Source organism: Pseudomonas sp. TSO6 (genome assembly GCF_056098905.1).
Genome location: NZ_JBLZWV010000073.1, coordinates 1 through 57477, shown reverse-complemented (window position 1 = coordinate 57477; position 57477 = coordinate 1). Strand labels below are relative to the sequence as shown.

The window sequence follows — 57477 nt, the reverse complement described above, 5'->3', positions numbered from 1 at the left end:
TGACCCGGCTTCGTCGTTTTTGCTGTTCACGAATTCTGCCTGGGAGGCTGCAATGCGTTGGGGTACCTACTTCGCCGTACTGGCATCGGTGCTCAGTGTCGGGCTGGCGCTTGGCGTGAGCATGCCGCTGGTGTCCCTGCGCCTGGAGGCCTGGGGCTACGGCAGCTTTGCCATCGGTGTGATGGCGGCGATGCCGGCGCTGGGCGTACTGGCCGGTGCCAGCCTGGCCAGTCGCCTGGCAGGCTGGGTTGGCGTGCCCTCGGCGATGCGCCTGTGCCTGTGGGGTGGGGCGCTGTCGATCGGCCTGCTGGCCCTGTTGCCAAGCTACCCGCTGTGGCTGCTGCTGCGGCTGATGATCGGCATGTCCCTGACCGTGGTGTTCATCCTCGGCGAAAGCTGGATCAACCAGCTGGTGGTCGAGCAATGGCGGGGCCGCCTGGTGGCGCTGTACGGCAGCAGCTACGCCTTGAGCCAGCTGGCCGGGCCGTTGGTGCTGGGCTTTCTCGGCTCCGATGACGACTTCGGTTTCTGGGCCGCGACGGGCCTGCTGCTGGTCGCGCCGCTGATCCTGCTGGGGCGTGGCGGTGCACCGAGCACGGAAGCCTGCAACGTTACCTTCGGCGACCTGTTCCGTTTCTGCCGGCGTTTGCCGGTGATCGCCTGGGCCATTGCCCTGTTCGCTTCGTTCGAGGCGATGATCCTTACCTTGCTGCCGGTGTATTGCCTGCAGCAGGGCTTCACCACCGAGATCGCCCTGTTCATGGTCAGTACCGTGGTGGTGGGGGATGCGGTGCTGCAGTTGCCCATCGGCGCGTTGGCCGATCATATGTCGCGCCGCACCCTGTTCACCGGCTGCGCGGTGACGTTGCTGGTGTCCAGCCTGGCGATTCCGCTCTTGCTGCATACCCCGGCGATCTGGCCGTTGTGGGTGTTGTTCGGGGCCAGTGCAGGGGGGTTGTTCACCTTGTCGCTGGTGCTGATTGGCGAGCGCTACCGTGATGATGCGCTGGTGCGGGCCAACGCCCATGTTGCGCAGCTGTGGGGTATTGGTTGCCTGCTCGGGCCGTTGCTGGCGGGGGCGGGGAGCCAGTGGGTCAGCGGGCATGCGCTGCTGTGGCTGATGGCGGCGGGGGCTGCGGGGCTGGTGGTGTTGACTCAGCGGCGTGGGGCGTTTGAACCGGTATCTGCCTGATGGATTTTGGGGCTGCAAGCAGCCCCAAAGATGGCAACTACAACATCTTCTCCAAGCCAACCGCCTTGCTGATCCAGGCATTGAACCGCCGCCACATCCCACCCGGTTCAGACGTCAGCACGTGCCGCTGGCCATTGTCCTCGGTGGCCCACACCAGCTTGTCACCCATCAGTTTCACCTGATAGCTCAGCGCAGGCGCCATGCCCTGCTGGGCCAGTTCGCGGGTGTATTCGGCCAGCTCCGGGCTGTCTACCAGCACCCCGACCTCGGTGTTCCACAGCACTGAACGTGGGTCAAAGTTGAACGAGCCTATGAAGGTCTTGCGCCGGTCGAAAACGATCGCCTTGGTGTGCAGGCTCGAATCCGAGCTACCACGGAAGCTCAACCGCCCTGCGCTGGGATCGCCTGGCTGGCGGCGAAGCTCGTAAAGCTCCACCCCGTGCTCAAGCAAGGCCCGGCGATAGGGTGCATAGCCGCCATGCACCGCCGGCACGTCGGTGGCTTCCAGCGAGTTGGTCAGCAGTTTCACCGAAACGCCGGCGTCGGCGCGGCCGGTCAGGTACAGCAGGCCCGGTTCACCCGGCACAAAGTAGGCCGAAGCCAGGATCAGCTCGCGGTGCACGTTGGCCAGGTCTGGTGCCAGTTGCTGGCTCAGCAGCAGTTGCGGGTCTGGCTCGTCGTCGGCCAACACCTTGCTTGGGGCATCCCATAGCGCTTGGGCGTGTGCCCAGATCAGCTCGTTGCGCCACACATCGAGGCGCGGTTGCGACTGGTAGGCCATCAAGCGGTCATACAGGGCTTTGCGCTGGGTGCGCGCCTCGGCCAGGGACACTTCCAGGCGATGGCGGCTGGCACGCAGGTCGTTGGCATCCGGCTCACGCCAGAGGAAGTCGGTGATCGGCCGGCTGAGGGCGCTGTTCCAGTATTGGTCGAAACTGTGCCCCAACTGCTCGGCCACCGGGCCTATACCCAGAAGGTCGATGTCGGTGAAGTTGAGGTTGGGCTCGGCATCGAAATACTCGTCGCCCAGGTTACGCCCGCCGACAATCGCCATGCTGTTGTCCACCAGGAACAGCTTGTTGTGCATGCGCCGGTGCTGGCGCGACAGGTTGAACAGCCGGCCCATGGCGCGCGTCACGCCTGTGCTGCGGCCCAGGTGCAGCGGGTTGAACACGCGGATCTGGATGTTGGGGTGGGCATCGAGGGTGCCCATGATGGTGTCCAGGCCGTCACTGGTGGTGTCGTCCAGCAGGATGCGCACACGCACGCCACGGTCGGCGGCACGCAGCAGTTCATGCACCAGGGCGCGGGTGCTGAGGCCGTCGTGGACGATGTAGTACTGCAGGTCGATGCTGGCTTGGGCGTTGCGGATCAGTTCGGCACGGGCGCGGAACGCTTCATTGCTGTTTGGCAGCAGGCGAAAGCCCGAACGGCCGCCGTAGGGTGCTGCCTGGCGCAGTACCGAGCGGCCGAAGGCGGAGTCATTGGCGGGCAGCGCCTGGCTGGTTTCGCGGGGCGCGCTGACGCTGGCGCAGCCGGCAAGGCCGAGCAGCAGCACCAGCAGCAGAGGCAAGGCGTGCTGGAGTCTCAAGGGTGGATCGTCCTGTGCAGCAAGGGCTTTGGGGTTGGACCGTGGCGGGCGGCGCAAAGTTACGCGTCGGCGCTTTCTTCATCCAGTAGACGAAGGGCGGTTTCCCCGACCTTGCGCACGGCGGCCTCGATCTGCGGCGTCGGCCGCGCGGCGAAGTTCATGCGCAGGCAGTGGCGAAACTTGCCCGAGGCCGAGAAGATGCTGCCCACGGCAACTTGCACACCTTGCTCCAGTAAAGCCCGGTTCAGGCGCAGCGTATCGAAATGTTCGGGTAGTTCCACCCACAGCATGAAGCCACCTTGGGGGCGGCTGACCCGGGTGCCCGGCGGGAAGTAGCGGGTTACCCATTCGCTCATCAGGTCTCGGCCACGCTGGTATTGGCTGCGCATGCGCCGCACGTGGGGCTGGTAGTGGCCGCCGGCGATGAAGTCGGCGATGGCCAGCTGCGGCTGGCTGGCGCTGCTGCCGGTGCTGATGTACTTCATGTGCAGCACCCGCTCCAGGTAGCGCCCGGGCGCCACCCAGCCCACCCGCAGGCCGGGGGCGAGGGTCTTGGAAAACGAGCTGCAGAACAGCACGCGGCCATCGTCGTCGAACGACTTGAGCGTACGCGGGCGCGGGTAGGTGTACGCCAGGTCGCCGTACACATCGTCCTCCAGAATCGCCACGTCGTAGCGCTGGGCCAGGCTCAGCAGGGCCTTCTTGCGGGCCTCGGGCATGATGTAGCCGAGCGGGTTGTTGCAGCTGGGGGTGATCTGGATGAGCTTGATCGGCCACTGCTCCAGCGCCAGTTCCAACGCCTCCAGGCTGATGCCGGTCACCGGGTCTGTGGGGATTTCCAGCGCCTTCATGCCCAGGCCCTTCAGGGTTTGCATGGCACCGTGGAAGCTGGGCGAGTCGACCGCGACGATGTCGCCTGGCTCGCAGACCGCACGAATGCTGCACGACAGCGCCTCGTGGCAACCGGTGGTCACGACCAGGTCAGCCGGGCTCAGGCGGCAGCCGGAGTCGAGCATCAGCCGCGCCACCTGCTCACGCAGGGCCAGGTTGCCGTGGATGTTGTCGTAATACAGGCCAGGCATGTCCTGGCGCCGGCTCAACTGAGCCAGGCTACGCAACAGCGGCTTGAGGGTAGGGCTGTTGATGTCGGGCATCCCACGGCCGAGCTGGACCACATCCTGGCGCGGCGTGCTGCGTATCAGCTCCAGCACTTGTTCCCACTGCGAGATATCCACCGGGCGCTGGGCCGGGCGGCTGACGGCGGGCAGGGCTGGCAAGTGGCGGTGGTCGCTGACGAAGTAGCCGGATTTGGGCCTGGGCGAGACCATGCCGCCGTCTTCCAACATGCGATAGGCCTGCTGCACGGTGCTCAGGCTTACTCCGTGTTCCACACTCAGGGCGCGCACCGATGGCAGGCGCTGGCCGGGGCGATACAGGCCTTGCTCGATACGGGCACCGAGCAGTTCGGCGAGGTTCAGGTACAAGGTCACGGCATACTCCTGCGCTGCGATGGCGCAGCGACCGGTACAGTTTCGCTGAAAATACAGCATTCAGTCGCTCTTCGGCCAATTTTGTATGGGAATAATAAGGCTGTATTGGATCTGTATTGTCGATGGTGCCGGCGCGCATCCTTTCTCCACGGTATCAACTGAACGGGAGGGTGCGGTGATGGGTGGCATGAGCGATGTGCGCTTGCAACTGATGGCCAGGGAACTGGAAGCCGGGCAGCAGGCCAAGGTATTCAACGCGCCGGAAGGGCTTGGGCGTTGGGGGCTGATGCTGCATCGCTGGCACACCCGCAGGGCGCTGTTGCAGCTGACGGATGACGAGTTGCGCGATGTCGGGCTGAGCTGGGAGCAGGCCCGTACCGAAGGGCGTAAACCCTTCTGGAAAGACTGATCACGTCTCCTTGTGGGAGCGGCCTTGTGTCGCGATTGGGCTGCGGAGCAGCCCCAGCTATTGTGCCGTGATGCAAACATCCTGGGGCCGCTCTGCGGCCCAATCGCGACACAAGGCCGCTCCCACAAAGAGGGAGGTGTGAGCTTTTAGGCCAGCTCTTTGAGGCGATGCCACAGCATGCCCAGCGCCAGCAATGGCGAGCGCAGGTGCTTGCCGCCAGGGAAGGTGATATGCGGCACTTTGGCGAACAGGTCGAACCGCCCGCTTGCCTGGCCACTGATGGCCTCGCCGAGCAGGCGCGCGGCCAGGTGGGTGGTGTTGAGCCCATGGCCTGAGTAGGCCTGGGCGTAATACACGTTCGGCTGGCTGGCCAGGCGGCCAACCTGCGGCAGGCGGTTGGCGCCAATGCCGATCATGCCGCCCCACTGGTAGTCGATACGCACGTCGGCCAGCTGCGGGAACACCTTGAGCATCTTCGGGCGCATGTAGGCGGCGATGTCTTTCGGGTCGCGGCCTGAATAGTGGCAGGCACCGCCGAACAGCAGGCGGTGGTCGGCGGACAGGCGGTAGTAATCCAGCGCCACGCGCTGGTCACATACTGCCATGTTCTGTGGCAGCAACGTGCGGGCGCGCTCTTCGCCCAGCGGTTCGGTGGCGATGATGTAGCTGCCGGCCGGCAGCACCTTGCCGCCCAGCTCGCGGTTGAGGCCGTTGAGGTAGGCGTTGCAGCACAGCACCAAGGTCTTGGCGCGTACCCGGCCCTGGGCGGTATGCACCTGCACTTCGGGGCCATAGTCGATGCGGGTAACCTCGGACTGTTCGAACAGCTTCACACCCAGGCGGTTGGCCACGGCCGCTTCCCCCAAGGCCAGGTTGAGCGGGTGCAGGTGGGCAGAGCCCATGTCGATCAGCCCGCCCACATAGCAGTCGGCGCCGACCACGCTGTGGATATCGTCCTTGCCGACCAGCCGCAGCTCGTGCGCATAGCCCAGGCTGCGCAGTTCTTCGGCGTCTTCGGCAAAGCCCAGCAGCTCGGCCGGCTTGTTGGCCAGGTCGCAGTAGCCCCAGGTCAGGTCGCAGGCGATGGCATGCTTCTCGACCCGCTCGCGGACGATCTGCACGGCCTCCAGGCCCATCAGCTTCATGCTGCGCACGCCTTCCTCGCCTATTACCGGCAGGAACTGTTCCAGGCCGTGGCCGACGCCGCGGATCAACTGCCCGCCATTGCGCCCGCTGGCGCCCCAGCCCAGTTTGCGCGCTTCCAGCAGGATGACCGAGAGGCCGCGTTCGGCCAGCTCGATGGCAGTGTTCAGGCCCGAGTAGCCGCCGCCGACGATACATACATCGGCGCTGTGCTCGCCTTGCAGGAAGGAGTAGTCAGGGTGTGGCGCGCTGCTGGCGGCGTAGTAGGAGGCGGCGTGCTGCGCGCTGTGGACCATTGGTTCGTTCCTGGGTGCTGGTGGGCTAGTGGGGGAGGATAAGCCGGGGCTCTAGGGTGGGCAACCGGCCTCATCGCCGGCAAGCCAGCTCCCACAGGAGCTGTGTGAGACCAGTGGTGCACTTGTGGGCGCTGGTTGCCGGCGATTGGCCCTATAATCCAACTTCAGTCTTCAATTTTGTACCTAGCCATGTCCTGCAACCGCCACAAGATCCACTTCCTGCGCGAACTCATCCCCTCGTTCGAGTGCGAGCCCGGCTGCCACGACTGCTGCGGCCCGGTCACCACGTCGACGGAAGAAATGGCCCGCCTGCCGCGCAAGTCCCAGGCCGAGCAGGAAGCCGCCCTGGAGCGCCTGGACTGCGTGCACCTGGGCCCCAACGGTTGCACGGTGTATGAAGAGCGCCCGATGATCTGCCGCCTGTTTGGCACCACACCACGCATGGCCTGCCCGCGTGGCCGTGGCCCTGAGCCGATGATCGAGCCCGCAGCCGAGCAGCTCGTGCACCAGTTCATCGCCACCACCCGGCAGGTGCTGGTCTAGCCTCAGTCCGGGATCGGCAGGCAGAGGCTTTCTTTTACCTCTTCCATCACGATGTAGCTCTTCGATTCGCGCACGTGCGGCAGCTTCAGCAGGATGTCGCCAAGCAGCTTGCGGTACGACGCCATCTCCGAAATACGCGCCTTCACCAGGTAGTCGAAGTCACCTGACACCAGGTGGCATTCCAGCACGTGGGGCAGCTTCAACACCGCGCGGCGGAACTCCTCGAAGGTGTCGCCCGACTTGTAGTCCAGGCTGATTTCCACGAACACCAGCAGACTGCCCTTGAGGTGCTGCGGGTTCAGGCGGGCGTTGTAGCCCATGATGATGCCCTCGCGCTCCAGGCGGCGAACCCGCTCGGTGCAAGGGGTGGTGGACAGCCCAACTTTCTCGCCCAGTTCGGTGAAGGAAATACGCCCGTCATTCTGCAGGATCCGCAGGATGTTACGGTCGATCTTGTCCAGTTCACGCTTGCTCTGGTGCTGGGTTCTCATAGGGGATGCCCCTCCGTGAAAGGCGATTTTGCCGAGAATTCTCGCCAATAATAGGCTTTTATATAGTGAATTGCACTGGTCTCAAATTCCTATACTGCGCCCATTCATGCCATATCAATAAAAGTCTGCGGCGTGCCGCGTGTGAGGGATATAACGATGCGAGTTCTGGTACTTGGTAGCGGTGTAATCGGAACCGCCAGTGCCTACTACCTGGCCCGGCAAGGTTTTGAAGTGACGGTGGTCGACCGCCAGCCGGCGGTGGCCATGGAAACCAGTTTTGCCAACGCCGGCCAGATCTCGCCCGGCTATGCCTCGCCCTGGGCCGCCCCAGGCGTGCCGCTGAAGGCCATCAAGTGGCTGCTGGAGCGCCACGCTCCCCTGGCCATCAAGCTCACCGGCGACGTCGACCAGTACCTGTGGATGGCGCAGATGCTGCGCAACTGCACCGCCAGCCGTTACGCGGTGAACAAGGAGCGCATGGTGCGCCTGTCCGAGTACAGCCGCGACTGCCTGGACGAACTGCGCGCCGAAACCGGCATTGCCTACGAAAGCCGCTCTTTGGGTACCACCCAGCTGTTCCGCACCCAGGCCCAGGTGGATGCCGCGGCCAAGGACATTGCCGTGCTCGAGCAGTCGGGCGTGCCTTACGAACTGCTGGACCGCGAGGGTATTGCCCGCGTCGAACCCGCCCTGGCTGGCGTGAAGGACATTCTGGCCGGCGCCCTGCGCCTGCCTAACGACCAGACCGGCGACTGCCAGATGTTCACCACCAAGCTCGCCGACATGGCCATCAAGCTGGGTGTGGAGTTCCGTTTTGGCCAGGACATCCAACGCCTGGACTTCGCGGGCGACCGCATCAATGGCGTGTGGATCGACGGCAAGCTGGAAACCGCCGACCGCTACGTGCTGGCGCTGGGCAGCTACTCGCCGCAGATGCTCAAGCCGCTGGGTATCAAGGCCCCGGTTTACCCGCTGAAGGGCTACTCGCTGACTGTGCCGATCACCAACGGCGACATGGCCCCGACCTCGACCATTCTCGACGAGACCTACAAGGTCGCCATCACCCGTTTCGACAACCGTATCCGGGTGGGCGGCATGGCTGAAATCGCCGGTTTTGACCTGTCGCTGAACCCGCGTCGGCGCGAAACGCTGGAGATGATCGTCAACGACCTTTATCCTCGCGGCGGTGACCTGAGCCAGGCCAGTTTCTGGACCGGCCTGCGCCCGGCGACCCCGGACGGCACGCCGATCGTTGGTGCCACGGCGTTCCGCAACCTGTTCCTGAACACCGGTCACGGTACCCTGGGCTGGACCATGGCGTGCGGCTCCGGTCGCCTGCTGGCCGACCTGATTGCGCGCAAGAAACCGCAGATCAGTGCCGAAGGCCTGGACATTTCCCGTTATGGCAACAGCCGGGAAGCCACCAAGCACGGGCAGGGCGCGCCGGTTCACCAGCAGTAATAGCCTGTACCGGCCATTCGCGGCTAAAGCCGCTCCCACAGGGATCGCATGGCCTTGGCCATTGTGCGGTCCCTTGTGGGAGCGGCTTTAGCCGCGAAGAACCCAACACCGTTTTCAACCTGTGAACCACCATAAGGCAGCCGCCATGCGTCCCGCCCGCGCCCTGATCGACCTCCAGGCCCTGCGCCACAACTACCGTCTGGCCCGTGAACTGACCGGTGCCAAAGCCCTCGCCGTGATCAAGGCCGATGCCTATGGCCACGGTGCCGTCCGCTGCGCCCTGGCCCTGGAGGCCGAAGCCAACGGCTTTGCCGTGGCTTGCATCGAAGAGGCGCTGGAGTTGCGCGCCGCCGGTATCAAGGCCCCGGTGCTGTTGCTGGAAGGCTTCTTCGAAGCCAGCGAGCTGGCGCTGATTGCCGAGCACGACCTGTGGTGCGTGGTGCACTCGCTGTGGCAGCTGGAAGCCATCGAGAAAACCCAGCTGCACAAGCCGCTCACCATTTGGCTGAAGCTGGACAGCGGCATGCACCGCGTCGGCCTGCACCCCAAGGACTACCACGACGCCTACCAGCGCCTGCTGGCCAGCGGCAAGGTTTCGCGCATCGTGCTGATGAGCCACTTTGCCCGCGCTGACGAACTGGATGCCGACGCCACCGCCCAGCAGATCGCCGTGTTCGAAGCCGCCCGCCAGGGCCTGGCTGCCGAGTGCAGCCTGCGTAACTCGCCCGGCGTGCTGGGCTGGCCGCAAGCGCCCGGCGATTGGGTACGCCCAGGCCTGATGCTGTACGGCGCCACGCCGTTCGAAGTGCCCCAGGCCCAGGCCGCACGCCTGCAACCGGTGATGACCCTGCAATCGCGGGTCATCAGCGTGCGCGAGCTGCCTGCCGGCGAGCCGGTGGGCTACGGCGCCAAGTTCGTCAGCCCACGGCCAACCCGTGTTGGCGTGGTCGCCATGGGCTATGCCGATGGCTACCCACGCCAGGCGCCCAACGGCACCCCGGTGCTTGTCGCCGGCCAGCGCACCCAGCTGATCGGCCGGGTCTCGATGGACATGCTCAACATCGACCTGACCGACGTGCCGCAAGCCACCGTCGGCAGCCCGGTCGAATTGTGGGGCAAGCAGGTGCTGGCCAGCGAAGTGGCCGCCCACGCGGGCACCATTCCCTACCAGATCTTCTGCAACCTGAAGCGGGTACCGCGGGACTACATCGGCGAATGACACGCTGAAGCGGACAGGTTGAGGGGCGGTGTGTTGTAAATACTGAACGGCATTGCCATGATATCGTTCACATCCATCCCCCTTTCCACCGTTTCAGGAGGCTCCAGCTTTGGACGTCGGCGAACGACTGCAAGCCATCCGCAAGCTCAAGGGCCTGTCCCAGCGCGAACTCGCCAAGCGTGCCGGTGTGACCAACAGCACCATCTCGATGATCGAGAAGAACAGCGTGAGCCCCTCCATCAGCTCGCTGCGCAAGGTGCTGAGCGGCATTCCCATGTCGATGGTCGAGTTCTTTTCGGTAGAGCTGGAACCTGAAAGCCCCACTCAGATCGTTTACAAGGCCCACGAGCTGATCGATATCTCGGACGGCGCGGTGACCATGAAGCTGGTCGGCAAGTCGCACCCCAACCGTGCCATCGCGTTTCTTACCGAGGTGTACCCGCCTGGTGCCGACACCGGTGCCGAGATGCTCACCCATGACGGCGAGGAAACCGGCATCTTGCTCGAAGGGCGGCTGGAGCTGGTGGTCGGCAACGAGATCTTCATCCTTGAAGAAGGCGACAGCTACTACTTCGAAAGCACCCGCCCGCACCGCTTTCGCAACCCTTTCAACCAGCCTGCGCGCCTGATCAGTGCGGCGACCCCTTCAAACTTTTGATCCAGCGCAGTGCATTGATTCGGCAATACCCCTTTCCCGTGTAGGGTCGTTTCACGGCCTCTGGGTTCCCGCTATACTTTTCAACGCTCGCCGTTCCGTGGCCGCGAGCGTGATTAGCCACCATGAGGGTGTTCGCGTGAACCAAATCAAGAAGATGCTGGCCGTACCAGCAGCCGTATTCGCCCTCTGGGCAATGAGCGCAACCGCTGCGACCAATGACGACATTGCCAAACGCCTGGAGCCGGTTGGCCAGGTGTGCGTCCAGGGCCAGGAATGCAAAGGCATGGAAGTGGCTGTTGCAGCGGGGGGCGGGGGAGCCAAGACGCCCGATGAGATCATCGCCAAGCACTGCAATGCCTGCCATGGCACCGGGCTGCTTGGTGCGCCTAAAGTGGGCGACACCGCGGCGTGGAAAGAACGCGCCGACCACCAGGGCGGCCTGGATGGCATCCTGGCCAAGGCCATCACCGGCATCAACGCCATGCCGCCCAAAGGCACCTGCGCGGACTGCTCGGATGACGACCTGAAAGGGGCGATCAAGAAGATGTCCGGGCTGTAAGACACAGCTGAATTGCATCAGGCCCGCCGTTGATGGCGGGCTTTGTTTTTGTGGTGCCTGTGCTGGCCCTTTCGCGGGCACGCCCGCTCCCACAAGTCCCCCACAGAACCTGAGGATTGTGGTTATCCTGTGGGAGCGGGCGTGCCCGCGAAAGGGCCAGCACAGGCAACCAACCCGCCAGTGCCATGTCCAACCCCTGAACCCATGGATGTCTCAGGAGGCCCCGATGCACCTCTGCTCCATCGACCATGCTGTCGAGCAGGTCTTGTCCCGGCTGCCGGCCCATATCCACATGGGCCTGCCATTGGGCCTGGGCAAGCCCAATGCCTTCGTCAACGCCCTCTACGCACGGGTGCGCGAGCTGCCCGAACGGCAGCTGACTATCTACACCGCGCTGTCCCTCGGCCGCCCGCCATTGGGCGATGGCCTGCAGCGGCGCTTTCTCGAACCCTTCGTCGAGCGCGTCTTCGCCGACTACGAAGAGCTCGACTACCTCGCCGACCTGCGCAACGACAGCCTGCCGCCGAACATCCGCGTCGAGCAGTTCTTCATGCAGCCCGGCAGCCTGCTGCACAGCGAGGCCGCCCAGCAGGACTACATCAGCAGCAACTACAGCCACGCCGCACGCGACATCAACGCCAAGGGCCTGAACCTGGTCGCGCAACTGGTGGCCGCCACACCTGAAAGGCCTGTTCACCTGAGCCTTGCCTGCAACCCCGACATCACCCTCGACCTGCTGCCGATGATCGCCAAGCGCCGCGCTGCCGGCCAGACCATACTCATGCTCGGCCAGGTGCACGCCGAACTGCCCTACATGCCGGGTGATGCGGAACTGCCCATCGATGCGTTCGACCTGCTGATCGACGAGGCCGAGCAACGTCGCCTGTTCTCCACACCGAACATGCCGGTCGGCACCCAGGACCACTGCATCGGCTTGCACGCCAGCACGCTGGTACGCGATGGCGGCACCCTGCAGATCGGCATCGGTGCCATGGGCGATGCAGTCGCCGCCGCGTTGCTGGCCCGCCAGGGTGACAACGCAGGCTACCGCGCCTTGCTAGACGAGCTGGATACGGGCCCGTGGCATGCGCTGATCGAGCGCGAAGGGGGGCTGGGGACGTTTGCCCAAGGCCTGTACGGCTGCAGCGAGATGTTCGTCAATGGCCTGCTGGTACTGGCCGAAGCAGGCCTGCTGCGGCGCCCGGCCGATGACGAAGGGCCAGTGGTGCATGGCGGCTTTTTCCTTGGCCCGCAGGCGTTTTACCAGCGGTTAAGGGAGATGCCGCTCGAACAGCGCGCACGTTTTGCCATGACCCGTATCAGCTTTATCAACGAGCTGTACGGGCAGGAAGAACTCAAGCGACGCCAGCGCCGCGATGCGCGCTTCCTCAACACTGCGTTTGCCATGACCTTGCTCGGCGCCGGCGTGGCCGATCAGCTGGAAGACGGCCGCGTGCTCAGTGGCGTGGGCGGGCAGTACAACTTCGTCGCCCAGGGCCATGCGCTGGACGGCGGGCGTTCGATCCTGCTTTTGCGCAGCTGGCGCGAGGCAGGCGGGGAGGTGACCTCGAACCTGTTCTGGACCTATGGCCACTGCACCATCCCCCGGCACCTGCGCGATATCGTGGTGACCGAATACGGCATTGCCGACTTGCGTGGGCAGACAGACCGCGAGGTGATTGCGCGGTTGCTGGCGGTGAGCGATTCGCGGTTCCAGCAGGGGCTCATTGAGCAGGCAAAAGAGGCTGGCAAGCTGCCCAAGGGTTTTGAGCTGGACGCTCGCTTTACTGACAATACGCCGCAGCGGTTGGAGGCGATCAGGGCGCGGCATGCGCGGCTGTTCCCGGAGTATCCGATGGGGACGGACTTTACAGCTGAGGAGCGGGACCTGTTGCGGGCGCTGAACTGGTTGAAGAGCAAGTTCAAGCTGAGCGAGGTGCTGGAGCTGGGCAAGGCAGCGTTGGATGCGCCGGGGCCTGAGGGGTATCAAGGGCACTTGGAGCGGATGGGGCTGGACGCTCCTCAGGGATTGAAGGAAGAGCTGTATCAGCGGCTTTTGCTGGCAGGGTTGGCGGCGACCTGAAAATTGCCGGGGCTGCTTTGCAGCCCATCGCCGGCAAGCCAGCTCCCACAGGAGTTTCACAGAGGCCGAGCCTTGTGCAGTACCTGGGGGAGCCGGCTTGCCGGCGATGGGGCCGGTACAGGCTTACTCCCACAGGAGTTTCACAGAGGCCGAGCCTTGTGCAGTACCTGTGGGAGCCGGCTTGCCGGCGATGGGGCCGGTACAGGCTTACTCCCACAGGGATTTCACAAAGGCCGAGCCTTGTGCAGTACCTGTGGGAGCCGGCTTGCCGGCGATGGGGCCGGTACAGGCTTACTCCCACAGGGGTTTCACAAAGGCCGAGCCTTGTGCAGTACCTGTGGGAGCCGGCTTGCCGGCGATGGGGCCGGTACAGGCTTACTCCCACAGGAGTTTCACAGAGGCCGAGCCTTGTGCAGTACCTGTGGGAGCTGGCTTGCCGGCGATGGGGCCGGTACAGGCTTACTACCACAGGGATTTCACAAAGGCCGAGCCTTGTGCAGTACCTGTGGGAGCCGGCTTGCCGGCGATGGGGCCGGTACAGGCTTACTCCCACAGGAGTTTCACAAAGGCCGAGCCTTGTGCAGTACCTGTGGGAGCTGGCTTGCCGGCGATGGGGCCGGTACAGGCTTACTCCCACAGGGATTTCACAAAGGCCGAGCCTTGTGCAGTACCTGTGGGAGCCGGCTTGCCGGCGATGGGTCCGGTACAGGCTTACTCCCACAGGGATTTCACAAAGGCCAAGCCTTGTGCAGTACCTGTGGGAGCTGGCTTGCCGGCGATGGGGCCGGTACAGGCTTACTCGATGAAGCTGACCACACCGCCTTCCAGCGACTTCACCCGGGCCAGCGATTCAACGCGGTAGCCCTGGCTGTCCAGCTCGGCACGGCCGCCCTGGAACGACTTCTCGATCACGATACCCAGGCCGGCCACGGTGGCACCGGCTTGCTTGATGATCGAGATCAGCGCCTGCGACGCCTTGCCGTTGGCCAGGAAGTCGTCGATCACCAGCACGCGGTCGCTGCTGTTGAGGTGGCGTGGCGAAATGGCCACGGTGTTCTCTGTCTGCTTGGTGAAGGAGTACACCGAGGCAGTCAGCAGGTTCTCGGTCAGGGTCAGCGACTGGTGCTTGCGCGCAAAGATCACCGGTACGCCCAGCTTCAGGCCGGTCATCACCGCCGGGGCAATGCCCGAGGCTTCGATGGTGACGATCTTGGTCACGCCGGCGTCGGCGAACAGGCGGGCGAACTCGTCACCGATCAGCTGCATCAGCGCCGGGTCGATCTGGTGGTTGAGAAACGCGTCGACTTTAAGAACCTGGTCGGAAAGCACGATGCCTTCTTCGCGAATCTTCTGATGCAGTGCTTCCACTTTGTTTTCCTCGATGTAGCAAAGGTGGCCGCAAATAGCGGCAAAGTTTAAGAGTAATGGTTGATCAGCGTTTGAGCATTGCCCGGATATCGGCCAAGGCGTTGTTGCCGCGTGCGGCCTTTACCTCGACCGGCGCATCGTCCAGGCCCTCCCAGGCCAGGTCGTCCGGAGGCAGTTCGTCAAGGAACCGGCTGGGCGTGCAGTCGATGATTTCACCGTACTGCTTGCGCTTGGCAGCGAAGGTGAAGGCCAGGGTCTGGCGCGCGCGGGTAATGCCCACGTAGGCCAGGCGGCGTTCCTCTTCGATGGTGTCGGCCTCGATGCTGGAGCGGTGCGGGAGGATTTCCTCTTCCATGCCCATGATGAACACGTAGGGAAATTCCAGGCCCTTGGAGGCGTGCAGGGTCATCATCTGCACACCTTCGGCGTTCTCTTCTTCTTCCTGCTGACGCTCGAGCATGTCACGCAACACCAGCTTGCCGATGGCGTCCTCGATGGTCATGTCACCCTCTTCGTCCTTCTCGAGGGTGTTTTTCAGCGCTTCGACAAGGAACCAGACGTTGCTGATCCGGAACTCCGCCGCCTTGTCGCTGGCGGTCTGCTGGCGGATCCAGTTCTCGTAGTCGATGTCGCGGATCATTTCGTGCAGCGCGGCGATCGGGTCTTCCAGGGCGACCTTGTGGCGTACCCCGTCCAGCCAGTGCTTGAAGCGCTGCAAACGCTCGGTGTAGCGGGCGTCCAGGTGCTCACCCAGGCCCAGCTCCTCGCTGGCGGCGTACATCGAAATGCCGCGCTCGGTGGAATAGTTACCGAGCTTTTCCAGGGTGGTGGAGCCGATTTCGCGGCGCGGTACGTTGATTACCCGCAGGTAGGCGTTGTCATCGTCCGGGTTCACCAACAGGCGCAGGTAGGCCATCAGGTCCTTGACTTCCTGGCGGCCGAAGAAGCTGTTGCCGCCCGACAGGCGATACGGCACCTGGTGGTGCTGCAGCTTCAGTTCAATCAGCTTGGCCTGGTAGTTGCCACGGTAGAGGATGGCAAAATCGCTGTACGGGCGGTTGGTGCGCAGGTGCAAGGTGAGGATTTCCATGGCCACGCGTTCGGCCTCGGCTTCCTCGTTCTTGCAGCGGATGACGCGGATCTCGTCGCCCACGCCCATCTCGCTCCACAGTTGTTTCTCGAACGCGTGCGGGTTGTTGGCGATCAGCACGTTGGCACAGCGCAGGATGCGGCTGGTGGAGCGGTAGTTCTGCTCGAGCATGACGATCTTCAGGGAGGGGTAGTCCTCCTTGAGCAGCATCAGGTTTTCGGGGCGGGCACCGCGCCAGGCGTAGATCGACTGGTCGTCGTCCCCCACCACGGTGAACTGGTTGCGCATGCCGATCAGCATTTTCACCAGCAGGTACTGGCTGGCGTTGGTGTCCTGGTATTCGTCCACCAGCAGGTAGCGCACGCGGTTCTGCCAGCGCTCCAGTACCTCGGGGTGCTCCTGGAACAGTTTGACCGGCTGCAGGATCAGGTCGTCGAAGTCCACCGCGTTGAACGCCTTGAGCGTGCGCTGGTAGTGGGTGTAGACAATGGCGGCGGTCTGCTCGCGCGGGTTGCGCGCCTTTTCCAGGGCCTCGGGTGGCAGGACCAGGTCGTTCTTCCAGGCACCGATCATGTTCTTGATCTCGTCGATGCCGTCGTCGCCGGAGTATTCCTTCTGCATGATGTCCGACAGCAACGCCTTGATGTCGGACTCGTCGAAGATCGAGAAGCCTGGCTTGTAGCCCAGCTTGTCGTGCTCCTTGCGGATGATGTTCAGGCCCAGGTTGTGGAAGGTACACACCGTCAGGCCACGGCCTTCCCCCGGGCGCAGCAGGGTGGCGACCCGCTCCTTCATCTCGCGTGCGGCCTTGTTGGTGAAGGTCATCGCCACGATGTACTGGGCACGGATGCCGCAGTTCTGGATGAGGTGGGCAATCTTGCGCGTAATCACGCTGGTCTTGCCCGAACCTGCACCGGCGAGCACCAAAAGAGGGCCGCCGACGTAGTCACGGGCTTCTTGCTGCCTGGGATTGAGTCGGGACATGCTAGAAACCGGGGGTCGCCAGAAAATAGCCGCGCATTCTAACAGGCATGGGGCGGTTGTGGCGCGACCGTCTGACGTCTGAGTCAGACTTTTGTCCGCCTCATTATTAGCGCCACTAATGCTAGCAACTGAAAAAATCATATTTGCCGGCTCGTCTGGTTTCGAGCACGATGCACGACAAAATACGTCGGGATGCTACGCCCGCAAATGCATGTATAAAAGTGAAAATCATTTTCATTAATGCAGTAGCATACTGGCAGATATCGTTGCACCGTGAAGTCCTAAGGAGCCCGCTTGTCCACGCCTGTCGAACCTTTGCGTTTGCTGCTGTTGGCTGATGAGCCGCAATGGGCCGCCTTGTTGCACGCCTGCATGCCTGCCCTTAACGGCAGTGCCGTGCTGCTGACCGCGCCTGACTGGGACTCGGTCGATAGCCTGTTCAGCCATGATCGCCAGGCCGTGGTGCTGGCAACTCCGGCCTTGCAGCCGGTGCCTGGGCGTTGCGAGCTGCCAACTATTCTGCTGCTGGACCACGAGCCCGAGGTGGCGCCTAGCGCCGTCAGCGACTGGCTGGTACGCGACCAGCTCAATGCCGACACTCTGCGCCGCTCGCTGCGCCATGTGCGCGAACGCGGGGTGCTGGTGGCCACCTTGCAGCGCCTGGCCGAACAGGACCCACTGACCGGCATCGCCAACCGCCAGGGCTTCCAGGCCTTGCTGACCGCGCGCCTGGCCGAGAACGAGGGCCGTGGCATTGCCTTGGGCCACCTGGACCTGGACAACTTCCGCCACGTCAACGATGCGCTCGGCCACCAGAGCGGCGACCGCTTGATCCTGCAGGTGGTGGCGCGGCTGCAAAACCAGCTCGAAGCAGGCGACCAGCTGGCTCGCCTGGGCAGCGACGAGTTCGCCTTGCTGATCGACACCCGCCGCGACGCCAACCGTGCCGAGTGGATTGCCGAGCGCATCGTCGAGGCCCTGGCCGAACCCTACTGGATCGACGGCGAAAGCCTGCTGCTGGGTTGCAGCCTGGGCCTGGCCCATGCCCGCGCGCAGAGCGGTGCCGACCCGCTGATGTGGCATGCGCACATCGCCATGCGCCAGGCCAAGGGCAGCCAGGGCTGCACTTTCCATGTGTTCAATGAACGCATCAATCGCAACGCCCGCAGCCTTGCCGACCTGGAAAGCGAGCTGCGCCGTGCGCTGCGCCGTGACGAACTGGAGCTGCATTACCAGCCGCGGCTCGACCTGGCCGACGGGCGCATTGTCGGCCTGGAGGCGCTGGTGCGCTGGCGCCATGCCGAACGCGGGCTGTTACCGCCCAGCGAATTCGTGCCTCTGGCCGAGCAGAGCGGCCTGATCGTGCCCTTGGGCTACTGGGTCATCTCCCGTGCCTTGCGCGACATGCAGGCGCTGTGCGAGCGCGGCCTGGAGCCGCTGCACATGGCGGTCAACCTGAGTTTCCGCCAGTTCCAGGATAGCCAGCTGCTAGCCACCCTGAGTCGCCTGATCCTTGAGCATGGCGTGGACGCCCGCTGGCTGGAATTCGAACTGACCGAAACGGCGGTGATGCGCCGCAACGAGCTGGTACGCCAGACCATGGACGCCCTCGGCCGCCTGGGCGTGCGCTTCTCGCTCGACGATTTCGGCACCGGGTTTTCTTCGTTCGTACACCTCAACAGCTTGCCGATCACTTTGCTGAAGGTGGACCGCAGTTTTGTCGCGGGAATGGAAATGCGCGAGGAAAACCGCAAGCTGGTGCACGCCATGATCAACCTGGCGCACAACCTCAACCTCGAGGTGGTGGCCGAAGGGGTGGAGAGTGAAGAGCAGCTGGCCTTGTTGCGCGGGTTTGGCTGTGACCAGGTGCAGGGCTTTTTGGTCAGCAAGCCGCTGCCGGTCGGGGAGTTGATCGATTTTTTGCTGAAGGTGCCTGGCTGTCCGTTGGACGCTGTCCTTTAGGGCCCTTTCGCGGGCACGCCCGCTCCCACAGGGACCGCGCAATCCTGTGGGAGCGGGCGTGCCCGCGAAGAGGCCCCGAAGTCAGGCCGAAGCAGCAGCCTCTGCACGCGCTTGCGCCTTCCCCAATAACCGTTTCATTCGCCACTCAAAGCCAAATGTCAGCGCCACTGCCGCACATGCCAGGCCCAGCGCCAGCCCCCACCAGATCCCCACCGCCCCACCGCCCAGGGTAAAGGTGAACAACCAGGCGCTCGGCGCCCCCACCAGCCAGTAGCACACCAGCCCGATCAGGAAGGTGGTCTTGGCATCCTTCAGCCCACGGATCGAGCCCATGGCAATCGTCTGCATGCCATCGAACAGCTCGAACCACGCCGCCACCATCAACAACTGCACGGCCACCTGGAAGATCGCGGCAAAGGCCGGGTCATTGCGGTCGATGAACAGCCCCACCAGCGCTTCGGGCAGCAGCAGGAACAGGGCGGCGAAGGCAAACATGATCATTGCCCCGAACCCGATACCCACGCGCCCGGCACTGCGCGCCGCCAGCAGGTTGCCAGCGCCGTAGTACAAGCCCACGCGCATGGTCACCGCATAGGACAAGCCCGTCGGCACCATGAACGCCGTGGACACGATCTGCAGGGCGATCTGGTGTGCCGCCAGTTCGGTACTGCCCAGCACGCCCATGCACAGCGCGGCGAAGGCGAACAGGCCCACTTCCACCATGTAGGTACCACCAATTGGCAGGCCCAGCCGCCACAGCTCGCGCAGGGCTGGCAGCGACGGGCGTGACAGGCCTTTGCGCAGCGGGTAGGCGGCGTAGGCCGAATGCCAGCGGATGTACAGGGCAAGGGCGATGGCCATGCCCAGCGATACCACTGCGGTGACCAGGCCGATGCCCATCAGGCCCAGCTTTGGCAGGCCGAACATGCCTTCGATCAACGCCACGTTGAACAGGTAGTTGAGCACCGTTCCGACCACACTGATCACCATCACCGGGGTCGAGCGACCCAGCGCGCTGGTAAAGCCACGCAAGGCCATGAAGGTCAGGTAACTGGGCAGCGCCAGCGGCAGCAGGGTGAGGAATTCGGCGGCCGAGGCAACGTTTTCGGGCTGTTGCCCGAACATCAGTAGAACAGGCTCCAGGTTCCACAGCGCCAGCGCGGCAACCAGTGACAGCCCCCAGGCCAGCCACAGGCCGTTCTGGGCCAGGCGAGTGGCGCCTTCGATGTCGTTGGCGCCCTTGCGGATCGCCACCAGGGTGCCGACCGCAGCGATCACGCCCAGGCAAAAGATTGACACGAATGAGTAGCTTGCTGCGCCCAGGCCGCCACCGGCCAGCGCTTGCGGGCTGATACGGGCCATCATCAGGGTGTCGGTCAGCACCATCAGCATGTGCGCCAACTGCGAGGCGATCAGCGGCCCGGCCAGGCGCAGCAAAGCCTTGAGTTCTGTGGTGGGCGCGACATGCATGGGGTGGTCCTTTTTCCTGGGGAAAACAACGAAGGGCGATTCTGAGGCTTCGGTCAACTTTGCACAAAAGGATAAAAGCGATCCTTGGCATGAGTCTGACTCATGTATATATGCTCATTGGTGATTCGCTCCACAGTCCCGTATGGCAGGTGCCTCATGTCCCGACAGCTCCCTCCGTTGTATGCCCTGCGCGCATTCGAAGCTGCTGCACGGCTTTGCTCGTTCACCCGTGCGGGCGAAGAGCTGTCGATTACCCAAAGTGCTGTCAGCCGGCATATTCGTACATTGGAAGAGCACTTTGCCTGCCGCCTGTTCGTGCGCAGTGGCCGCAGCCTGCAGTTGACCGAAGCGGCGCGGGTGCTGTTGCCCGGGGTGCGCGAAGGCTTTGCGGCGCTGGAGCGGGCCTGCGATAACTTGCGCGGCGAAGATGACATCTTGCGCATGAAAGCCCCATCGACCCTGACCATGCGCTGGTTGCTGGCGTGCCTTAGCCGGTTCCGCCACCTGCAACCGGGCAACGAAGTGCAGCTGACCAGCGCATGGATGGACGTCGACCATGTGGACTTCAACCAGGAACCGTTCGATTGCGCAGTGTTGCTCAGCGACGGCGTGTTCCCGGCGGAGTGGGAGGTGCGCAAGCTGTTTCCGGAGTTGCTGATCCCGGTCGGTGCGCCCGACCTGCTCGACGAAGAGCCTTGGGACGTGGGCCGGCTGGCCTCTATCGAACTGCTGCACCCCACGGTAGACAAGCGTGACTGGCGGGAATGGCTGGAGCGCATGGGGCTTGGCGACAAGGTTTCGCTCAAGGGCGGGCAGGTGTTCGACACCCTGGAGCTGGGCATGATTGCCGCTGCACGGGGCTACGGGATTTCCATGGGCGATTTGCTGATGGTGGCCGAAGATGTGGCGCAGGGGCGGTTGAGCCTGCCTTGGCCGACAGCAGTGCCCAGTGGGATGGACTACTACCTGGTATGGCCGCGCACCCGGCCGGGTGGCGAACGGTTGCGGCGCTTGAGTGATTTTCTGGCAGACGAGGTGGCGGCGATGGATTTGCCGGATGTGGAAATCCTGCCGCCTCTCTGATCGCCTGTACCGGCCTCTTCGCGGGCTCGCCCGCTCCCACACGGATCGCACAGCCTTTAATACTGTGCATTACCTGTGGGAGCGGGCAAGCCCGCGAAGAGGCCCGTACGGTTTTACATCGAACCCAGGTTCAACGCCTGCGCACAGGCCTGCAGCGAGCGGCGCTCGCTTTGCGCATACAGTGCCAGTTCATCCTGCACCTGCAGCCCCAACGCCGCTTCGAACGCATCGCGGTTGGCATTGCTGCCGTATTCGGCCTGTGCATCGTCGCCCAGGTTGGACTGGAAGATCCCCGCCGCACTCACCGGCAGGAAGTCCTCGTACACCAGCGCCTCGAAATGCACATGGCCAGCGTCGATCAGCCCTTGCAGGGTGGTCGGGCGGCCCTCCTGGTCACGCGCAGCCAGGCCTTTCTCAGTGGCAAAGTAGCGGAAGTACGCCAGGCCCTGTTCACGCATCTGCGCCAGGTCATCCGGGAATTCGGCAAAGGTATCTTTGAGCAAGGTCATGTAGCGCTCGGCATTGGCTTCGGCCGGTGCGCCACCCAGGGCGGCGCGGGTGGCGTCAAGCAGCTTGTCGTACAGCTGGCGGCCTTTCGGCGTCAGGGCCGCGCCACGTTGCTCGATCTCGCCAAAGCGCGCGGTGTGGCTGCCTTCGCTACCCTGCTGGTCGCTGAACGCGACCTTTTCCTGCAAGGCCTTGAAGCTGGTCTGGCGCAGCAGGATCGGGTGGCGGCGGGTGGGCGGGCCTTCGACCACGGCCTTCGGCGGGATGCCCTTGGCCGGCATGCCGAGCTGGATCGCATCGATGTCCAGGGTGCGTGGGGTGAGGTGGTTGATGTGTGGGCCCTTGAAGGCCACCACATCGGCAATCAGGCGGTGCTGGTCGTGCAGTTGCTGGTACTGCTCGGCGGTGACGGTGGCGTCATGGTGCCAGCGGAAGGTGTGCAGCGCTTCCTGCACGAACGCTTCGGCATCGGCTGCGTTCAGGCCGCCATCGCGTTCGCACTGGGCGATCAGTTCCAAGGCGCGGGTGGTGAAGATCTGGCGCTTGGCCAGGATGCTCTGTGCCAGCTCACGCAGCTGCGGGTTGTCGATCAGCTCCAGGCGCAGCAGCGAGGTGAACACACGGAACGGGCTGACGTGCAGCGACTGCTCATGTACCGCGCGAAAAGCGGTGGAGTGCACCGGCACGCCGGCGGAGCTCAGGTCGTAGTAGCCGACCGGCTGCATGCCCATGACTGCAAAAAGGCGGGCGATGGTGGCCAGTTCTTCGGCGGTGCCCACGCGGATGGCGCCGTGGCGCTCGTGGTCCAGGCGCTCGATTTCGCCGGTCCAGCGCAGGGCTTCGGCAACCTTGGGCTGCTGGGCCATGACCTGCTGGTTGATTTCGCTCACCAGCTCCAGCAGCGTGCCGTACAGCGGCACTTCCTGTTTGTACATGAGCGACATGGCGGCAGAGAACTGCGCGCGAATGCTGTCTGGGCTGACGAAATCGTGGGCGGGCATCGCTAGCTTCCTGGTTGGGTTCGGACACTTACATGAAAGCTGGGAATGCACTTGGCTCACAAGCGAAAAAAAGTGAGTGTGTCATTCCTTTTTTGATCGACCTTCAGGGCCCTATCGCCGGCAAGCCAGTTGCTCCCACAGGCACAGCACAAGTTTCAGCAACTGTGCTGTTCCTGTGGGAGCTGGCTTGCCGGCGATAGGGCCGCAAAGCGGCCTCGGCAATCTCAAGGCTGAAGCTGCTCGTGAATCCACTCCACCAACGCCCGCACCTTGGGCACCTCCGCCGCATGCTCGGCATACGCCAGGTAATGCGCCCCGGCACTGCGCATGGCATGGTTCCAAGGCACCACCAGGCTCCCTTCCGCCAGTTCCTTCGCCGCCAGGTAACGCGGCACCAGCGCCACCCCGCACCCAGCCTGCGCCGCGCTCAAGGCCATATAGAACGTATCAAAGCGTGGCCCGTGGTAGGCGCTGACGCTCTGCAGCCCCAGCTCCAGGAACCACTCATGCCAGGCCTCGGGCCGTGACGTGCTTTGCAGCAGCACCAGGTCGGCCAGGTCTGCAGCATCGCCCAGCGTGCGCCCGGCCAGCAGCTCCGGCGCACACACCGGCACCACCTCTTCGCGGAACAGCTCCACGCAGGTGGCACCCGGCCAGGTGCCCTGGCCATAGAAGAACACCACGTCCGCCGAACCCTGCAGCAGGGCGAACGGCTCCATCTCGTTGCGGATGTCCAGGTGGATGTTGGTGTGGCGCTTGCCAAAACCCTTGAGGTGCGGGATCAACCAGCGCACGCCAAAGCTCGGTTGAGTGGCTACCTTCAATATCTCGGTCTGCTCGCCATAGGTGAGCACGTAGCGGCTGGACATATCCACCTGGGTGAGGATCTTGTTGACCTCGGCCAGGTACAGGCTGCCGGCCGGGGTCAGTTGCAAGCGCCGCCGGATGCGCAGGAAAAGGTGGTGGCGCAGCATGTCTTCAAGCTGCGCCACCTGCTTGCTGACGGCGCTCTGGGTCAGGTGCAGTTCCTCGGCGGCACGGGTAAAGCTCAAATGGCGGGCTGCAGCTTCAAAGCACTGCAGGGCGGTCATGGATGGCACCAGGCGTTTGGACATAGCGGTCTCTGCGGCTCAAATCATTACCTGACGGAATGATATGCGGAATAAAGGTCGTTTGTTGTACCTATGTGATCGGATTAATACTGATCCACATCATTTTTCCACCCCATCACCGATGTAGGAGATGCACAAATGGTTGCTGGATTGCTCGAGCGCCTTGGCGTTGCCGCCGAGGCTTATACCCAGGGCGACTACCCTGTTCACACGCCGATCGACGGCAGCCAGATCGCCTCGGTGAAACTGCTCGGCAAGGCCGAGACCATCGCGCGCATCGATCAGGCCCAGAGCGCTTTCGACGCCTGGCGCACTGTGCCGGCCCCGCGCCGTGGCGAACTGGTGCGCCTGTTCGGTGAAGTGCTGCGTGAGCACAAGGCCGACCTGGGCGAGCTGGTCTCGATCGAAGCCGGCAAGATCACCCAGGAAGGCCTGGGCGAAGTGCAGGAAATGATCGACATCTGCGACTTCGCCGTGGGCCTGTCGCGCCAGCTGTACGGCCTGACCATCGCTTCCGAGCGCCCGGGGCACCACATGCGTGAAACCTGGCACCCGCTGGGCGTGGTTGGCGTGATCAGCGCCTTCAACTTCCCGGTCGCCGTCTGGGCCTGGAACACCGCCCTGGCCCTGGTGGCCGGTAACTCGGTGGTGTGGAAACCGTCTGAAAAGACCCCGCTGACCGCCCTGGCCTGCCAGGCGCTGTTCGAAAAAGCCCTGAAAGCCTTCGGCGACGCCCCGGCTGGCCTGGCACAACTGGTAATCGGTGGCCGTGAAGCCGGCGAAGCCATGGTCGATGACCCGCGCGTACCGCTGGTCAGCGCCACCGGCAGCACCCGCATGGGTCGCGAAGTCGGCCCACGTGTGGCTGCCCGCTTCGGCCGCAGCATCCTCGAACTGGGCGGCAACAACGCCATGATCCTGGCGCCGAGCGCCGACCTGGACCTGGCCGTGCGCGGCATCCTGTTCTCGGCTGTCGGCACCGCCGGCCAGCGTTGCACCACCCTGCGCCGCCTGATCGTGCACCGCTCGATCAAGGACGAAGTGGTTGCCCGCGTCAAAGCCGCCTACGGCAAAGTGCGTATCGGCGACCCGCGCAAGGACAACCTGGTGGGCCCGCTGATCGACAAGCTGTCGTTCGACGCCATGCAGGGCGCGCTGGCCAAGGCCCGCGACGAAGGTGGCCAGGTGTTTGGTGGCGAGCGTCAGCTGGCCGACCAGTACCCGAACGCCTACTACGTGTCGCCTGCCATTGCCGAAATGCCGGCGCAGAGCGACGTGGTGCGCCACGAAACCTTCGCCCCGATCCTGTATGTGCTGGCCTACGACGACTTCGAAGAGGCCCTGCGCCTGAACAACGAAGTGCCACAAGGCCTGTCGTCGTGCATCTTCACCACCGACATCCGTGAAGCCGAGCGCTTCCAGAGTGCTTCGGGCAGCGACTGCGGTATCGCCAACGTCAACATCGGTACCAGCGGCGCCGAGATCGGCGGTGCGTTTGGCGGCGAGAAGGAAACCGGCGGTGGTCGTGAGTCGGGTTCGGATGCCTGGAAAGGCTACATGCGTCGCCAGACCAACACCGTGAACTACTCACGCGAGCTGCCGCTGGCGCAGGGTATCGTGTTCGACTGATGTATTGATGCTGCATGGCCGGGGGCATAGCCCCCGGTTCGCGGCACAAGGCCGCTCCTACACAGGCATCGCGATCTCCTGTAGGAGCGGCCTTGTGCCGCGAATGGGCTGCGAAGCAGCCCCAACAAGAACAAATTGCTGGAGCCGGCCATGTCCGAACTGCGTCAAGAATGCTTGTGGGAATTCGTCAGCAAACCGACCGTTGCCGCCCAGGCCCTGGCCGGTGAGCACAAGGCTGATGTCTGCGTGATCGGCGGTGGCATCACTGGCCTGTCGGCGGCCATCCACCTGCTCGAACAGGGCAAGTCGGTGATCCTGCTTGAGGCCTGGAAGATCGGCCACGGTGGCTCCGGGCGCAACGTCGGCCTGGTCAACGCCGGCACCTGGATCCGCCCCGACGACGTCGAGGCCACCCTCGGCCAGAAGCAGGGCAGCCGCCTGAACAAGGTGCTCGGCGAAGCCCCAGGTGAAGTGTTCGCCATAATCGAGCGCCTGGGCATCGACTGCCAGGCCCAGCACAAAGGCACGTTGCACATGGCGCACAACGCCACCGGCATCGCCGACCTCGAGGCCCGCCACGAACAATGGCGCCGCCGTGGTGCCGACGTGGAGCTGCTGACCGGCGCCCAGTGCCAGGAATACTGCGGTACCAACAAGATTTCCGCCGCGTTGCTCGACCGCCGCGCCGGCACCATCAACCCCATGGGCTACACCCAGGGCCTGGCGGCTGCCGTGGCGCGCCTGGGTGGCAAGCTGTTCCAGCAGTCTTCGGTCGAAGGCCTGGAACGTGATGGCGATGGCTGGCGGGTGAAGACTGCGCGTGGCTCGGTGCGCGCCGACAAGGTGGTTATTTCTACTGGCGCCTACACCGAAGGCGACTGGAGCAACCTGCAGAAGCAGTTCTTCCGTGGTTACTACTACCAGGTTGCGTCCAAGCCGCTGCAGGGAGCCGCGGCCGACAAGGTGCTGCCACATGGCCAAGGCTCGTGGGACACCCGTACCGTGCTCAGCAGCATCCGCCGCGACGACCAGGGCCGCCTGCTGCTCGGCAGCCTGGGCCGGGTCGACAACAAGCCGGCGTGGTTTGTGCGCAGCTGGGCAGACCGTATCCAGAGCCACTACTACCCAGAGCTGGGCAAGGTCGAGTGGGAAATGCACTGGACCGGCTGTATCGACTTTACCCCTGACCACCTGATGCGCCTGTTCGAGCCGGCGCCAGGGTTGGTCGCGGTTACGGGTTACAACGGGCGGGGCAACACCACGGGTACCGTAATCGGCCGTGCGTTTGCGGAGTTTCTGCTCAAGGGTGACGCGGACAGCCTGCCGATTCCGTTCTCGCCAATGAGCGGCGTGAGTGCGCCTTCGCTGCGGACCGCGTTCTACGAATCCGGCTTCTCGCTGTACCACGCGGGGCAGTGCCTGCGGGTTGTGTTGTAAGTACTGGCCTCTTCGCGGGCACGCCCGCGAAGAGGCCGGCGCAGGCTTACTTGTGCAACCAGCTGAGGAACCCGCCTTTCTTGATCAGGGCCGGCTTTTGCAGCAACAACGACTCCCGGCTTTGCCGCCGGAACCGCTGCAGTTTGCTCAACGCGGTCTGCACCTCGCCTCGCTGCTGCAAACAGCTCTTCACCTGTTCCTTTTCGATGCGGTACAGCACGCAACCGGTCAGTGTGCGGAACTCGGCGAACGAGTCGTCCTCATCGATGATCCCCTCGATCCCCAGCACCTCACCCGGCCCCATGCGCCCAGCCTCGATCCGCTTGTCGCCATCACGCACCGACGCCGACACCACCCCGCTGCCAATCACCAGCAGGTGCTCGGAATGCTCGCCCACGCCCAGGATCACCTGGTCCGCCAGGTACTCCACCGCCGTCATGCGCTGGCTCAGCGCGTCACGCTCCTCATCGCTTAGCGAGCGGAACACCCGCACTTCGTCCAGCACCTCGCGCTGGCGGCTGCGCGGCGGCATGGCCAGGTCCACGTTCCACATCACCCCGCTGGCCTCCAGGTGCCGGTGGGCAAGGTCGAACAGCTGATTGCGTGCGTCGCCCTTGGTGCCCGCATCGGCCACGAAGCCGCTGGCCTCGTACTCCACGGACTCCAGCGTCGAGGCCTTCACCGTCACCTTCGGCTTTGGGGTCGCAAGAATGGCACTCACGCCCTGCAAGGCCTTTTCCAGCGCATCGAACACCCGCTTGGGTCGCACCTTGGCCGGTACCACCACGCTGATCGACACCCCATGCACATCGGCCGGGCGGCTGTGGTTGAGCAGCCGCGCCTTGGCCGCGACCGAGTTGGGGATCACCGCCAGGCTGCCGGTGCCGGTCAACAGCCGTGTGGCGCGCCAGTCGATGTCCAGCACCTTGCCTTCGGTGCCGTCGATGGAGATTGAATCGCCAATCTGATAGGGCCGCGTGGTGTTCAGCACGATGCCGCTGAACACGTCCGCCAAGGTGCTCTGCAACGCCAGGCCGATGACGATGGCCATCACCCCGGACGTAGCCAGCAAGCCCTTCACCGGCAGTTGCATCACATAGCCCGCGGCAGCCACTACAGCGACCAGAAAGATCAACGCCCCCAGCACATCCTGCAGCAACCGCCCGCCATGGCTGCCCCGGGCCACCAGCAGCAGGCCGAACACCACCGTGACCGTGCGCGCGCCAAACAGCCACCAGCCGATGGCCAGTACCGTGGCCATGAGGTTGCGCGAAACATCGTCGGGCCAGGGTGGTGGTTGCAGCGGGCTCATGCCGGCGGCCACCAGCACCGAGCTGAACAGCAGGAATATCACCAGCCGCGTGCCGATGCGCCAGGCACGGCGCTGTATGGGGATGACTTGCCAGAGCACGAGGTCGAGCAGGATTAGGGTAGTGCCGAGCAACAACGGGGACGACTGGATGAACGCCAGCATGGTGGTCTCGGGGGTGAGGGGAGGGCTGTGGGTAGTAATAGAGCAGGTTGCTGCTGCAGGCAATGGGGCCTGCACCGGCCTCTTCGCGGGTAAACCCGCTCCCACAGGGACTGTGCATGACTTACAGGATGCGCGATCCCTGTGAGAGCGGGTTTACCCGCGAAGAGGCCAGCAAAACCAACGCCAATGTATCGTTCCTAAAACAGAACGCTAAAGCCAAAAACCGCTATCTACCGCTCCAAAGGTGATGGTTTTAATCTTCTCCCATCAACGCGAAACACCCAACTTACTGTAGACAGAAACCCTTAGGAGCAACGACCATGACCAACTTCAAATACAACCGCCTGAACAAAGACGATGCCGCCGTACTGCTGGTCGATCACCAGGCTGGTCTGCTGTCCCTGGTCCGCGACATCGAGCCGGACGCGTTCAAGAACAACGTGCTGGCCCTGGCTGACCTGGCCAAGTTCTTCAACCTGCCGACCATCCTCACCACCAGCTTCGAGCAAGGCCCCAATGGCCCACTGGTGCCGGAACTGAAAGCCCTGTTCCCGGACGCCCCGTACATCGCCCGCCCCGGCCAGATCAACGCCTGGGACAACGAAGACTTCGTCAAGGCAGTGAAGGCCACCGGCAAGAAGCAGCTGATCATCGCTGGCGTCGTGACTGAAGTGTGTGTGGCTTTCCCGGCTCTGGCGGCCCTGGAAGAGGAGTTTGATGTGTTCGTGGTGACCGACGCCTCCGGTACCTTCAACGCCATGACCCGCGATGCCGCCCATGACCGCATGAGCCAGGCCGGTGCGCAACTGATGACCTGGTTCGGCGTAGCGTGCGAGCTGCACCGCGACTGGCGCAACGACGTTGAAGGCCTGGCCGCGCTGTGCTCCAACCACATCCCGGACTACCGCAACCTGATGACCAGCTACAACGCCTTCAACGCCAACAAATAAGCGCAAACGCCGCGGGCACCGCCAATCGGTGCCTGCCTAGGGCAGCACACCTATCCAATCCAGCGCCCGTCCGCCGTTGCACAGTGGATGCGGGCAAGCTCATCCCAAGGAACGCCGATGAACACCGCACTCCAGCACAACCGTGAAGTGGTGACCGTATGCCTGCAACACCAGGTTCTCGCTAGCCCGACGGGCGCCACGCCGGCCCAGCCGCCGCGCTGGAAGCAGGCGCTGCTGACCTACCTGGTGATCTGCCCGATGACCATGGTCGTTCCGCAACTGCTGGCGCCGTTGTTTGCACGCTTCCCGCAGCTGGGCGGCCCGATTACCGGCAACCTGATCGTCAACCTGTTCGTCATCCTGCCCGTGGTGTTCTACATCATGCCTTGGGTAACCCACCGCTGCGCCAACTGGCTGCGCGGCTGAGCGGCGCCTTTACCTCAATACTTTCAAGGAGATACCGACATGAGCACGTTCGTTACCCGCGATGGCACTTCGATCTATTTCAAGGACTGGGGCAGCGGCAAGCCCGTGCTGTTCAGCCACGGCTGGCCGCTGGATGCCGACATGTGGGATTCGCAGATGGAGTTCCTGGCCAGCCGCGGCTACCGCGCCATCGCCTTCGACCGGCGTGGGTTCGGCCGTTCGAGCCAGCCGTGGAACGGTTACGACTACGACACCTTCGCCGATGACATCGCCCAGCTGATCGAACACCTCGACCTGCGCGACGTGACCCTGGTGGGCTTTTCGATGGGTGGCGGCGATGTCAGCCGCTACATCGCCCGCCACGGCAGCGAGCGGGTAGCCGGGTTGGTGCTGCTGGGTGCGGTGACGCCGGTGTTCGGCAAGCGCGACGACAACCCTGAAGGGGTCGACCTGTCGGTGTTCGAGGGTATTCGTGCCGGCCTGCGTGCCGACCGTGCGCAGTTCATCGCCGATTTCGCGACGCCGTTCTATGGCCTGAACCATGGGCAGCAGGTGTCCCAGGGCGTGCAGACGCAGACGCTGAACATCGCGCTGATGGCGTCGATCAAGGGCACGCTGGATTGCGTGACGGCGTTCTCCGAGACCGACTTCCGGCCGGACATGGCCAAGGTCGATGTGCCGACTTTGGTGATTCATGGTGACGACGACCAGATAGTGCCATTCGAGACCACCGGCAAGCAGGCGGCGGAGCTGATTCGTGGAGCTGAGCTGAAGGTGTATGCCGGGGCGCCGCACGGGTTTGCGGTGACCCATGCGCAGCAGCTGAACGAGGATTTGCTGGCGTTTCTCTAGCAGTAATTGTGGGAGGCATTCGCGGGCTCGCCCGCTCCCACAGGTACTGCACAGCATCTGAAACCTGTGATTTCCCTGTGGAAGCGGGCAAGCCCGCGAAGAGGCCAGCCCTGGCAGCACAAATGTTGATCAGGGCTAACCTTCTACAGCCCACCGCACATCCATCCAAGCCCTGACCCAGCAGCAACCGGCATGCTCCGCAGTTGCGCCTGACGCTGCCGCACCCAGAGACGGAGAACACCATGTCCCAGGACCGCAACGACAAGACCCGTCGCCAGTTCCTCGCCACCAGCACCGTGCTCGGTGCTGCCGGCGCGCTCTGGTCCGCATTGCCTTTCACCGGCCAAGCCGGTTCCGCTCACGCATCCATCCAAGGAGGTTCCATGACCGCCGACCTGATTCTGTTCAACGGCAAACTGCACACCGTTGACCGCGAAAAGCCCACCGCGACTGCTGTCGCCATCAAGGATGGGCGCTTCATCGCCGTGGGCAACGACGCCGAGGCCATGGCCCACAAGGGCACTAGCACGCAGATCATCGACCTCAAGCAGCGCACGGTCATCCCCGGCCTGAACGACTCGCACCTGCACCTGATCCGCGGTGGCCTGAACTACAACCTGGAGCTGCGCTGGGAAGGCGTGCCGTCGGTGGCCGATGCCCTGCGCATGCTCAAGGACCAGGCTGCGCGCACGCCAACCCCGCAGTGGGTGCGGGTAGTCGGTGGCTGGAACGAATTCCAGTTCGCCGAAAAACGCATGCCGACCCTTGAAGAGATCAACCAGGCTGCGCCCGACACACCAGTGTTCCTGTTGCACTTGTATGACCGCGCGTTGCTCAACCGCGCGGCGCTCAAGGCTGTCGGCTACGACAAGGCCACCCCGAACCCGCCGGGTGGCGAGATTCAGCGCGACAAGTTCGGCAACCCGACCGGCATGCTGATCGCCCGCCCGAACGCGATGATCCTCTACGCCACCCTGGCCAAAGGGCCGAAGCTGCCGCTGGAGTACCAGGTCAACTCGACCCGGCAGTTCATGCGTGAGCTGAACCGCCTCGGCCTGACCAGTGCCATCGACGCCGGCGGCGGTTACCAGAACTTCCCCGACGACTATTCGGTGATCCAGGAGCTGGCCGACAACAACCAGCTGACCGTGCGCATCGCCTACAACCTGTTCACCCAGAAGCCCAAGGAAGAGCTGGACGACTTCAAGAAGTGGACCTCCAGCGTCAAGCTGCACAGCGGCACCGACTTCCTGCGCCACAACGGCGCTGGCGAAATGCTGGTGTTCTCCGCCGCCGACTTCGAGGACTTCCTCGAGCCGCGCCCGGACCTGCCACAGACCATGGAAGAAGAGCTGGAGCCGGTGGTGCGCCACCTGGTCGAGCAACGCTGGCCGTTCCGCCTGCACGCCACCTACAACGAATCGATCACGCGCATGCTCGACGTGTTCGAGAAGGTCAACCGCGACATCCCGTTCAACGGCCTGCCGTGGTTCTTCGACCACGCCGAAACCATCACCCCCCAGAACATCGAGCGCGTGCGCGCCTTGGGTGGTGGCATCGCCGTCCAGGATCGCATGGCCTTCCAGGGTGAGTACTTCGTCGACCGCTACGGCGCCAAGGCTGCCGAGCAGACCCCGCCCATCAAGCGCATGCTCGACATGGGCGTGCCGGTGGGGGCCGGGACCGATGCCACCCGCGTGTCCAGCTACAACCCGTGGACCTCGCTGTACTGGCTGGTCAGCGGCAAGACCGTCGGCGGCATGGAGCTGTACCCGGAAGGCCTGGATCGCGACACCGCACTGCAACTGTTCACCCAGGGCAGCGCCTGGTTCTCCAGCGAGCAGGGCAAGAAGGGCCAGATCAAGGTGGGCCAGTTGGCCGACCTGGCGGCGCTGTCGCTGGACTTCTTTAGTGTCGATGAAGAGGCGATCAAGGGCATCGAGTCGGTGCTGACCATCGTCGATGGCAAGGTGGTGTACGCGGCGGGAGAATTCGATCGCCTTGGCCCACCGCAGGTGCCAGTGCTGCCAGAGTGGTCGCCAGTAACCAGGGTGCCAGGGCACTGGCGCGTGGGTACGCCATCGTTGGCGGCAGCCGTGCATCAGTGCTCGGGGCCGTGCGGGGTACATGCGCACAGTCATGACAAAGCGCGCAAATCGAGTGTGCCGGTGAATGACTTCCAAGGCTTCTGGGGGGCGCTGGGTTGTTCTTGCTTTGCTTTCTAAGCTGAGCTGATGTGAACAAGGGGCCAGTTTTTGGCCCCTTTTTTGTGTTGACTGTTCTGGCCCTATCGCCGGCAAGCCAGCTCCCACAGGATTACACCACCCTCAAGGCCTGTGGAGGTCCTGTGGGAGCTGGCTTGCCGGCGATGGGGCGAGAAAGGCCGACATCAATGATGAGCCTTGTGCTCCCCACCCGCCAACAGATGCCGAATTCTCACCTCAACCCCTTCAGTCTGCAGCATCCGCACCCGCGCCTCGATCTTCAGCTCACCCCGGGTCACCCGATGGTGATGCCTCAAATGCTCCAGCCACGATTCCTCGAAGAAAAATTCCAGCCAAAGCGCCGGGTCAGCACTGTCGCGCATCAACCCCCAGGACAACGCCCCATTGCGCTTGCGCATCGCCTCCAGCTCCCGCGCGGCCTGCTGGAACGCCTCGGCCTTGGCCGGGGCGATGTGGTACTCCACGGTAACCATCACCGGCCCGCTTTCCTTGTCCGTGTCATCGCTCAGCAACGGCACCGGCCAGTGCAGCGACGGTGTCAGCTGTTCGGCTTCGGTTTCTGGCAGGGTCACCTTGCAGGTCAGCAATGTACCCAGCGCCAGGCCACCTGCAGCCAGGAGCAGGCTCAGGGTGATCGATGCATGGCTGGCCAGCGTGCCCCACAGCAACCCGCCACAAGCCATGGCGCCGAAGAAGATCAGGATGTACACCGACAAGGCCCGCGCCCGCACCCAGGCCGGGACCGAGGTCTGCGCCGCCACCTGCAGGTTGGACAGCACCGCAATCCACGCCGCGCCGCTGAGCAGCATCGCCGGCAGCAGCGCATAGAAGTTGCGCACCAGCGCCAGGGCCAGTAGGAAAAGCGCATACAGCAGGCTGGCAAGCAGCACCAGGCGGTCGCGGCTGATGCGTTCGCGCAGGCGTGGCAGCAGGGTGGCACCGGCCACGGCACCGATGCCGATGGCCGCCAGCAGCAGGCCGAAATCGGCGGCGGTGCCGTGCATTTCGCCGCGCACGATCAAGGGCAGCAACGAGGTGCCAGCGCTGGCGCAGAAGAAAAACGCCACGGCCCGCAACAGCACGGCCTGCAAGGGTTTGGCACTGCGTGCGAAACGCAGCCCGGTACGCATGGCGCCGACAAACCGCTCAGCCGGCAGCAGCGGTTCCTTTACTTCACGCTTCCAAAGCAACAGCACCAGGATCACCCCGGCGAACGAGACGGCGTTCAGGGCAAAGGTCAGCCACGGGCCGACCAGGCTCACCACCACACCCGCCAAGGCCGGGCCGATGGCGCGCGACACGTTGATGCCGACGCTGGAAATGGCCACCGCATTGGCCAGGTCTTCCTTGCCCACCAGCTCCGGTGTCAGCGCGCTCCAGGCCGGCATCATCAGCGCTGTGCCGATGCCCAGCGCCAGGGTCAGCACCAGCAGCAGGGTAATGTTCATCAGCCCGAGCAGGGTCAGGGCCGCCAATACCACGGCGACCGAGGACATCCACAGTTGTACCAGCAACAGGTAGCGACGTTTGTCGACGATATCCGCCGCCGCGCCAGCGGGCAGGGCAAGGAAGAACATCGGCAGCGAGCCGGCGACCTGGATCAGCGCCACGTGCAGCGGGTTGGCCGACAGCGTGGTCATCAGCCAGCCGGCACCCACCTCGTGCATCCAGGTGCCGATGTTGGAGGCAATGGTGGCGATCCACAGCATGCGAAAGGTGGTATTGCGCAACGGGCTCCAGGCGCCTGAAGGGGAAGTGCTCATGTCAGAAGCTGCCTTTGAGTGGGTATTCGATGACCAGGTAGATGCGATCGATGTCATCGCCGGCCTGAGCCTGGTTGGCGCGGTGGCCGACATGGGAGAACGACAGGCTCAGGTCTTTGGCCGCACCTGACTGCACCACGTATTTCAGATCGATGTCGCGTTCCCAGTGCTTGCCGCCCTGTCCGTACTGGCCGGTGTAGGCGCCACCCGCTGGTGCATGGCTGCCATCGATACCACGGCCGCTGACGTAGCGGCCCATCAGGCTCAGGCCGGGCACGCCGAGGGTGGCAAAGTTGAGGTCGTAGCGCAGTTGCCACGAGCGCTCGCCGGGGCCGTTGAAGTCGGCGTACTTGATCGAGTTGGCCAGGTAGATGGAATCACCACCGACGAAGTCGAACGGGGTGTCGCCCTCGACCTTCTGGTAGGCCAGGCTCAGGGCCTGGGCACCGAAGCTGTACCTGGCCAGCAAGCTGTAGGCGAGGGTGTCGATGGCCCCGGCCCTGGCACTGCCGGTGTCGCGGGTGTTGTAGAGGTTGCCGTCCACGCGCCAGTTGCCTTCGGCCAGGTTCAGGTGGAGGTAGGCCTGGCGCCAGGTGTCTTCCAGCTGCCCGGCATACAGTGCGGCGCCGAACGGCCCGTTTGGCGCGAAGGTGGCACCGGCCAGGCTGATGGCCCGGTTGTGGGTGGTGGCGCCGTAGCCGCTGAAGTCATCGTGGCTGGCGCTGTTGTCCTGGTTGCTGAAGGCGTTGAAACGCCCGGCCTGCAGGTGCCAGTCGGGCAGGTCGGCGTTTTCCACGAACCAGCCGGTGGCGTATTCCGGGTGCAGGCGTTTGTCGCCGGTGTCGAACACCGGGGTTTCCACGGTCATCTCGCCATAGCGCAGCTGGGTGTTGCCCAGGCGCAGCTTGAGCGCAGCCCCGGCGCTGGAATAGTCAGACTCGGCGCGGCCGTCGCTGTCGCGTGGCAGCAGGCCGGTGCCGGCATGGCCGCGGCCACCGTCGAGTTTGAGGCCGAGGAAGCCGTGGGCGTCGATGCCAACGCCCAGCGTGCCCTCGGTGAAGCCGGAGCGGATTTCGCCGATGAAGCCCTGGGCCCATTCCTGGCGGTAGTTCTGGCCGCTGGCGGAGGGCGAGCGGAAGTCGCTGTGCAGGAAGTAGTTACGGCTGAGCAGCGACCAGCCGGGTTCGTCGGCCTGGCTGATTGCCGGGCAGAGGGCGAGGGTGGCGAGCAGGGCACGGCCTGGTCCGGGGGTGGCGCGGATCATGAGGGCTCCGGGGGGGATGATCCGGGACTGTGGAGCAAGGATAAGTCAGGGGGCTTGTAAGGGTGTGCTGGGGGGAGCTGTATAATCTGTGCCGGCCTCTTCGCGGGCGCGCCCGCTCCCACAGGGTCAGCACCCGCCCCGAGCCCTGTGCACTACCTGTGGGCATGCCCGCGAAGAGGCCGGTGCAGGCAACCCAGGCATCAAGCCATGTCGCTGATGGCAAACTCCTCGGCCAGATGATCGATCAACGCCCGCACCGAGGGCAGCAGTCCCCGTCGCGAGGGGAAGATCGCATGCACAATGCCGCAACGCGGGTGCCACTCAGGCAGCAATTCCACCAGGCGCCCCGATGCCAGGTCCTCGCGCACCGCCACCCGCGGCAAGTGCGCGATTCCCACCCCGGCCACCACGAAATGGCGCAAGGCAAACAGGTCGTCAGTCACCATGCGCGGCGTATGCGGGATGACGATACTGCGGCTGTTGTCCTCACCCTGGAACAGTTCCCACTGGTACTCGCGCTGGGCGCTGCCCCAATGCACGCTGGGTAGCGTGCCCAGCAGCTGTGGGTCAAACCCTCTGGGTAGTTGCGCCAGGTAGTGCGGCTGGCCGACCAGGCACTGGGTGCTGTTGCTCAGTACCTTCATCACCATGTCGGTGTTCTCCAGCGGCGGAAAGCGCACGCGCAGGGCGATGTCGAAGCCCTCATGCAGCAGGTCGACACGGCGGTTGGTGCTCTCGATGAACAGTTCCACCTGCGGGTACTTGAGCATGTAGCGGGTCAGCATCGGCCCGACCCAGGAGTTGAGCAGGGTGGTCGGGCAACTGATGCGCACCAGCCCGCGTGGCTCGCTGCGGTTGCGCTCGATGATTTCCGCCGCGCCCTCGGCCTCCACGCGCATGGCCAGGCAACGGTTGTAGTAGGCCTGGCCGATTTCGGTCAGCGAGCAGTGCCGGCTGGTGCGGTGCAGCAGGCGCACGCCTAGGCGGTCTTCAAGGTCGGCGATGCGCCGGCTGAGTTTCGACTTGGGCATGTCCAGCGCCCGCCCGGCCGGGGCGAAGCCGCCGTGCTCCACGACTTGGGTGAAGTAGTAGAGGGAGTTGAGGTCTTCCAATGATCGTTCTCCAAACGGAACGCTAAGGACGGTTTTCGCAGTCTAGTGCAGCAAAGGTGATGATTTTAATCTGTGCCCATCAACGCGAAACACCCCGGATTGCTGAAAAATTCATAACCCTTAGGAGCACAGACCATGAGCAAATTCACCTACAACCGCCTGAACAAAGACGACGCTGCCGTACTGCTGGTCGACCACCAAGCGGGGCTGCTGTCACTGGTGCGCGACATCGAGCCGGACAAGTTCAAGAACAACGTACTGGCCCTGGCTGACCTGGCCAAGTTCTTCAACCTGCCAACCATCCTCACCACCAGCTTCGAGCAAGGCCCTAACGGCCCGCTGGTGCCAGAGCTGAAAGCGCTGTTCCCGGATGCGCCGTATATCGCCCGCCCAGGCCAGATCAACGCCTGGGACAACGAAGACTTCGTCAAGGCGGTGAAGGCCACTGGCAAGAAGCAGCTGATCATTGCCGGTGTGGTGACTGAGGTCTGCGTAGCCTTCCCGGCGCTGTCGGCGCTGGAAGAAGAGTTCGATGTGTTCGTCGTGACCGATGCCTCCGGCACCTTCAACGAAATGACCCGCGATGCCGCCCATGACCGCATGAGCCAGGCCGGTGCGCAGCTGATGACCTGGTTCGGCGTGGCCTGCGAGCTGCACCGCGACTGGCGCAACGATGTCGAAGGGTTGGCTGCGCTGTGCTCCAACCACATTCCGGATTATCGCAACCTGATGACCAGCTACAACGCGTTGACTGCGGGTAAGTAAGCAAACCAGTAGCAGTACGCACAAAGGCCGGCTCCCTCTGTAGGGAGCCGGCCTTTTTTTGTTTGCTGTGCCGGCCTCTTCGCGGGTGAACCCGCTCCCACAGGTACTGCACAGTTTCAGAGCCAGTGGTGATCCTGTGGGAGCGGGTTCACCCGCGAAGAGGGCGGTACAGGCAGCATCAATTCATGGGCTGTGGCTCAATCCCTTTCCGCAACGACTCAAGCAACCTTCTGCCGTTTCGAGCGCATTCAGGTTGCTCCGGAACAGGCTTTTGCCGGTGTCATCTGTTCACGCAGGAAGTGGTGAGCATGACGTGCGCCCCACGCTATCACCCTTTTTGGGAAATCTCCTACATGAAAGAGCGTAAGGCGTAACGGCGCTAAACGGGCACGCCAAGAGCAAACTGAGCACCCGGAAATTTTTCAGGAGTGACTCCATGCGCAGCGTCAACGCTAGCTTGAAAAGTGTAAGGTGCGACCTTACACTCAAGCATCAATGATAAGAAGTTTCAGGCACAAAGGCCTGAGGCTGCTCCATCAGCAACGTGACACGTCTGGAGTGCGTGCAGATCATGTGAATCGCTTGCGGCGTTTACTGGCTTCTCTTGAAGTTGCACAAACCGCAGCAGACATGGACCGGCCGGGTTACCGTCTTCATCCACTGCACGGAAAGCTGGAAAGCTATTGGGCAGTAAATGTCTCGGGTAACTGGCGAGTGGTGTTCCGCTTCGTGGGTACCGATGTGGAGCTTGTTGACTATCTGGATTACCACTAGGAGGCTTGAGTCATGCCTATGTTCGATCCTCCCCATCCTGGGGAGTCTTTGCGCGAAGATGTGTTGCCCGCAGTTGGCATGAATGTTTCTGAGTTAGCTCGCCACCTCGGCTATTCGCGGGGGCAATTGTCCACCGTACTCAATGGGCGCGCCGCCATTTCTGCCGATCTTGCTTATCGACTTGAGCTGGCAGGTCTTGGCCCTGCCCGGCAATACCTTGCCGAACAGGCAGCTTACGATCTTTGGCAAGCCGCTCAGCGTGAGCATCCTCAAATAGAGCGGTTGGTGTTCGCCTGACTACTCAATCCGCATCCGAATCAAACAACCGCTCCAGCTCCACCCGCGCCTCCTTAGCTGTCTGCATCACCTTGGCCCGGTCATCGCGCACTTGCCCCTGGGCCACCAGCACTTCTTCGTCATGCTGGGTAAACCGCGCAATCCGGTCCGCGGCCTGTTCATCGCTCAAGCCCAACCCCACCAGTGCCCGGCGGGTCATCTCCAGGCTGGAGTAGAACGTCTCGCGAATCGGCTCGGCGCCTGCATCCACCAACTTGTGCACATGCTGGCGGTTACGTGCCCGGGCCAGCACTTTCAGGTGTGGGTACAGGCGTTTCACTCGTTCAGCGGTATGAATGGCCGCTTCAGGGTCATCGATGGTGATGATGAAATACTCCGCTTCACCCACCTTGGCAGCGTGCAGCACCTCGGGGCGCAGCGGGTCGCCGTAGAACACCGGCACCTGTTCGAACATGCGGGTCATCTCGATGGTGTCCACCGAGGTTTCCAGGGCAATGAACGGGATCTTCTGTGCCCGCAGGATGCGTGCGACGATCTGGCCCATGCGGCCCATGCCGACGATCACCACCCGCGGTGTATCCGTCTGGATCTGCTTGTACTGCTCGGGCACTTCACGCGCCGGTTGCGGGCGTTTGAGGGCGCGGGCGCAACCCAGCATCAGCAGCGGGGTGATGGCCATGGACAGGGTAATGGTCATCAGCAGCAGGTCGTAGGTCTGGGTGTCGAACAGGCCTTGGTCCTTGCCCAGCTTGAACACCACAAAGGCGAACTCGCCACCCGCCGCCAGCACCATGCCCAGGCGTAGGGCGCTGGCGCTGTTCAGGCCACCGACCAGGCGCCCGACGCCTATCAGCAGCACCAGCTTTACCGCCACCAGCAGCAGCGTCAGGCCCAGTACCACCAGCGGCATGTCTAGCAGCAGGCGCAGGTTGGCACCCATGCCCACGCTGATGAAGAACAGCCCCAGCAGCAGGCCCTTGAATGGTTCGATCTGCGATTCCAGCTCGTGGCGGTATTCCGAGTCGGCCAGCAGCAGGCCGGCGAGGAAGGCGCCAAGGGCCATGGAGATGCCGGCTTCTTCCATCAGCCAGGCTGTGCCGATCACCACCAGCAGCGCGGTGGCGGTGGACACTTCCGGCAGGCCGGTGCGGGCCACGGTGCGGAACACCGGGCGCAGCAGGTAGCGGCCACCGACGATCACCACGGCGATGCTGGCGAATACCTTCAGGCCGTGTTGCAGGCTGTCGCCGTGGTTGGTGTCCGGGCCACTGGCGGCCAGCAACGGTACCAGGGCAATCAGCGGGATGGCGGCGATGTCCTGGAACAGCAAGATGGCGAACGCCAGGCGGCCGTGCGGGGCGTTGAGCTGCTTGCTCTCGGCCAGGCTCTGCAGGCCAAGGGCGGTGGACGACAGCGCCAGGCCCAGGCCGAGCACGATGGCTGCCGGCAGTGTCTGGCTGAAGCCGAACAGGGCAATGGCGCCGATCAGCGCGCCGGTCAGCAGTACCTGGGCGGTACCGACACCGAACACCGACTTGCGCATCAGCCACAGGCGCTTGGGCGACAGCTCCAGACCAATGATGAACAGCAGCAGGACCACGCCCAGCTCGGAGATATGCGCCACGCTTTCGGTGTCGCGGATCAGGCCAAGTGCTTGCGGGCCGATGGCCACACCGGCCAGCAGGTAGCCGAGCACTGCGCCCAGTTGCAGGCGCTTGGCCAGGGGGACGGCGACGACTGCGGCAAGCAGAAAGATCACCGCAGTTTGCAGAAGGCTGCCTTCGTGTGGCATTGGCTCTTACTCCATGAGCTGCCGGGGCAGCGTTTGAACAGTTTGGCCGACGATTCTGGGGAATGTGGGGTTGTTAGACAATGTGCTTTCGGGGAGAAAGATTGTCCCGTTACAGGTGACAGTCTGTGGTGGCCCTAATTCGCAGGCACGCCCGCTCCCACAGGTTCACCTAAACCCCTAAGGCCTGTGTTATCTCTGTGGGAGCGGGCATGCCCGCGAAGAAGGCGGTGCAGATCTAACTATTCATCGCCACCAAACTGCGCCCGATACTGCGCCGGCGTCATGCCAATGCGCTCACAGAACACCTTGCGCAAATGCCGGTCACTGCCAAACCCGCACTGCGCCGCCACCACCTTCAACGGCAGGTCGCTGCCTTCCAGCAGCTTGCGCGCCCGATCGATCCGGGCATTCTGCAAATACTGCAACGGTGTTATCCCCACCTCGCGCTGGAACGTGCGGGCGAAATTTCGGCTGCTCATGGCCACCAGGTCGGCCATGTTCTGCACGGTGAGTGCCTGCTCGATATGATCGACGATGTGCGCCTGTACTCGGGCAATGGGCGAATCATCACGCGGTATCGCTGCCAGCAACGGCCCGTACGGCGTTTGCCCGCCTTGGCGATGGCGGGCGACCAACAGCACCTTGGCCACTTCTAGGGCCAGCGCCTTGCCGTGGTCCTCGGCCACCACCGCCAGCGCAAGGTCGATGCCTGCGGTGATCCCGCCCGAGGTAATCAGGCAGCGGTCGATCACGTAGATCTGCTCGGTCTCGACCTTGGCCTGGGGGAATGCTCGAGCCAGGCGCTCCACGTAGTTCCAGTGGGTGGTGCAGCGGTAGCCGTCCAGGAGCCCGGCCCGGCCCAGCAGGAATACCCCGGTGCAGATGGCACCAAAGCGCCTGGCACTGCGTACTGCCTGTGGCAACCAGCGTTCCAGTGCTGGCATGGCGATGTCATACGCCCCCGGGCCGCCGGGTACCAGCAACAGGTCGACAGCCGCTGGCAAGTCTTCCAGGCGCAGGTCTGCCACCACTTTCAGCCCGCATGAGCCGCGCACCGCTGCTAGCCCTTCGGCCAGGGTGAGCAGACGGTATTGCCGCTCTGCCGGCAAAAACCGGTTGGCGATGGCGAATGCATCCATCGGGCCGGTGACGTCCAGCAACAGCACGTCGTTGAACAGCACCATAGCCACGGTGCGGTGAGCGTTGACCTGCATGCTTCTTCGTTCGGTAGCTGAGTACAGCCTGCATCTTACGGTATACCGCTGCGCACAATTAAGAACAATTCAGCTTTGGCTCAGGACTTTGTCATGTGCCGGGGGCGAGACTTTCTGCATTCAAGAGGAGAGTCGCCATGCACCACGGCACGCCCCAAGAGCCGCTGCAAACCACCGGCGCACTGACGCCCGCACGCTTGCGCCAGGCCAAGGAACTGATGCTGCGCAGCTCGCTGTCGATCATCGAGATCGCTGGCGTGTGCAACCTCACCCGCAGCCATTTCTCCCGTGCCTTCAAGGTCAACACTGGCCTCTCGCCCCAGGCCTGGCGCCTGTTGGCGCGCATGGAAAAGGCCAAGCGCCTGCTTGCCACAGAGGTCCCGATCACCCATGTGAGCCTGGAGTGCGGCTTTTGCGACCAGGCCCATTTCACCCGCGCGTTCAGCCGCCTGGTTGGCCAGCCGCCCAAGGCCTGGCGCCAGGCGCAGGCCATTCCTTAAGCCGAAGCTATCCACCGGTATAAGCCCTTGCGGACAGTGCCGGCCCGTATTCCCAACCCAAGGAGTCACCCCATGAGCCAACCCGATTACAAGCGCTTGAACAAAGACGACGCCGTGGTCCTGCTAGTGGATCACCAGACCGGCCTGATCTCTCTGGTGCAGGACTTCTCGCCCAACGAGTTCAAGAACAACGTGCTGGCCCTGGGGGACCTGGCCAAGTTCTTCGGCCTGCCGACCATTCTCACCACCAGCTTCGAGCAAGGCCCGAACGGCCCGCTGGTACCCGAGCTGAAAGAGATGTTCCCGGACGCGCCGTACATTGCCCGCCCAGGCCAGATCAACGCCTGGGACAACGAAGACTTCGTCAAGGCGATCAAGGCCACCGGCCGCAAGCAGCTGATCATCGCCGGCGTGGTGACCGATGTGTGCGTGGCTTTCCCGACCTTGTCGGCACTGGCTGAAGGCTTTGAAGTGTTTGTGGTGACCGATGCCTCGGGTACCTTCAACGAAACCGTGCAACAGGCGGCGTGGGTGCGCATGACCCAGGCGGGCGCGCAGATGATGAACTGGTTCTCGGTCGCCTGTGAGCTGCACCGCGACTGGCGTAATGACATCGAAGGGTTGGGTAACCTGCTGTCGCAGCGCATTCCTAACTACCGCAACCTGATGAACAGCTATTCGGCATTGACCTCGCGCTGATTTAGAGCGGGGCCGCTGGGCGGCCCAATCGCCGGCAAGCCAGCTCCCACAGGTACAGCGCCAGGGTTGAATACTGTGGAGTCCCCTGTGGGAGCTGGCTTGCCGGCGATTGGCCGGTACAGGCTAAGCAGGATTCACAGGCAGAGTGAAGCGAATCCGACATCCACCCAACTGAGACACCAGCGCCTGCAACTGCCCGCCATGGGCCTGCACCACCGAACTGCAGATCGCCAGCCCCATCCCCATGCCACCACTCTTGGTGGTGTAGAACGCCCCGAATACCTGCTCCCGTTCCTCGGGTGCAATCCCTGGCCCGTTGTCGTCCACACAGATCTCCACCCCGTTCCCCACCACCGTCGACGCAATCCGCAGCACGCCATCGCTGCGATACCCCGCCAGCGCTTCCAGGCCATTGGTGATCAGGTTGAACACCAACTGCTGCAACTGCACCGGTTCGGCCGTCACGGTCACCCCCGCGTGCAGGCATGTCTGCACGTCCACCGTGGCCTTGGCGGCATCGGCCGAAGTCAAGCGCACCACCTCGCGGATCAGCTCGTCCAGCTTCACCGCCTTGAGTTGCATCGGCGACTGCTTGGCCAGCGAGCGCAATGCACGCACGATGTTGGCGGCACGTTCGCTGTCGTTGCGGATGTCTTCCAGGCCGGCGATTGCCTCTTCCAGGTCGGGCTTGGCGCGCTTGAGCCAGCGCAGGCTGGCGGCGGCGTTGGAGGTGATGCCCAGCAGCGGCTGGCTGATCTCGTGGGCGATGGACGCCGACAGCTCGTTCATCGCCTGCAGGTGCGCACTGCGCGCCAGTTCCGCCCGTGAGCGGCGCAGTTCGGCTTCCATCTGCGCTCGGCTCTGGTTGTCTTCGGCCAGGCGCGTATAGAACTTGGCGGTCTGCAGCGAGACCGCTGCCTGCGAGGCGAGGATTTCCAGCATGGCCAGGCGCTGGCTGCCGAACAAGTTGGGTACCAGGCGGTTCTCCAGGTACACCAAGCCGATCAGCACGCCCTGGATCACCAGCGGCAGGCACAATACCGAACGTGCGTTGCGCGCCTGCAGCTCCTGGCGGAAAGCCTCGGGGCAATCGCTCTGGGCATCATTGAGGACCAGCGGCTTGCGCGTGCGCATGGTGGTGTTGATGATCGACAGCGGTGCCTGGGTCATGAACTTCTGGCAGTTGTCCATGCTGACGTGCAGGCCGGCATCGTCGATATAGGCGAGGGCGGCCATCTGGAATTCGGCGCCGCTGACGATCAACAGTGCGCCGTGGTCGGCACCGGAATGCTGGGTCAGGTGGCCCATCAGGGTCTCGATCAGGCCTTCGAGCAGCACCTCCTCGGACAGCGCGCGCGCGGCTTCGATGCCGGCTTCCAGGTCGAGCTTGGCCTGGTGGGTGGCGCGGTAGGTTTCCTGGATGGGCTGGGTGCGCAGAAACGGATGCAAGGCCTCCAGCTGATGCACCTTGCCCGTCGCACCCCAGATATGGAAGCAGTCGCGGGCGATGCGCAGGTGCAAGTTGGCGCCGGAAATCAAACCGCTGGGGATGCACACCTCGGCCAGCTGTTCATGGGCCAGGGCCTGCTCGTGGATGAAGCCCGCTGCGGTGGCGGCGATCTGCGCCTGGTCGAAGCAACGGATGGCGGCCAGGCCGTCACCTTCAAGCTTGGCGATGACGCCTTCGATCAGCAGCAGCTTGTTGCGGAAGGTCGCCGGGTTGAAGCCGGCCCAGCGACTGAAACGCTCACGCAAGCCTTGCAGCTCGCTCAGCTTGTCGGCCAGGCTGGCGGGGGCCTCCGGGCTGCCCAGGGCCAGGCCGTGGAACAGGTGGTAGTCGGCGAGGTTGATATGCGCAGGCGCCGCCCAGGCATTGTCACCGGCCTTGGCCAGGTGGCGCATGGCGTGTGGGATGTTGCCCAGGTAGAAGGCCGACATGCCTGTGAACAGGTGCCGGAAAAACAGCGTGGTCGCTGAGTTGACCGGCGTGGTCGAGGCCACGCAGGCTGCGCCGCTCAGGTTGGCGACGAACGCTTGCTGGGCCTGCAGGATCTGTTCTATATCGCTGTAGCCGCAACGGCGAACGGTGGCCAGGCCCTGTTTCACTTCCTCAGCGACGTCCGGCAGATAGCGGCCCATGAACAGCGAGTCGGAGACCAGATGGTTGCGGGCATAGCAGCCCATCGCCAGGTCGCCGCTCAGGCGTGCCGAGTCGACCGCTTCCAGTGCGGTGCGGCGGGCGAACTCCATCGGCGAAGTCCATGCGCTGACCTGGTCCAGGGCCAGCAACGCGCTGGTCAGGTCGCCCTCGAAGCCGTGCCGCTCGATCAGCTTCAGCGCGGCCAGGCAATAGGCATGGCCGTCGTGGTAGGCACCGAAACGCTCGGCGATCATCACCCCGAACCAGGCCAGGCCGTAAGTGCTGCCTGGGGCAACGCCATGCAGCAGCGACAACTCCATGAGCTTGGCCAGGTGCAGGAAGCCAAGGTCGTCCTGGACAAAGAACGATGACGACAGCGTGGCCAGCAGGCCGATCGCCACCGCCACTTGCTCCGAGTCGGCACGCGGCAGCGACTCCAGGCAGTGGCGGCCCTTTTGTTCGATCATGGCCAGCACACGGGCATGGCTGGCTTCTGCCTGTTGCCGGTCGACGCCGCGTGCCAGGCGGATACCCAGCAGTTCCAGGCCTGATAAGGCGCTGTCGATGGCTGCCTGATAGTCGCTCTGCAAGGTGAACAGGCGGGCCTGCAACTGGCACAGCCGGGCCCGATCCAGCGTCGAACGTGCGCGCTGTCGGCACTCGCTGAGCTGGGCCTCGGCCGCAGCCATGCGCGACAGTTGCATGTCGCACTCCGCCGCCATGCAGGCGATGGCAAAGCCGTGCGTGGCGCGGCTTTCCAGGGTGCTGCCGTGGTGCAGCAGCTGCTCGGCCGTGTGCAGGTAACCCGCAGCCTGTGCAAAGGCGCCGCTGTCGCGCGCGCGCAATGCCGCTTCACGTAAAAGCTGCAGGAACACTTCGCAGTCATCCGCTGAAAACCCGCGTGGGCTGGCGCGTTGCAGTTGGTGGGCGGCCTCGAAAAGCACCTCGTGCAAGTGCTCTGGCCAGGTTTGCAGCATGGCCTGGGCAATGCATGCATGCAGCGATTCGCGCTCGCGCACGGGCGTGAGTTGATAAGCCGCTTCCATCACCCGGTCGTGGGCAAAGCCCAGGCCTCTCTGGCTCGGCAGCAGGAAGCCTGCGCCAATCAAGGCCTGCAACGGTTCGCCCGGCGCTTGTGCAAGGACCCGGCGGAGCAAGCGTTCATCGCATCGGTTGCCTGCTGCGCTGACGATGCGCAGCACGTCGCGTTGCGGCGCGGGCAGGCGCACCAGGCGGTGGACCATCAGGTCGGCGACATTGTCGGAATAGCGGTGCCGGGCCACGGCCTGCAGGCACCACGACCAGCGCATGGCCTGGGTATCGAAGGTGAACAACTGGTCCTCGACCATCGCCCTGAGGATCTGGTTGATGAAAAACGGGTTGCCGGCGGTCTTGTCGTGCACCAGTTCGGCCAGTTGCAAGGTCTGGTCGGGGGCGACGTGGTAGCGTTCGCCGATCAGCTCGGCCACCGCGCCAACGGCCAGCGGGCGCAGGTTCAGGGTAGTGCTGCGCACGCCTGCGGGCAGGGCAGGTGGAGCGCTGCTGGCTTGCATGTCATTGCCCCGGGCAAAGATCAGCAACAGGTTACCGGGCGCCTGTGCCAGCAGCTGTGCCAGCAGCTGCTGCGTGGCGTCGTCGGCCCACTGCATGTCATCGAGAAACAGCACCAGTGGCTGGCCAGGACGGCTGAACACCTGCAGGAATTCAACGATCGCCCGTAGCTCCTTCTGCAGTCCGAGGCGTGTGGGTTTTGCTGGCAGCGCGGGCAGCGGGCCGAGGATCAACTGCAGGTCTGGGGCCAGCTTGCCCAGCAACCGGCCATGGCCTTTGATGCGGCGCAAGATCTCGCGCCGCAGGGTGTCGAGGTCCTGGCTGTTCTTCGCCAGCAGCTGGGTGGTCAACGCGCCGAGAATCTCCACCCAAGGCGCATAGGGCACGGCCTGGGCCAGGCTGTTGCACTTGCCGATGGCCCAGTAGCCGTGGGCGTTGCCCTTCAGCGCGGCCTCGACCAGGCTGGACTTTCCCATGCCGGCGGCACCGTTGATGAACAGCACATGGGGTGTGCTGTCGCGGCGCAGGCCCTTGAGCATCAGGGCGATGGCTTTTTGTTCTGCGCTGCGGCCATACAGGCGTGTGCGGTTGGGCGCGACCGGGTCGGCGCAGCCTGGGGTGAACGCTGCCATGGTCTTGCTGCTGGCCCATTGCCGCTGGCAGTAGGCAAGGTCTACTGCCAAGGCGCGAGCGCTCTGGTATCGCGCGTCCGGTTCTTTGGCCAGGGCCTTGGCCAGGATCCGGCTCAGAGGCTGCGGCACGTTCTTGTCCACTTCGCAGGCTGCCCTTGGCTGCACGCCGGCATGCAGCTGGCGCCAGTGTTGGGTGTCGCGCCCGGCCAGCGGCAATTCGCCCAGCAACAGCTGGTAAAGGATCGCGCCCAGGGCATAGATGTCGCTACGCCGGTCGCTGCTGCTGCCATGGGGGCAAACCTGCTCCGGCGCCAGGTAGGACCAGTTGCCGAGCGGGGTGCCCTGTTCGCTGATCAGTTGCGCCGGGCCTGCGCGAAAGCAGCCCAGGCGCACCCGCTGAGGGCCTTGCAGGCACACATGTTCGGGTTGCAATGCGCCATGCAGCACATTGCGTTCGTGGGCCCGGGCCAGGGACCTTGCGGCGTTCACCGCGATGTCGAGAAACGGCTCCAGGGCCGCCGGGCCTTCGCTCAGCAGGTCGGCAATGGAGTGGCCGGCCGGGTACACCAGCAGCGGGCCCTCGGCCGAGCGCACGAACGCCGAGGGGATTACCGCCCACTGAGGGTCCAGCTGTAGTTGGTAGTCACGCTCCAGGCGCTGGCAGGCTGCGGGTGCGTCGAGCGGAGCGCGCGCAGCGATCCACGACTGGCCGGTGACGTCGTCGCTCAGCCGGAAGTAGCTGAGCTCGCCTTCCTGGCCCAGCGGTGTGACAGCGCACCGGTTCAGCCAGCCCTCGTCAATCGACTGGTCAAAATCGATGGGCCTGTGAGCGAGGCGTTCATCGAGCATCTGGAACCCCCTGGCAGCGACATCCTGACGCGCGAGTATACGCAGCGAGCCCAGTACGGATGCGGGTTGCAGCCCGTTTGGCAGGAACGGGTACGCTATTGTCCGTTATCGTACCCTGAGGGCCGACCGGCACTTGTATAGTGCTTGGGCCAACCTATCCCTCGGGATAATTGTCTCAATGTGTGCGTCGGCCTAGGCTGCCCGGGCCGGCGCAAACGCCCGTGCCCGTGCGAGGAAGCCATGATCCGAATAGGCAATGCCCAGGTGTCGCTGGAGCGGCGCGAAGCGTTTCTCGACGGTAAGCCGATCGTGTTGGGCGGGCGCGCATTCGAGGTGCTGGCCACGCTGATCAAGGCCAAGGGCCGGGTGGTCGGCAAGGACGAGCTGTTCAGCCAGGTGTGGGCCGGCACGGTGGTCGAGGACAACAACTTGCAGGTGCAGGTGTCGTTGCTGCGTAAAGCCTTTGGCGACCGCAGGCTGATCCAGACCGTGCCGCGCCGGGGTTACCGCCTGGCCGCTGAGATCAGCTTTGATGTCCCTTCCCATGAGCTGGTCCAATCGCCGCTGTGTGCTGGGGCCGACAACCTTGAGCCGTTGGATGACAGCACTCACGTGCCGGTGCTGGTGGTGGACGATGACCCGTCGGTGCGGACGGCACTAGGCCGCCTGCTGCGCTCGCAGGATATCCCGCATCATCTGTTTGCCAGTGCCGAGGCGCTGTTCGACGCCCGCCTGGAAACCCCCTATGCCTGCCTCCTGTTGGACATGCACCTGTCCGATACCAACGGGCTTGAGGTGCAAGATGCACTGCGCCGGCTGGCACTGCCCTGGCCAATCGTGTTCATGACGGGCTTCGGCACAATCCCGATGACGGTGCAGGCCATGCGAGCCGGTGCTGTGGAGTTCCTGACCAAGCCTTTTGACGAAGACCAGCTGCTGACGCTGCTGCAGGCCGTGCGGCACAGGGCCGTGGCTGATGGGCGTAAATGGCGCCACGCGCGGCAGGTCGAGGAAAAGTACCAGCGCCTGACCCCGCGTGAGCGCGAGGTTTTCTCGCTGGTGGTCGATGGCTTGTCGCACAAGCAGATCGCCAGGCAGATCGGCACCAGCGAAGTGACAACCAAGGTGCACAAGAAAAACATCATGAACAAGATGCAGTCCCGCTCGCTGGTCGAACTGGTGGCCATGCACACCGTTATCGGGGCGCGGCCTGAGGGCCTAGGCGGCGCATGAACAGATGGGTGTGCATCGTCGACGACGATGCTTCGGTGCGCAAAAGCCTGGCTAACCTGCTGCGTTCGGCCGGGTTCCAGACCTTGTCGTTTGCTGCGGGGGATGTGTTCCTCGGTTCGGAGCTGGCCCGGCAGGCCGGTTGTGTGTTGCTCGACCTGAAAATGCCGGGGATGGGTGGGCTGGACGTGCAGCGTGAGCTGGCCCGGCTGGGGTGGCGTTTGCCGGTTATCTGCATGTCGGCGCATTGGGATGATGGCGCGGTGCACTCGGCGATGAGCCATGGGGCGCTGGCCTGCCTGGGCAAGCCTTTTTCTGAAGAGGTGTTGCTGAAGGTGGTTGAAGAGGCATTGTCTGGCGGGCAGTGATGTGCTGCCTTTACCGGCCCTTTCGCGGGCACGCCCGCTCCCACAGGTACGGCACTGGCCTCAAGAACTGTGCAATACCTGTGGGAGCGGGCGTGCCCGCGAAGAGGCCAGTAGCTTAAACCTCCATCTCAGCACACTTGCGCAATCAATCACTGGCTCATTGGGCCATGCTCCCAGGTTGATCGATTAGCGAGCCCATGCCATGTCCCGCCTGAAACCCTTCCTCGACCCTCAGTCACCTACCCTGACCGCCACCGGCTTGTTGTTCATGCGCGTAATGGCCGCCTTGCTCTTGTTGTTCATCCACGGCCTGCCCAAGCTATTGAACTGGAGCGGGGAGTTGCAGCGTATCGAAGACCCATTCGGCCTGGGCCCACCGTTGACCTTGGGTCTGGCGGTTTTTGCCGAGGTAGTTTGCCCGCTGTTGCTGCTTTTGGGTGTTGCCGCACGCCTGGCTTGCCTGCCGGTGCTGGCGGTGTTGCTGGTGGCCCTGGTGGTAGTGCATCCGGACTGGACGCTGGAGCAGGGGCAGTTTGCCTGGTTGCTGATGGCGCTTTATGGCGGGCTGGCATTGACCGGGTCTGGGGCGTATTCGGTTTCCGGTATGTTCTGCCGAAATCGGGTTGCTTGATGGCTTTTGGGGCTGCAAAGCAGCCCCGGCAATCTAGCTGCTCCCCGGCCGGTACTGCAGGGCCTCGGCCAGATGTGGCCGGCCGATCGCCTCACAGCCCTCCAGGTCCGCCAGTGTCCGCGCCACTTTCAATAACCGGTGCGCTGCCCGCAACGACAAGGTCAACCGTTCGCAGGCCCCTTCCAGCCACGCCTGGTCCGCCGCCGTCAATCCGCAATGGAGGCGCAACCCTTCGAGGTCGAGAAACGCATTCACGCACCCTTGGCGGCGCTGCTGTACCTCCCGCGCCTGCGCTACCCTGGCTGCCACGTCGGCACTGGCTTCACCACAGGGCTGGTTGTTCAGCGTGGTGCTTTCGCGGGCCACGGTCAGGTGCAGGTCGATGCGGTCCAGCAGCGGCCCGGACAGCTTGTTGCGGTACCGCGCGATCTGCTCGGTGCTGCAACGGCAGCGGCCAGTGGGGTCACCCAGGTAGCCGCAAGGGCATGGGTTCATCGCCGCCACCAGCTGAAAGCGTGCCGGAAAGCGCACCTTGTCGCGGGCGCGGGCAATCACGATCTCGCCCGACTCCAGCGGCTCGCGCAGTACCTCCAGCACACGCCGCTCGAACTCTGGCAGCTCATCGAGAAACAGCACGCCATGGTGGGCGAGGGTGATTTCGCCCGGTTGCGGACGGCTGCTGCCACCGACCAGTGCCGGGCCGGATGCGGAGTGGTGGGGGTGGCGAAACGGTCGCTGCGGCCAACTGCTCAGCGGTGTATGCCCGCTGACCGACTGGATGGCCGCCACCTCAAGCGCCTCGTGCTCGTCCAACGGTGGCAGCAGCCCGGGCAGGCGGCTGGCGAGCAAGGTCTTGCCGGTGCCGGGTGGCCCGGTGAATAGCAGGTTGTGCGCCCCAGCCGCCGCCAGCATCAATGCGCGTTTGGCCGCCAGTTGGCCTTGCACCTCGCTCAGGTCAGGGTAGGGACGTGGATGCAGGACCAAACCGTTGGCCGCGTAAGGCGCCAGCGGCACCTGGCCGTTCAGGTGGGCGACCAGCTCCAGCAGGTGCCCCACCGCATACACCACCAGCCCGCCGGCCAGGCTGGCTTCCTCGGCATTCTCCCGTGGAACCACCAGCGAGCGGCCCGCCTCGCGTGCCGCCAAGGCCGCCGGCAGCACGCCTTGCACCGCCCGCAATTTGCCCGACAACGCCAGTTCGCCCAGGCACTCGACCTCTGCAAGGCTGGCCGCTGGCACCTGGCCGTCGGCGGCCAGAATGCCTAGGGCAATGGCCAGGTCGTAGCGCCCGCCGTCCTTGGGCAAGTCGGCGGGGGCCAGGTTCTGGGTTATGCGCCGCTGTGGATAGTTCAGCCCGGAGTTGACGATGGCACTGCGTACCCGGTCTTTGCTCTCCTTGACCGTGGTTTCTGGCAGGCCAACCAGGGTGAGATGAGGCAGGCCGTTGGCCAGGTGGGTTTCGACGCTGACCGAGGGTGCCTGCACACCCACCTGGGCGCGGCTGTGGACGATGGCTAGGGACATGGACGCTCCGTTGTCGCTGAAAAGGGCCGCTTCCTGCGGCTGGGTCAAGGATAGCGATGGTGGCCACGACAGGCGCAACAAGTGTGCGTCGTGGTTTTGCAGAGCAGGTTTTTTCCCTGTGTTTTCTTAAAAATCGGCAAAAAATGGATCCAATAATCTTTGCGCAGGTGGGTGGTATGGCTTAGTGTTGTTGGGCAAATGCCGTTGCCATGGGATGGCACAGCGTCTTCTTTCAAATGGACTTGAGGTATTGCGCCGTGCAAACGCTCACCCAGATGCGCCAGGTAATCCGCGAACTGGTGCAGGCCAATTCATTCATTGAACTCACCTGCTTTTTCGACAGCCTTGAGGCGCAATGGCGCCAAGCCCCGCCCGGCGAGTTCCCGGCCTACCTTGTGGCCATCGAAGGGCACATGTTGGTCGACCCGCAAAGCCAGGGTGACAGGGCCCTGAGCCAAGTCATCAAAGCCTGGATTCACGCCTGCCCGAAGGCTTATCACCCACAGGTGGTAATGGGCATGCACTGCTTCCACCGGGCTTGCCAGGTACAGGGTGCTGGCCAGCGCAACGCTGCGCGCTTGCTGGCCGTCGAGCAAATATGTGAAACCGCGACCGCGCACCTGTTGCGTGCAATGGACCGCTGCGCACAACCCGTGGCAGCGGCCATTGGCATGCTGCGTATCAGTGCGCAGCTGCGCGAGCCTGGCTGGTTGATCGAACTGTTTCAGGGGCAGCCTGCGCGGTACAGGCCCAGCGCCCATGCCGATGTGGAAGTGCAGGAAGCCGCGGCGCCCTTACTGGTGAAGCATGGGTTGTTGCCCTTGGCCGAGCTGCCCCAAGCGTTGCCGGCGTGCCTGAGCAGGCGGGTCGATCACGAAAACGAAGCACCACGCTATTACTGGTTGCGCCATGCGCTGGTGGCACGCCCTGGTTGTTATGAAGCGATCCAGGCCCTCGCCGATTACCTGCTGCCCCGTTGGGGCGCCAGCTTCGATGCGTTAGACCTGTTGGCCAATGGGCCATTGTGCGAGGCGTGGGACGAAGCGTTGCGCAATGCGTTGCGCTGGATGGCCGTCGAAGACCGGCTGAAACTGCCACATAGCGAACAGTTGCAGGCTGTCGCCGACTGGCAGCAACTGTTCGATGCCTGGTTGCAGCGCCCGCTGAGGCCAAGGGAAAGCGCCGTTGTGCTGGCTTGGCGAGGCGCGCTGCGTAGCAGTGCCTTGCAAGACCATGCCGGCGGTATGCGCGATTTCGCCGCGAGCTTGGCGTGTAACGCCGATCACGGTGGCATCGCTGCCATGGGCGAGCCATTTCGCTGCCTGGTCGGGCTGATACTTCGCGATGGCATGGCAGATGAACACCAACTGTTGCGCACCGCCATCGAGCGCCTGTGTGAAGGCCGCTCGCATGCTGGCGCCTGTGCAATGCGTGCTGCCGGGCATCGCTTCGGCCTGTGGGGGCTGCCACGTTCGGCCGAGCAGGCAAGGCTATGGTCGCAGGTGGCGGTAACGCGCCAGCGCGCGGGCCAGGCGCCAGGCTTCGAGGTGCTCGCTGTTGCGCGGCTGCTGTGGGCTGCCAACCGGCATGAGGTGGCGTGTTACCTGTACGAGCGCTGTGCCGAGCTGAGCTTGCCGGGGGCTGCCCTAGGCATGTACGAGCTGCACAGCGGCAGCCTGGGCAACACCCCGGCGCACTATCTGGATGACGAGGCGGCTGAGTATTGGCTGCAGCGTGCGGTAGAGGCGGGCAGCAGGCAGGCCAAGTACAACCTCGCCTGCCTGCGCATGGATGGCGATGAGGACCTGAATGAGCGAAGTGCCATGCTGGCCGTCAGGCGCCTGCTGGTCGATGCGTTGGGTAATCCGCAGACCAATGCTCGCGCGCGCTTGCATCTGGGAATGCTGTTGCGCCAGTTTGGCGAAGCGCAGGAGCGATCCGAGGCGGTTGCCTACCTGTCGAGCCTGGTCGAGCACCCGGACGCGTGGATTGCCGGACGCGCCAGTGCCGAACTGGGGTTGGCCTGGATGCAGGGGCGCGGCACCCGCAAGCAGAGCCGTTTTGCCGCCATCGAATGGGCCAACCGTGCGGCTGCCTTGCAGCCTGGGGATTCGGCCATCGAAGACATCCAGGCCGAGATCCTCAACTCGCACAACCGGGTGAAGACCCTGGTTACCCAGTGTGGTGCGACCTTGTTTCGCGGCACCTTGCATGCCAGCGAGTTGCCGCCGAAACAGGCAATCCTCGAGGCGGCCCGCATGGGGGCCTCGGCCTGACACCGTGGCACTGACCGCGACGGGCTGAACGTCGGTGACTTTGCCTTCAAAGCATTGCGTGCGCTGACTTTGGTGGCAAAAGCGCCTTGTATCGCGAGTTATTCTTGCGCGCCGGGCGTCATGCGTGCTTCCAGCTCGGCAACTTGTTTTTCCAAGGCCTCCAGGCGAGCGCGGGTGCGCGCCAGCACGACCATCTGGCTGTCGAATTCGTCACGGCTGACCAAGTCCAGCTTGCTGAAGGCACCTTGCATCAGCACCTTGAACTGGCTTTCCAGTTCTGCACGGGGCTGGGCGGTATCGCTGCTGAACAGGCGCGAGGCCTGGTCGCTCAGGGCATCGAGAAGGGCTTTGGGCGCAAGCATGGGGCTGTCCACTGAAACTGAGAAATGGCCGGCAGTGTAGCACGCACAAACCCGACGCTTGAGTGCACATTGCCCCTTGTGGGAGGGGCTTGTGGGACCGGTGACGTTTTCAATGGATTGCACATTTATCGCGCAATGCGCCCTGCCGGTGCGCACCGAAACTGTGCATGTTTTCAATGCTGGCGACTGGCCAATCCCGACCCTCTCGCATAACTCGCTGTTTTCTGGTGATTTGCCGGAACTGGCAAGGTTTCTGCAAAGACCTGTACGAGCCATGCACTGATGCAGTTCCTTGTGACCAAGCAGTGCGCACGCGGAGCCGGATGCCGACGACGCGTTACAAAGCCAACCGCTGCGCTTAGACTTGAGACGGGTTTGTTTTCCTGGGGCAAGTCCACCAAATCGGGAGAGAGTTTCATGAAGCTAGTCACAGCCATCATCAAGCCGTTCAAGCTGGACGACGTGCGCGAGTCGCTGTCGGAAATCGGCGTGCAGGGCATCACTGTTACTGAAGTCAAAGGCTTCGGCCGGCAGAAGGGCCACACCGAGCTGTATCGCGGTGCTGAATATGTGGTCGATTTTCTGCCCAAGGTGAAGATCGATGTCGCCATCGATGACAAGGACCTTGATCGGGTAATCGAAGCCATCACCAAGGCAGCCAACACCGGCAAGATCGGTGACGGCAAGATTTTCGTGGTGAATCTGGAGCAGGCGATCCGCATCCGTACCGGCGAAACCGATACCGACGCGATCTAAGCAGCAAAAAAGCCTCACCAAACCCAACGCCCCAGGAGAAAACAACATGACTCTGCGTAAGATCGCAGGGCTAGGAGCCCTATTGTCCCTCGTAATGCCCGGGCTTGCCCTGGCAGAGGAAGCTGCCCCAGCGCTGAACTCCGGCGACACCGCCTGGATGCTGACTGCAACGGCGCTGGTGCTGTTCATGACTATCCCGGGCCTGGCCCTGTTCTATGGCGGTATGGTGCGTTCCAAGAACGTGCTGTCGGTGATGATGCAGTGTTTTGCAATCACCGGCCTGATGAGCATTCTCTGGGTCGTCTACGGCTACAGCATGGCCTTCGATACCACCGGTATGGAAAAGGGCGTGCTCAACTTTAATTCCTTCGTCGGCGGCTTCTCCAAGGCCTTCCTCAGCGGCGTAACGCCCGAGAACCTGACGTCGGCCACCGCGCTGTTCCCTGAAGCGGTCTTCATCACCTTCCAGATGACCTTCGCCATCATCACCCCGGCACTGATCGTGGGTGCTTTCGCCGAGCGCATGAAGTTCTCCGCGATGCTGGTGTTCATGGGCATCTGGTTCACCCTGGTGTATGCGCCGATCGCGCACATGGTGTGGAGCGGTGACGGTGCACTGATGTGGGACTGGGGTGTACTGGACTTCGCTGGCGGCACCGTGGTGCACATCAACGCGGGTATCGCAGGCCTGGTCTGCTGCCTGGTGCTGGGCAAGCGCAAGGGCTACCCGACCACCCCGATGGCCCCGCACAACCTCGGCTATACCCTGATGGGCGCCGCCATGCTGTGGATCGGCTGGTTCGGCTTCAACGCAGGCTCCGCCGCTGCCGCCAACGGCACCGCTGGCATGGCCATGCTGGTCACCCAGATCGCCACCGCTGCTGCTGCACTGGGCTGGATGTTCGCCGAGTGGATCGGTCACGGCAAACCCAGCGCACTGGGCATCGCTTCGGGCGTGGTTGCCGGCCTGGTTGCCATTACCCCGGCTGCAGGTACCGTGGGCCCGATGGGCGCCCTGGTGATCGGCTTGGCTTCGGGTGTGATCTGCTACTTCTGCGCCACCACCCTCAAGCGCAGGCTCGGCTATGACGACTCGCTGGATGCCTTCGGCGTGCACGGCATCGGCGGCATCATCGGTGCCATCCTTACCGGTGTGTTCGCAGCCCCGGCGCTGGGCGGCTTCGGTACCGTCACCGATATCGGCATGCAGGTCTGGATCCAGGCCAAGGGCGTGATCTTTACCGTGGTCTACACCGCCATCGTCACCTACGTGATCCTCAAGGTGCTGGATGTGGTGATGGGCCTGCGGGTCAACGAAGAAGAAGAGTCGGTCGGCCTCGACCTGGCTCAGCACAACGAACGCGGCTACAACCTGTAACTGCGACGCGGTAAAAACTTGCCCGGCTTGCCGGGCATTTTTTTTGCCAGATTTTCAGTATTTCGCGCTTGGCAAACGGTTTATCCGTCACATTCGCGACGTAGGTAAAAAACTTACAAGTCGTAGGGCGTTTATGGTGCTTTGCTTTTTCCACGGGCGCGCTAGAATGCGCGCCGAAGGGTGTTTGACGTGTAGTCCACACACTTCGCCAGCCTTTGCTAGGCTTGCCAATAGCGTGTGGCCAGCAGGGGCTAGATGGATTTGTCAGGTCCTGCCAGGAGCAGGGCCTGCTGGGTGCCGCCTCCCATCAGGAGCGCCGACCCAAGGGCAGTGGCCTAACCCACGGCCAGTTGAATTTTCACTGGTGGCTGCCGGTCTACGGCTGCACTGGTCTATAACCAACCTGCTTTTCGCAAGTCATGAGGTAGAACATGAGCGACGACGATCTGGAAAACGACGACCTCGAAGTAGGCGATGAAGACGAGGCTGATGAGGGCCTCGAAGCGGCGGCTGACGACGGCGTTGAAGACGCTGGCGATGACGACAGCAGCCCGGCACCTGCTGCCAAGGGCAAATCCAAGGCGGCTGTCTCGGTAGACGAGATGCCGAGCATGGAAGCCAAGCAGAAGGAGCGTGATGCACTGGCCAAGGCGATGGAAGAATTCCTTTCGCGCGGTGGCAAGGTGCAGGAAGTCGAGGCCAACGTGGTCGCCGACCCGCCCAAGAAGCCGGACAACAAATATGGCAGCCGCCCTATCTGAGTGGCTGAACGCAAAAAAGCCCGCCGTCGCTGCGGGCTTTTTTGTGCCTGTCAGTTTTGCGCTGGCTGTACTGGCCCTATCGCCGGCAAGCCAGCTCCCACAGGATCACCGAGGGCCTCAGCCTTGCGTGCTCC

General features: G+C 63.7%; 46 protein-coding genes. 28 read left to right on the top strand and 18 right to left on the bottom strand.

Annotated features, from left to right (window positions below):
- Nucleotides 1-52: 52 nt before the first annotated feature.
- Nucleotides 53-1192: an MFS transporter gene (locus ACN6NG_RS29135; protein WP_016502221.1), complete on the top strand. Its 1140-nt coding sequence runs from the start codon at nucleotides 53-55 to the stop codon at nucleotides 1190-1192.
- Between the two features lie 37 nt (nucleotides 1193-1229).
- Here the strand turns inward: ACN6NG_RS29135 and ACN6NG_RS29130 are convergent, their stop codons facing one another.
- Together ACN6NG_RS29130 and ACN6NG_RS29125 are read right to left on the bottom strand one after the other, a co-directional pair.
- Nucleotides 1230-2783: a phospholipase D family protein gene (locus ACN6NG_RS29130; RefSeq protein ID WP_063422503.1), complete on the bottom strand. Its 1554-nt coding sequence runs from the start codon at nucleotides 2781-2783 to the stop codon at nucleotides 1230-1232.
- A gap of 59 nt (nucleotides 2784-2842) precedes the next feature.
- Nucleotides 2843-4273, bottom strand: coding sequence for an aminotransferase-like domain-containing protein (locus ACN6NG_RS29125; protein ID WP_196304823.1), 1431 nt, complete (start codon nucleotides 4271-4273; stop codon nucleotides 2843-2845).
- A gap of 178 nt (nucleotides 4274-4451) precedes the next feature.
- Between ACN6NG_RS29125 and ACN6NG_RS29120 the strand changes: the two genes are divergently transcribed.
- Entirely contained in the window at nucleotides 4452-4682 is a 231-nt protein-coding gene (locus ACN6NG_RS29120) for a DUF1127 domain-containing protein (RefSeq protein ID WP_016502218.1), read from the top strand.
- Between the two features lie 146 nt (nucleotides 4683-4828).
- Here the strand turns inward: ACN6NG_RS29120 and ACN6NG_RS29115 are convergent, their stop codons facing one another.
- On the bottom strand, nucleotides 4829-6121 hold the full coding sequence (locus ACN6NG_RS29115; RefSeq protein WP_474317434.1) for an NAD(P)/FAD-dependent oxidoreductase: 1293 nt from the start codon (nucleotides 6119-6121) through the stop codon (nucleotides 4829-4831).
- 189 nt (nucleotides 6122-6310) lie between these two features.
- Here ACN6NG_RS29115 and ACN6NG_RS29110 point away from each other — a divergent pair, with 189 nt between their 5' ends.
- Nucleotides 6311-6664: a YkgJ family cysteine cluster protein gene (locus ACN6NG_RS29110; protein WP_016489806.1), complete on the top strand. Its 354-nt coding sequence runs from the start codon at nucleotides 6311-6313 to the stop codon at nucleotides 6662-6664.
- A 2-nt stretch (nucleotides 6665-6666) separates the two neighbouring features.
- On the opposite strand, the gene dadR is transcribed toward ACN6NG_RS29110, so the two are convergent.
- Complete coding sequence (gene dadR, locus ACN6NG_RS29105; RefSeq protein WP_003258963.1) at nucleotides 6667-7155, bottom strand: transcriptional regulator DadR; 489 nt, start codon at nucleotides 7153-7155, stop codon at nucleotides 6667-6669.
- 156 nt (nucleotides 7156-7311) lie between these two features.
- On the opposite strand from dadR, the gene dadA reads away from it, so the two are divergent.
- From dadA to ACN6NG_RS29080, 5 genes are all read left to right on the top strand, one after another.
- On the top strand, nucleotides 7312-8616 hold the full coding sequence (gene dadA, locus ACN6NG_RS29100; protein ID WP_019472517.1) for a D-amino acid dehydrogenase: 1305 nt from the start codon (nucleotides 7312-7314) through the stop codon (nucleotides 8614-8616).
- 145 nt (nucleotides 8617-8761) lie between these two features.
- On the top strand, nucleotides 8762-9835 hold the full coding sequence (alr, locus tag ACN6NG_RS29095) for an alanine racemase (protein ID WP_341797117.1): 1074 nt from the start codon (nucleotides 8762-8764) through the stop codon (nucleotides 9833-9835).
- Between the two features lie 109 nt (nucleotides 9836-9944).
- On the top strand, nucleotides 9945-10493 hold the full coding sequence (locus ACN6NG_RS29090) for a cupin domain-containing protein (RefSeq protein ID WP_016489803.1): 549 nt from the start codon (nucleotides 9945-9947) through the stop codon (nucleotides 10491-10493).
- Between the two features lie 154 nt (nucleotides 10494-10647).
- Entirely contained in the window at nucleotides 10648-11052 is a 405-nt protein-coding gene (locus ACN6NG_RS29085) for a c-type cytochrome (protein ID WP_033692624.1), read from the top strand.
- Nucleotides 11053-11278: 226 nt separating this feature from the next.
- Nucleotides 11279-13135 (top strand): acetyl-CoA hydrolase/transferase C-terminal domain-containing protein, encoded by a 1857-nt coding sequence (locus ACN6NG_RS29080; RefSeq protein WP_063422495.1) that lies wholly within the window; start codon nucleotides 11279-11281, stop codon nucleotides 13133-13135.
- A 795-nt stretch (nucleotides 13136-13930) separates the two neighbouring features.
- Here the strand turns inward: ACN6NG_RS29080 and ACN6NG_RS29075 are convergent.
- Together ACN6NG_RS29075 and rep are read right to left on the bottom strand one after the other, a co-directional pair.
- Nucleotides 13931-14503, bottom strand: a complete 573-nt coding sequence (locus tag ACN6NG_RS29075) for a xanthine phosphoribosyltransferase (protein WP_003253535.1) — start codon at nucleotides 14501-14503, stop codon at nucleotides 13931-13933.
- 64 nt (nucleotides 14504-14567) lie between these two features.
- A complete protein-coding gene (gene rep, locus ACN6NG_RS29070; protein ID WP_016502210.1) occupies nucleotides 14568-16577 on the bottom strand; it encodes a DNA helicase Rep in 2010 nt (669 codons plus the stop codon).
- Between the two features lie 294 nt (nucleotides 16578-16871).
- Between rep and ACN6NG_RS29065 the strand changes: the two genes are divergently transcribed.
- Entirely contained in the window at nucleotides 16872-18539 is a 1668-nt protein-coding gene (locus ACN6NG_RS29065; RefSeq protein ID WP_063424077.1) for a putative bifunctional diguanylate cyclase/phosphodiesterase, read from the top strand.
- 81 nt (nucleotides 18540-18620) lie between these two features.
- Here the strand turns inward: ACN6NG_RS29065 and ACN6NG_RS29060 are convergent, their stop codons facing one another.
- Nucleotides 18621-20009, bottom strand: a complete 1389-nt coding sequence (locus tag ACN6NG_RS29060; protein ID WP_063424078.1) for a NorM family multidrug efflux MATE transporter — start codon at nucleotides 20007-20009, stop codon at nucleotides 18621-18623.
- A gap of 156 nt (nucleotides 20010-20165) precedes the next feature.
- Here ACN6NG_RS29060 and ACN6NG_RS29055 point away from each other — a divergent pair, with 156 nt between their 5' ends.
- The gene (locus ACN6NG_RS29055; RefSeq protein WP_016502207.1) at nucleotides 20166-21092 is read left to right on the top strand and encodes a LysR substrate-binding domain-containing protein; all 927 of its coding nucleotides are present in this window, start codon (nucleotides 20166-20168) and stop codon (nucleotides 21090-21092) included.
- Nucleotides 21093-21205: 113 nt separating this feature from the next.
- Here ACN6NG_RS29055 and hglS read toward each other — a convergent pair whose 3' ends face one another.
- Together hglS and ACN6NG_RS29045 are read right to left on the bottom strand one after the other, a co-directional pair.
- Nucleotides 21206-22600, bottom strand: coding sequence for a 2-oxoadipate dioxygenase/decarboxylase HglS (gene hglS / locus ACN6NG_RS29050; RefSeq protein WP_063424079.1), 1395 nt, complete (start codon nucleotides 22598-22600; stop codon nucleotides 21206-21208).
- A 224-nt stretch (nucleotides 22601-22824) separates the two neighbouring features.
- The gene (locus ACN6NG_RS29045; RefSeq protein WP_474317429.1) at nucleotides 22825-23715 is read right to left on the bottom strand and encodes a LysR family transcriptional regulator; all 891 of its coding nucleotides are present in this window, start codon (nucleotides 23713-23715) and stop codon (nucleotides 22825-22827) included.
- Between the two features lie 135 nt (nucleotides 23716-23850).
- Here ACN6NG_RS29045 and amaB point away from each other — a divergent pair, with 135 nt between their 5' ends.
- Together amaB and amaA are read left to right on the top strand one after the other, a co-directional pair.
- Nucleotides 23851-25341 (top strand): L-piperidine-6-carboxylate dehydrogenase, encoded by a 1491-nt coding sequence (gene amaB / locus ACN6NG_RS29040; protein ID WP_012274799.1) that lies wholly within the window; start codon nucleotides 23851-23853, stop codon nucleotides 25339-25341.
- Between the two features lie 150 nt (nucleotides 25342-25491).
- Nucleotides 25492-26778: an L-pipecolate oxidase gene (amaA, locus tag ACN6NG_RS29035; protein ID WP_474317427.1), complete on the top strand. Its 1287-nt coding sequence runs from the start codon at nucleotides 25492-25494 to the stop codon at nucleotides 26776-26778.
- A 46-nt stretch (nucleotides 26779-26824) separates the two neighbouring features.
- On the opposite strand, the gene ACN6NG_RS29030 is transcribed toward amaA, so the two are convergent.
- Nucleotides 26825-28252: a mechanosensitive ion channel domain-containing protein gene (locus ACN6NG_RS29030; protein ID WP_474317424.1), complete on the bottom strand. Its 1428-nt coding sequence runs from the start codon at nucleotides 28250-28252 to the stop codon at nucleotides 26825-26827.
- 320 nt (nucleotides 28253-28572) lie between these two features.
- Here ACN6NG_RS29030 and ycaC (ACN6NG_RS29025) point away from each other — a divergent pair, with 320 nt between their 5' ends.
- The 4 genes from ycaC (ACN6NG_RS29025) to ACN6NG_RS29010 all read left to right on the top strand — a co-directional run bounded on the left by ycaC (ACN6NG_RS29025) (nucleotide 28573) and on the right by ACN6NG_RS29010 (nucleotide 32705).
- Entirely contained in the window at nucleotides 28573-29202 is a 630-nt protein-coding gene (ycaC, locus tag ACN6NG_RS29025) for an isochorismate family cysteine hydrolase YcaC (protein WP_063424083.1), read from the top strand.
- 117 nt (nucleotides 29203-29319) lie between these two features.
- Nucleotides 29320-29628 carry a putative antibiotic biosynthesis monooxygenase gene (locus tag ACN6NG_RS29020; RefSeq protein WP_063424084.1) on the top strand — a complete coding sequence of 103 codons (309 nt, stop codon included), beginning with the start codon at nucleotides 29320-29322 and terminating at the stop codon, nucleotides 29626-29628.
- Nucleotides 29629-29667: 39 nt separating this feature from the next.
- Nucleotides 29668-30480 carry an alpha/beta fold hydrolase gene (locus tag ACN6NG_RS29015; protein WP_474317422.1) on the top strand — a complete coding sequence of 271 codons (813 nt, stop codon included), beginning with the start codon at nucleotides 29668-29670 and terminating at the stop codon, nucleotides 30478-30480.
- Between the two features lie 383 nt (nucleotides 30481-30863).
- Nucleotides 30864-32705, top strand: a complete 1842-nt coding sequence (locus tag ACN6NG_RS29010; RefSeq protein WP_474317438.1) for an amidohydrolase — start codon at nucleotides 30864-30866, stop codon at nucleotides 32703-32705.
- Nucleotides 32706-32869: 164 nt separating this feature from the next.
- Here the strand turns inward: ACN6NG_RS29010 and ACN6NG_RS29005 are convergent, their stop codons facing one another.
- The 3 genes from ACN6NG_RS29005 to ACN6NG_RS28995 form a co-directional block, all read right to left on the bottom strand.
- On the bottom strand, nucleotides 32870-34468 hold the full coding sequence (locus tag ACN6NG_RS29005; RefSeq protein ID WP_259138890.1) for an MFS transporter: 1599 nt from the start codon (nucleotides 34466-34468) through the stop codon (nucleotides 32870-32872).
- A gap of 1 nt (nucleotide 34469) precedes the next feature.
- A complete protein-coding gene (locus tag ACN6NG_RS29000) occupies nucleotides 34470-35732 on the bottom strand; it encodes an OprD family porin (protein ID WP_474317419.1) in 1263 nt (420 codons plus the stop codon).
- 200 nt (nucleotides 35733-35932) lie between these two features.
- On the bottom strand, nucleotides 35933-36844 hold the full coding sequence (locus ACN6NG_RS28995; RefSeq protein ID WP_474317416.1) for a LysR substrate-binding domain-containing protein: 912 nt from the start codon (nucleotides 36842-36844) through the stop codon (nucleotides 35933-35935).
- Nucleotides 36845-36979: 135 nt separating this feature from the next.
- Between ACN6NG_RS28995 and ycaC (ACN6NG_RS28990) the strand changes: the two genes are divergently transcribed.
- The 3 genes from ycaC (ACN6NG_RS28990) (at nucleotide 36980) to ACN6NG_RS28980 (ending at nucleotide 38680) form a co-directional block, all read left to right on the top strand.
- Nucleotides 36980-37609, top strand: coding sequence for an isochorismate family cysteine hydrolase YcaC (ycaC, locus tag ACN6NG_RS28990; RefSeq protein ID WP_012274792.1), 630 nt, complete (start codon nucleotides 36980-36982; stop codon nucleotides 37607-37609).
- 495 nt (nucleotides 37610-38104) lie between these two features.
- Nucleotides 38105-38383, top strand: coding sequence for a type II toxin-antitoxin system RelE/ParE family toxin (locus tag ACN6NG_RS28985; protein ID WP_474317414.1), 279 nt, complete (start codon nucleotides 38105-38107; stop codon nucleotides 38381-38383).
- Between the two features lie 12 nt (nucleotides 38384-38395).
- Entirely contained in the window at nucleotides 38396-38680 is a 285-nt protein-coding gene (locus tag ACN6NG_RS28980; protein ID WP_016502199.1) for a HigA family addiction module antitoxin, read from the top strand.
- A gap of 4 nt (nucleotides 38681-38684) precedes the next feature.
- Here ACN6NG_RS28980 and ACN6NG_RS28975 read toward each other — a convergent pair whose 3' ends face one another.
- Both ACN6NG_RS28975 and ACN6NG_RS28970 read right to left on the bottom strand, forming a co-directional pair.
- Nucleotides 38685-40472, bottom strand: a complete 1788-nt coding sequence (locus ACN6NG_RS28975) for a monovalent cation:proton antiporter-2 (CPA2) family protein (RefSeq protein WP_474317411.1) — start codon at nucleotides 40470-40472, stop codon at nucleotides 38685-38687.
- Between the two features lie 239 nt (nucleotides 40473-40711).
- Entirely contained in the window at nucleotides 40712-41686 is a 975-nt protein-coding gene (locus tag ACN6NG_RS28970; protein WP_353457093.1) for a GlxA family transcriptional regulator, read from the bottom strand.
- A gap of 137 nt (nucleotides 41687-41823) precedes the next feature.
- Between ACN6NG_RS28970 and ACN6NG_RS28965 the strand changes: the two genes are divergently transcribed.
- Both ACN6NG_RS28965 and ycaC (ACN6NG_RS28960) read left to right on the top strand, forming a co-directional pair.
- Nucleotides 41824-42186, top strand: coding sequence for a helix-turn-helix domain-containing protein (locus ACN6NG_RS28965; protein WP_086978482.1), 363 nt, complete (start codon nucleotides 41824-41826; stop codon nucleotides 42184-42186).
- Nucleotides 42187-42258: 72 nt separating this feature from the next.
- On the top strand, nucleotides 42259-42885 hold the full coding sequence (ycaC, locus tag ACN6NG_RS28960; protein WP_043198991.1) for an isochorismate family cysteine hydrolase YcaC: 627 nt from the start codon (nucleotides 42259-42261) through the stop codon (nucleotides 42883-42885).
- Nucleotides 42886-43008: 123 nt separating this feature from the next.
- Here ycaC (ACN6NG_RS28960) and ACN6NG_RS28955 read toward each other — a convergent pair whose 3' ends face one another.
- Complete coding sequence (locus ACN6NG_RS28955) at nucleotides 43009-48057, bottom strand: trifunctional serine/threonine-protein kinase/ATP-binding protein/sensor histidine kinase (protein WP_474317409.1); 5049 nt, start codon at nucleotides 48055-48057, stop codon at nucleotides 43009-43011.
- Between the two features lie 240 nt (nucleotides 48058-48297).
- On the opposite strand from ACN6NG_RS28955, the gene ACN6NG_RS28950 reads away from it, so the two are divergent.
- The 3 genes from ACN6NG_RS28950 to ACN6NG_RS28940 all read left to right on the top strand — a co-directional run bounded on the left by ACN6NG_RS28950 (nucleotide 48298) and on the right by ACN6NG_RS28940 (nucleotide 50286).
- Nucleotides 48298-49290 (top strand): response regulator, encoded by a 993-nt coding sequence (locus ACN6NG_RS28950; RefSeq protein WP_063424094.1) that lies wholly within the window; start codon nucleotides 48298-48300, stop codon nucleotides 49288-49290.
- A complete protein-coding gene (locus ACN6NG_RS28945; protein ID WP_353457095.1) occupies nucleotides 49287-49655 on the top strand; it encodes a response regulator transcription factor in 369 nt (122 codons plus the stop codon). Before ACN6NG_RS28950 ends, ACN6NG_RS28945 begins: the two co-directional genes overlap by 4 nt.
- A 202-nt stretch (nucleotides 49656-49857) precedes the next feature.
- On the top strand, nucleotides 49858-50286 hold the full coding sequence (locus ACN6NG_RS28940; RefSeq protein WP_063424096.1) for a DoxX family protein: 429 nt from the start codon (nucleotides 49858-49860) through the stop codon (nucleotides 50284-50286).
- Between the two features lie 33 nt (nucleotides 50287-50319).
- On the opposite strand, the gene ACN6NG_RS28935 is transcribed toward ACN6NG_RS28940, so the two are convergent.
- A complete protein-coding gene (locus ACN6NG_RS28935) occupies nucleotides 50320-51810 on the bottom strand; it encodes a YifB family Mg chelatase-like AAA ATPase (protein WP_474317405.1) in 1491 nt (496 codons plus the stop codon).
- 257 nt (nucleotides 51811-52067) lie between these two features.
- Between ACN6NG_RS28935 and ACN6NG_RS28930 the strand changes: the two genes are divergently transcribed.
- Nucleotides 52068-54086, top strand: a complete 2019-nt coding sequence (locus tag ACN6NG_RS28930; RefSeq protein WP_474317403.1) for a DUF4034 domain-containing protein — start codon at nucleotides 52068-52070, stop codon at nucleotides 54084-54086.
- A gap of 98 nt (nucleotides 54087-54184) precedes the next feature.
- On the opposite strand, the gene ACN6NG_RS28925 is transcribed toward ACN6NG_RS28930, so the two are convergent.
- Nucleotides 54185-54448, bottom strand: coding sequence for an accessory factor UbiK family protein (locus tag ACN6NG_RS28925; protein WP_049273661.1), 264 nt, complete (start codon nucleotides 54446-54448; stop codon nucleotides 54185-54187).
- 417 nt (nucleotides 54449-54865) lie between these two features.
- Between ACN6NG_RS28925 and glnK the strand changes: the two genes are divergently transcribed.
- From glnK to sutA, 3 genes are all read left to right on the top strand, one after another.
- Nucleotides 54866-55204: a P-II family nitrogen regulator gene (gene glnK / locus ACN6NG_RS28920; protein WP_002555808.1), complete on the top strand. Its 339-nt coding sequence runs from the start codon at nucleotides 54866-54868 to the stop codon at nucleotides 55202-55204.
- 46 nt (nucleotides 55205-55250) lie between these two features.
- Nucleotides 55251-56582, top strand: coding sequence for an ammonium transporter (locus tag ACN6NG_RS28915; protein ID WP_016502193.1), 1332 nt, complete (start codon nucleotides 55251-55253; stop codon nucleotides 56580-56582).
- Between the two features lie 431 nt (nucleotides 56583-57013).
- Complete coding sequence (sutA, locus tag ACN6NG_RS28910) at nucleotides 57014-57343, top strand: transcriptional regulator SutA (protein ID WP_019473552.1); 330 nt, start codon at nucleotides 57014-57016, stop codon at nucleotides 57341-57343.
- Nucleotides 57344-57477: the final 134 nt, after the last annotated feature.

Bases quoted from the DNA above. Each gene is read 5' to 3' on its own strand.
- amaA (WP_474317427.1), top strand. From the start codon at position 25,492: ATGTCCGAACTGCGTCAAGAATGCTTGTGGGAATTCGTCAGCAAACCG.
- ACN6NG_RS28975 (WP_474317411.1), bottom strand. From the start codon at position 40,472: ATGCCACACGAAGGCAGCCTTCTGCAAACTGCGGTGATCTTTCTGCTT.
- ycaC (WP_012274792.1), top strand. From the start codon at position 36,980: ATGAGCAAATTCACCTACAACCGCCTGAACAAAGACGACGCTGCCGTA.
- ACN6NG_RS29000 (WP_474317419.1), bottom strand. From the start codon at position 35,732: ATGATCCGCGCCACCCCCGGACCAGGCCGTGCCCTGCTCGCCACCCTC.
- ACN6NG_RS28955 (WP_474317409.1), bottom strand. From the start codon at position 48,057: ATGCTCGATGAACGCCTCGCTCACAGGCCCATCGATTTTGACCAGTCG.
- ACN6NG_RS28945 (WP_353457095.1), top strand. From the start codon at position 49,287: ATGAACAGATGGGTGTGCATCGTCGACGACGATGCTTCGGTGCGCAAA.
- ACN6NG_RS28985 (WP_474317414.1), top strand. From the start codon at position 38,105: ATGATAAGAAGTTTCAGGCACAAAGGCCTGAGGCTGCTCCATCAGCAA.
- ACN6NG_RS28970 (WP_353457093.1), bottom strand. From the start codon at position 41,686: ATGCAGGTCAACGCTCACCGCACCGTGGCTATGGTGCTGTTCAACGAC.
- dadA (WP_019472517.1), top strand. From the start codon at position 7,312: ATGCGAGTTCTGGTACTTGGTAGCGGTGTAATCGGAACCGCCAGTGCC.
- glnK (WP_002555808.1), top strand. From the start codon at position 54,866: ATGAAGCTAGTCACAGCCATCATCAAGCCGTTCAAGCTGGACGACGTG.
- rep (WP_016502210.1), bottom strand. From the start codon at position 16,577: ATGTCCCGACTCAATCCCAGGCAGCAAGAAGCCCGTGACTACGTCGGC.
- ycaC (WP_043198991.1), top strand. From the start codon at position 42,259: ATGAGCCAACCCGATTACAAGCGCTTGAACAAAGACGACGCCGTGGTC.
- hglS (WP_063424079.1), bottom strand. From the start codon at position 22,600: ATGCCCGCCCACGATTTCGTCAGCCCAGACAGCATTCGCGCGCAGTTC.
- ACN6NG_RS28935 (WP_474317405.1), bottom strand. From the start codon at position 51,810: ATGTCCCTAGCCATCGTCCACAGCCGCGCCCAGGTGGGTGTGCAGGCA.
- ACN6NG_RS28980 (WP_016502199.1), top strand. From the start codon at position 38,396: ATGCCTATGTTCGATCCTCCCCATCCTGGGGAGTCTTTGCGCGAAGAT.
- alr (WP_341797117.1), top strand. From the start codon at position 8,762: ATGCGTCCCGCCCGCGCCCTGATCGACCTCCAGGCCCTGCGCCACAAC.
- ACN6NG_RS28940 (WP_063424096.1), top strand. From the start codon at position 49,858: ATGTCCCGCCTGAAACCCTTCCTCGACCCTCAGTCACCTACCCTGACC.
- ACN6NG_RS29135 (WP_016502221.1), top strand. From the start codon at position 53: ATGCGTTGGGGTACCTACTTCGCCGTACTGGCATCGGTGCTCAGTGTC.
- ycaC (WP_063424083.1), top strand. From the start codon at position 28,573: ATGACCAACTTCAAATACAACCGCCTGAACAAAGACGATGCCGCCGTA.
- ACN6NG_RS29005 (WP_259138890.1), bottom strand. From the start codon at position 34,468: ATGAGCACTTCCCCTTCAGGCGCCTGGAGCCCGTTGCGCAATACCACC.
- ACN6NG_RS29120 (WP_016502218.1), top strand. From the start codon at position 4,452: ATGGGTGGCATGAGCGATGTGCGCTTGCAACTGATGGCCAGGGAACTG.
- ACN6NG_RS29045 (WP_474317429.1), bottom strand. From the start codon at position 23,715: ATGTCCAAACGCCTGGTGCCATCCATGACCGCCCTGCAGTGCTTTGAA.
- ACN6NG_RS29010 (WP_474317438.1), top strand. From the start codon at position 30,864: ATGACCGCCGACCTGATTCTGTTCAACGGCAAACTGCACACCGTTGAC.
- ACN6NG_RS28965 (WP_086978482.1), top strand. From the start codon at position 41,824: ATGCACCACGGCACGCCCCAAGAGCCGCTGCAAACCACCGGCGCACTG.
- dadR (WP_003258963.1), bottom strand. From the start codon at position 7,155: ATGAGAACCCAGCACCAGAGCAAGCGTGAACTGGACAAGATCGACCGT.
- ACN6NG_RS29060 (WP_063424078.1), bottom strand. From the start codon at position 20,009: ATGCATGTCGCGCCCACCACAGAACTCAAGGCTTTGCTGCGCCTGGCC.
- ACN6NG_RS28915 (WP_016502193.1), top strand. From the start codon at position 55,251: ATGACTCTGCGTAAGATCGCAGGGCTAGGAGCCCTATTGTCCCTCGTA.
- ACN6NG_RS29015 (WP_474317422.1), top strand. From the start codon at position 29,668: ATGAGCACGTTCGTTACCCGCGATGGCACTTCGATCTATTTCAAGGAC.
- ACN6NG_RS29115 (WP_474317434.1), bottom strand. From the start codon at position 6,121: ATGGTCCACAGCGCGCAGCACGCCGCCTCCTACTACGCCGCCAGCAGC.
- sutA (WP_019473552.1), top strand. From the start codon at position 57,014: ATGAGCGACGACGATCTGGAAAACGACGACCTCGAAGTAGGCGATGAA.
- ACN6NG_RS29055 (WP_016502207.1), top strand. From the start codon at position 20,166: ATGTCCCGACAGCTCCCTCCGTTGTATGCCCTGCGCGCATTCGAAGCT.
- ACN6NG_RS29110 (WP_016489806.1), top strand. From the start codon at position 6,311: ATGTCCTGCAACCGCCACAAGATCCACTTCCTGCGCGAACTCATCCCC.
- ACN6NG_RS29020 (WP_063424084.1), top strand. From the start codon at position 29,320: ATGAACACCGCACTCCAGCACAACCGTGAAGTGGTGACCGTATGCCTG.
- ACN6NG_RS29080 (WP_063422495.1), top strand. From the start codon at position 11,279: ATGCACCTCTGCTCCATCGACCATGCTGTCGAGCAGGTCTTGTCCCGG.
- ACN6NG_RS28925 (WP_049273661.1), bottom strand. From the start codon at position 54,448: ATGCTTGCGCCCAAAGCCCTTCTCGATGCCCTGAGCGACCAGGCCTCG.
- ACN6NG_RS29030 (WP_474317424.1), bottom strand. From the start codon at position 28,252: ATGCTGGCGTTCATCCAGTCGTCCCCGTTGTTGCTCGGCACTACCCTA.
- ACN6NG_RS29085 (WP_033692624.1), top strand. From the start codon at position 10,648: ATGCTGGCCGTACCAGCAGCCGTATTCGCCCTCTGGGCAATGAGCGCA.
- ACN6NG_RS28950 (WP_063424094.1), top strand. From the start codon at position 48,298: ATGATCCGAATAGGCAATGCCCAGGTGTCGCTGGAGCGGCGCGAAGCG.
- amaB (WP_012274799.1), top strand. From the start codon at position 23,851: ATGGTTGCTGGATTGCTCGAGCGCCTTGGCGTTGCCGCCGAGGCTTAT.